44 protein-coding genes and 2 tRNA genes are annotated in these 47,849 nt (G+C 70.3%); 28 read left to right on the forward strand and 18 right to left on the reverse strand.

Annotated elements, in window-relative coordinates:
• Positions 1-45 precede the first annotated feature (45 nt).
• Entirely contained in the window at positions 46-1,347 is a 1,302-nt protein-coding gene (locus tag ACFTQE_RS09060) for an ABC transporter substrate-binding protein (protein ID WP_376924742.1), read from the reverse strand.
• Between the two features lie 231 nt (positions 1,348-1,578).
• Here ACFTQE_RS09060 and ACFTQE_RS09065 point away from each other — a divergent pair, with 231 nt between their 5' ends.
• Both ACFTQE_RS09065 and ACFTQE_RS09070 read left to right on the forward strand, forming a co-directional pair.
• A complete protein-coding gene (locus tag ACFTQE_RS09065) occupies positions 1,579-2,391 on the forward strand; it encodes a M15 family metallopeptidase (protein WP_376924743.1) in 813 nt (270 codons plus the stop codon).
• Positions 2,384-3,715, forward strand: a complete 1,332-nt coding sequence (locus ACFTQE_RS09070; protein ID WP_376924744.1) for an MFS transporter — start codon at positions 2,384-2,386, stop codon at positions 3,713-3,715. Before ACFTQE_RS09065 ends, ACFTQE_RS09070 begins: the two co-directional genes overlap by 8 nt.
• Here the strand turns inward: ACFTQE_RS09070 and ACFTQE_RS09075 are convergent.
• Positions 3,678-4,694, reverse strand: coding sequence for a DUF1648 domain-containing protein (locus ACFTQE_RS09075; RefSeq protein WP_376924745.1), 1,017 nt, complete (start codon positions 4,692-4,694; stop codon positions 3,678-3,680). The two genes, ACFTQE_RS09070 and ACFTQE_RS09075, sit on opposite strands and share 38 nt — an antisense overlap.
• A complete protein-coding gene (locus tag ACFTQE_RS09080; protein ID WP_376924746.1) occupies positions 4,691-5,041 on the reverse strand; it encodes a GntR family transcriptional regulator in 351 nt (116 codons plus the stop codon). The genes ACFTQE_RS09075 and ACFTQE_RS09080 overlap by 4 nt, the downstream gene beginning before the upstream one ends.
• Before the next feature lie 323 nt (positions 5,042-5,364).
• On the opposite strand from ACFTQE_RS09080, the gene ACFTQE_RS09085 reads away from it, so the two are divergent.
• On the forward strand, positions 5,365-6,519 hold the full coding sequence (locus ACFTQE_RS09085; RefSeq protein WP_376924747.1) for an amidase domain-containing protein: 1,155 nt from the start codon (positions 5,365-5,367) through the stop codon (positions 6,517-6,519).
• Position 6,520: 1 nt separating this feature from the next.
• Here ACFTQE_RS09085 and pgm read toward each other — a convergent pair whose 3' ends face one another.
• Together pgm and ACFTQE_RS09095 are read right to left on the reverse strand one after the other, a co-directional pair.
• On the reverse strand, positions 6,521-8,146 hold the full coding sequence (gene pgm, locus ACFTQE_RS09090) for a phosphoglucomutase (alpha-D-glucose-1,6-bisphosphate-dependent) (RefSeq protein ID WP_376924748.1): 1,626 nt from the start codon (positions 8,144-8,146) through the stop codon (positions 6,521-6,523).
• A 27-nt stretch (positions 8,147-8,173) separates the two neighbouring features.
• Positions 8,174-9,451, reverse strand: coding sequence for a DUF445 domain-containing protein (locus ACFTQE_RS09095; RefSeq protein WP_376924749.1), 1,278 nt, complete (start codon positions 9,449-9,451; stop codon positions 8,174-8,176).
• Between the two features lie 87 nt (positions 9,452-9,538).
• Between ACFTQE_RS09095 and pheA the strand changes: the two genes are divergently transcribed.
• The 4 genes from pheA to ACFTQE_RS09115 are packed head-to-tail and all read left to right on the forward strand — an operon-like array spanning position 9,539 to position 12,200.
• On the forward strand, positions 9,539-10,492 hold the full coding sequence (gene pheA / locus ACFTQE_RS09100) for a prephenate dehydratase (protein WP_375836537.1): 954 nt from the start codon (positions 9,539-9,541) through the stop codon (positions 10,490-10,492).
• A gap of 27 nt (positions 10,493-10,519) precedes the next feature.
• Complete coding sequence (locus ACFTQE_RS09105) at positions 10,520-11,092, forward strand: hypothetical protein (protein ID WP_376924750.1); 573 nt, start codon at positions 10,520-10,522, stop codon at positions 11,090-11,092.
• Entirely contained in the window at positions 11,089-11,379 is a 291-nt protein-coding gene (locus ACFTQE_RS09110; RefSeq protein WP_376924751.1) for a hypothetical protein, read from the forward strand. The genes ACFTQE_RS09105 and ACFTQE_RS09110 overlap by 4 nt, the downstream gene beginning before the upstream one ends.
• Positions 11,376-12,200 carry a hypothetical protein gene (locus tag ACFTQE_RS09115; protein ID WP_376924752.1) on the forward strand — a complete coding sequence of 275 codons (825 nt, stop codon included), beginning with the start codon at positions 11,376-11,378 and terminating at the stop codon, positions 12,198-12,200. Before ACFTQE_RS09110 ends, ACFTQE_RS09115 begins: the two co-directional genes overlap by 4 nt.
• Positions 12,201-12,212: 12 nt before the next feature.
• On the opposite strand, the gene ACFTQE_RS09120 is transcribed toward ACFTQE_RS09115, so the two are convergent.
• A complete protein-coding gene (locus ACFTQE_RS09120; protein WP_376924753.1) occupies positions 12,213-13,328 on the reverse strand; it encodes a sensor histidine kinase in 1,116 nt (371 codons plus the stop codon).
• Complete coding sequence (locus ACFTQE_RS09125; protein WP_376924754.1) at positions 13,325-13,975, reverse strand: response regulator; 651 nt, start codon at positions 13,973-13,975, stop codon at positions 13,325-13,327. Before ACFTQE_RS09125 ends, ACFTQE_RS09120 begins: the two co-directional genes overlap by 4 nt.
• A 182-nt stretch (positions 13,976-14,157) precedes the next feature.
• On the opposite strand from ACFTQE_RS09125, the gene ACFTQE_RS09130 reads away from it, so the two are divergent.
• From ACFTQE_RS09130 to ACFTQE_RS09140, 3 genes are read left to right on the forward strand one after another with little or no spacing between them, the layout of a single operon-like run.
• The gene (locus ACFTQE_RS09130; RefSeq protein WP_376924755.1) at positions 14,158-15,435 is read left to right on the forward strand and encodes an efflux RND transporter periplasmic adaptor subunit; all 1,278 of its coding nucleotides are present in this window, start codon (positions 14,158-14,160) and stop codon (positions 15,433-15,435) included.
• The gene (locus ACFTQE_RS09135) at positions 15,432-16,142 is read left to right on the forward strand and encodes an ABC transporter ATP-binding protein (RefSeq protein WP_376924756.1); all 711 of its coding nucleotides are present in this window, start codon (positions 15,432-15,434) and stop codon (positions 16,140-16,142) included. The genes ACFTQE_RS09130 and ACFTQE_RS09135 overlap by 4 nt, the downstream gene beginning before the upstream one ends.
• On the forward strand, positions 16,139-17,323 hold the full coding sequence (locus tag ACFTQE_RS09140) for an ABC transporter permease (RefSeq protein WP_376924757.1): 1,185 nt from the start codon (positions 16,139-16,141) through the stop codon (positions 17,321-17,323). The genes ACFTQE_RS09135 and ACFTQE_RS09140 overlap by 4 nt, the downstream gene beginning before the upstream one ends.
• Before the next feature lie 12 nt (positions 17,324-17,335).
• Here ACFTQE_RS09140 and ACFTQE_RS09145 read toward each other — a convergent pair whose 3' ends face one another.
• Positions 17,336-18,343 carry a diacylglycerol/lipid kinase family protein gene (locus ACFTQE_RS09145; RefSeq protein WP_376924758.1) on the reverse strand — a complete coding sequence of 336 codons (1,008 nt, stop codon included), beginning with the start codon at positions 18,341-18,343 and terminating at the stop codon, positions 17,336-17,338.
• 108 nt (positions 18,344-18,451) lie between these two features.
• Here ACFTQE_RS09145 and serS point away from each other — a divergent pair, with 108 nt between their 5' ends.
• The 9 genes from serS to ACFTQE_RS09190 all read left to right on the forward strand — a co-directional run bounded on the left by serS (position 18,452) and on the right by ACFTQE_RS09190 (position 28,538).
• The gene (gene serS / locus ACFTQE_RS09150) at positions 18,452-19,717 is read left to right on the forward strand and encodes a serine--tRNA ligase (RefSeq protein ID WP_376924759.1); all 1,266 of its coding nucleotides are present in this window, start codon (positions 18,452-18,454) and stop codon (positions 19,715-19,717) included.
• Positions 19,714-20,544: an HAD family hydrolase gene (locus tag ACFTQE_RS09155; RefSeq protein WP_376924760.1), complete on the forward strand. Its 831-nt coding sequence runs from the start codon at positions 19,714-19,716 to the stop codon at positions 20,542-20,544. The genes serS and ACFTQE_RS09155 overlap by 4 nt, the downstream gene beginning before the upstream one ends.
• Before the next feature lie 74 nt (positions 20,545-20,618).
• Entirely contained in the window at positions 20,619-21,884 is a 1,266-nt protein-coding gene (locus ACFTQE_RS09160; RefSeq protein WP_376924761.1) for an LCP family protein, read from the forward strand.
• 115 nt (positions 21,885-21,999) lie between these two features.
• Positions 22,000-22,084 (forward strand) — tRNA-Ser (locus ACFTQE_RS09165).
• Positions 22,085-22,117: 33 nt separating this feature from the next.
• Positions 22,118-23,404, forward strand: a complete 1,287-nt coding sequence (locus tag ACFTQE_RS09170) for an LCP family protein (RefSeq protein ID WP_376924762.1) — start codon at positions 22,118-22,120, stop codon at positions 23,402-23,404.
• 191 nt (positions 23,405-23,595) lie between these two features.
• A complete protein-coding gene (locus ACFTQE_RS09175) occupies positions 23,596-24,501 on the forward strand; it encodes a hypothetical protein (protein ID WP_376924763.1) in 906 nt (301 codons plus the stop codon).
• Between the two features lie 158 nt (positions 24,502-24,659).
• Positions 24,660-24,959 (forward strand): hypothetical protein, encoded by a 300-nt coding sequence (locus ACFTQE_RS09180; RefSeq protein WP_376924764.1) that lies wholly within the window; start codon positions 24,660-24,662, stop codon positions 24,957-24,959.
• Positions 24,960-25,083: 124 nt separating this feature from the next.
• A complete protein-coding gene (locus ACFTQE_RS09185; RefSeq protein WP_376924765.1) occupies positions 25,084-26,979 on the forward strand; it encodes a dynamin family protein in 1,896 nt (631 codons plus the stop codon).
• Positions 26,976-28,538: a dynamin family protein gene (locus ACFTQE_RS09190; protein WP_376924766.1), complete on the forward strand. Its 1,563-nt coding sequence runs from the start codon at positions 26,976-26,978 to the stop codon at positions 28,536-28,538. The genes ACFTQE_RS09185 and ACFTQE_RS09190 overlap by 4 nt, the downstream gene beginning before the upstream one ends.
• Here the strand turns inward: ACFTQE_RS09190 and ACFTQE_RS09195 are convergent.
• The 4 genes from ACFTQE_RS09195 to ACFTQE_RS09210 form a co-directional block, all read right to left on the reverse strand.
• Positions 28,425-29,042: a hypothetical protein gene (locus tag ACFTQE_RS09195; protein ID WP_376924767.1), complete on the reverse strand. Its 618-nt coding sequence runs from the start codon at positions 29,040-29,042 to the stop codon at positions 28,425-28,427. The genes ACFTQE_RS09190 and ACFTQE_RS09195 overlap by 114 nt on opposite strands.
• A gap of 10 nt (positions 29,043-29,052) precedes the next feature.
• Complete coding sequence (locus tag ACFTQE_RS09200) at positions 29,053-29,820, reverse strand: IniB N-terminal domain-containing protein (RefSeq protein WP_376924768.1); 768 nt, start codon at positions 29,818-29,820, stop codon at positions 29,053-29,055.
• A gap of 115 nt (positions 29,821-29,935) precedes the next feature.
• Positions 29,936-32,503, reverse strand: coding sequence for a LuxR C-terminal-related transcriptional regulator (locus ACFTQE_RS09205; RefSeq protein ID WP_376924769.1), 2,568 nt, complete (start codon positions 32,501-32,503; stop codon positions 29,936-29,938).
• Between the two features lie 42 nt (positions 32,504-32,545).
• The gene (locus ACFTQE_RS09210; protein WP_376924770.1) at positions 32,546-34,504 is read right to left on the reverse strand and encodes an Hsp70 family protein; all 1,959 of its coding nucleotides are present in this window, start codon (positions 34,502-34,504) and stop codon (positions 32,546-32,548) included.
• A 269-nt stretch (positions 34,505-34,773) separates the two neighbouring features.
• On the opposite strand from ACFTQE_RS09210, the gene ACFTQE_RS09215 reads away from it, so the two are divergent.
• A tRNA-Ser gene (locus ACFTQE_RS09215) sits at positions 34,774-34,862 on the forward strand.
• A 101-nt stretch (positions 34,863-34,963) separates the two neighbouring features.
• Positions 34,964-35,404: a hypothetical protein gene (locus ACFTQE_RS09220; protein WP_376924771.1), complete on the forward strand. Its 441-nt coding sequence runs from the start codon at positions 34,964-34,966 to the stop codon at positions 35,402-35,404.
• Between the two features lie 80 nt (positions 35,405-35,484).
• Here ACFTQE_RS09220 and ACFTQE_RS09225 read toward each other — a convergent pair whose 3' ends face one another.
• Positions 35,485-36,360 (reverse strand): Ku protein, encoded by an 876-nt coding sequence (locus ACFTQE_RS09225; protein WP_376924772.1) that lies wholly within the window; start codon positions 36,358-36,360, stop codon positions 35,485-35,487.
• Between the two features lie 85 nt (positions 36,361-36,445).
• Between ACFTQE_RS09225 and ACFTQE_RS09230 the strand changes: the two genes are divergently transcribed.
• Positions 36,446-38,932 (forward strand): ATP-dependent DNA ligase, encoded by a 2,487-nt coding sequence (locus ACFTQE_RS09230; protein WP_376924773.1) that lies wholly within the window; start codon positions 36,446-36,448, stop codon positions 38,930-38,932.
• Positions 38,933-38,961: 29 nt separating this feature from the next.
• On the opposite strand, the gene ACFTQE_RS09235 is transcribed toward ACFTQE_RS09230, so the two are convergent.
• Genes ACFTQE_RS09235 through ACFTQE_RS09245 form a run of 3 tightly spaced genes read right to left on the reverse strand, consistent with a single transcriptional unit; the run spans position 38,962 to position 41,135 of the window.
• Positions 38,962-39,939: a DNA topoisomerase IB gene (locus tag ACFTQE_RS09235; RefSeq protein ID WP_376924774.1), complete on the reverse strand. Its 978-nt coding sequence runs from the start codon at positions 39,937-39,939 to the stop codon at positions 38,962-38,964.
• A 12-nt stretch (positions 39,940-39,951) separates the two neighbouring features.
• Complete coding sequence (locus ACFTQE_RS09240; protein ID WP_376924775.1) at positions 39,952-40,218, reverse strand: Rho termination factor N-terminal domain-containing protein; 267 nt, start codon at positions 40,216-40,218, stop codon at positions 39,952-39,954.
• Positions 40,219-40,235: 17 nt separating this feature from the next.
• Entirely contained in the window at positions 40,236-41,135 is a 900-nt protein-coding gene (locus ACFTQE_RS09245) for an SDR family oxidoreductase (protein WP_376924776.1), read from the reverse strand.
• Between the two features lie 276 nt (positions 41,136-41,411).
• Here ACFTQE_RS09245 and ACFTQE_RS09250 point away from each other — a divergent pair, with 276 nt between their 5' ends.
• The 3 genes from ACFTQE_RS09250 to ACFTQE_RS09260 all read left to right on the forward strand — a co-directional run bounded on the left by ACFTQE_RS09250 (position 41,412) and on the right by ACFTQE_RS09260 (position 42,275).
• The gene (locus ACFTQE_RS09250) at positions 41,412-41,576 is read left to right on the forward strand and encodes a hypothetical protein (protein WP_165877426.1); all 165 of its coding nucleotides are present in this window, start codon (positions 41,412-41,414) and stop codon (positions 41,574-41,576) included.
• Positions 41,577-41,651: 75 nt separating this feature from the next.
• Positions 41,652-42,044, forward strand: coding sequence for a hypothetical protein (locus tag ACFTQE_RS09255; RefSeq protein WP_376924777.1), 393 nt, complete (start codon positions 41,652-41,654; stop codon positions 42,042-42,044).
• A gap of 24 nt (positions 42,045-42,068) precedes the next feature.
• Positions 42,069-42,275 carry a hypothetical protein gene (locus tag ACFTQE_RS09260; protein ID WP_376924778.1) on the forward strand — a complete coding sequence of 69 codons (207 nt, stop codon included), beginning with the start codon at positions 42,069-42,071 and terminating at the stop codon, positions 42,273-42,275.
• A gap of 23 nt (positions 42,276-42,298) precedes the next feature.
• On the opposite strand, the gene ACFTQE_RS09265 is transcribed toward ACFTQE_RS09260, so the two are convergent.
• On the reverse strand, positions 42,299-42,622 hold the full coding sequence (locus tag ACFTQE_RS09265) for an ATP-dependent DNA ligase (RefSeq protein ID WP_376924779.1): 324 nt from the start codon (positions 42,620-42,622) through the stop codon (positions 42,299-42,301).
• Between the two features lie 62 nt (positions 42,623-42,684).
• Complete coding sequence (locus ACFTQE_RS09270; protein WP_376924780.1) at positions 42,685-43,362, reverse strand: DUF6766 family protein; 678 nt, start codon at positions 43,360-43,362, stop codon at positions 42,685-42,687.
• Positions 43,363-43,487: 125 nt separating this feature from the next.
• Between ACFTQE_RS09270 and ACFTQE_RS09275 the strand changes: the two genes are divergently transcribed.
• The 3 genes from ACFTQE_RS09275 to ACFTQE_RS09285 all read left to right on the forward strand — a co-directional run bounded on the left by ACFTQE_RS09275 (position 43,488) and on the right by ACFTQE_RS09285 (position 47,806).
• The gene (locus tag ACFTQE_RS09275) at positions 43,488-44,495 is read left to right on the forward strand and encodes a LacI family DNA-binding transcriptional regulator (RefSeq protein ID WP_376924781.1); all 1,008 of its coding nucleotides are present in this window, start codon (positions 43,488-43,490) and stop codon (positions 44,493-44,495) included.
• 194 nt (positions 44,496-44,689) lie between these two features.
• A complete protein-coding gene (locus ACFTQE_RS09280; RefSeq protein WP_376924783.1) occupies positions 44,690-46,369 on the forward strand; it encodes a glycoside hydrolase family 13 protein in 1,680 nt (559 codons plus the stop codon).
• A 78-nt stretch (positions 46,370-46,447) separates the two neighbouring features.
• Positions 46,448-47,806, forward strand: a complete 1,359-nt coding sequence (locus ACFTQE_RS09285; protein ID WP_376924782.1) for an ABC transporter substrate-binding protein — start codon at positions 46,448-46,450, stop codon at positions 47,804-47,806.
• Positions 47,807-47,849 lie beyond the last annotated feature (43 nt).

Below are 47,849 nucleotides of genomic sequence, written 5' to 3' on the forward strand. Positions count from 1 at the left end.
CCCTCGGGCGGTGCGCCCGAGGGCCCTCCGATTCCTCAGGTGGGACTACTCGCCGACGAGCTCGTGGAGCAGCTCGATCGTCTGGTCCCAGGCGGCGGCGGCGTCGACCTCGCCGCGGTCGAGCGCCGACAGCGGCGGGCCGAAGACGTTCTCCTGGATGACCGAGTCGTCAGGGCCCTTGAACTGGGCGACGACACCCTCTGCGCGGGCGGCGAGGATCGCTCCGGTGGGGGCGCCGTTGAAGAACTCGTTCGGCGTCGCCTCCTCGGCGAGGGTCGTCTGCGCCTCGACGGTGCTCGGGAAGTTGCCGGCGGCAGCGGACTGCTTCACCTGCTGCTCGGGCTGCGTGAGCCAGTCGGCGAGCTTGGCCGCGGCTTCCTTGTGCTCCGAGGTCTCGGGAACCGAGAGGAACGCGCCGCCCCAGTTGGCTGCGCCGCCGGGGAAGACGTCGGCGAAGTCCCAACCGGTCGAGGCGTCGCCGCCGCCGGTCTCGACCTGACCCTCGACGACACCGAGCATCCAGCCCGGGCAGATGAAGGTCGCGAAGGTGCCGTCGACGAACGACTTGCCGCCGTTCCAGTCCCATGCCGTCTGCGCGGCCGAGAGGCCGTCGCCGACCGCTGCCGCGAGCAGGTCGTAGTTCGCCTTGAGGTCGGCGTTGTCCTCGACGTTCAGTTCGCCGTCGGCCGTGTAGTAGCCCTCGGGCATCTGGTTGACCATCGAGTTCCAGACGAAGCCGGAGTGGTCGAACCACGCCTTGCCGGTCGCCTGCTGGTACTGGCGGCCCACGTCGAAGTAGTGCGCCCAGTCGCCGTTCAGCAGCTCGGCGACGCTCTCGCGGTCGCTCGCGATGCCCGCGGCCTCGAGTGCGGGCCCGTTGTAGCAGATGCCCGTCGGGCCGATGTCGGTGCCGTAGCCGATGACCCGGCCCTCGGGGTCGGTCGCCTGCTCGTACTTCCAGTCGACCCAGTCGCCCTTGCGGTCGGCGATGCCGTAGTCGGCGAGGTCGACGAACTGGTCGGAGACCTCCATGATCGCGCCGAGCCAGCCTTCCTCGATCGCCACCACGTCGGAGAGGCCCGAGCCTGCGGCGAGCTTGGTGAACGCGTCGGTGCGGGCGTTGCCGCCGGTGTCGATGTTGGTGGCCTCGATCGTGACGCCGGGGTTGGCGGCCTCGTACTCGGTGTACAGGTCGTCGTATCCGAACGTGCCGAACGTGGTGACGGTCAGGGTGATGTCGCCGTCGGTCTCGTCGCCGCCACCTGTCGAACAGGCGGATGCGAGGAGGGCGATGGTCGCTGCGCCGGCTACGGCTGCGGCAACCTTCGTGTGGCGTGAGAGCTTCACGGTCACTCCTTTGTGTGTGCGTGGGCGGGAATGTGTCACAGTGCGTGAGAGCGCTCTCGTCCGAAACGGTGAGAGCGCTCTCACGATTCGAGAGGTGACTCTATGCAGTCGGATGGCCTCCTGTCAAGAGAGCGCTCTCACGGCGTGTTCGCGGGACCGCGAACGAACCCGCTGTGCGCGGTGGAAGGGCGGCTCGGCGAGCGTTCAGCACGTCCGGCGTAGACTCGCACGGTGTCATCGAGTGAGCGCCAGAACCCGTCCGACGAGGCGGGGCAGAAGCGTCGACTCGTGATCGCCGGCTCGTTGAGCCTCGCCCTGATCGCCGTCGCCGTCGTCGTGATCGGCGCCGTCTCCGGCGGTCCGGCCGCGGGATCGACGAGTGCCGGGGCATCCGATTCGACGGAGAGTGCGACCCCTCGACCGGTGTCGGGCGCTGCGCAGGAGCCCGCCGCCGTCGACACCTTCGACCGCACGGCGCACTCCATCGACGACCCGAACAGCATCTGGGTGGTCGTCGACAAGCTCCGCCCGATGAACCCGCAGGACTTCGAGCCCGAGGACCTCGTCGAGGTCGACGTGCCGCACACGTGGGAGCCGATGATGCGTCAGGAGGCCGCCGACGCGGTCGTCGCGATGTTCCAGGCCGCGTCCGACGAGGCCGACCTCACCCTCGCCTCGAACAGCGCGTTCCGCTCGTACAGCTCGCAGGAGGAGATCTACGACGGCGACGACCTGCTGACCGCGCGGCCGGGGTTCAGCGAGCACCAGACCGGACTCGTGATGGACATCGGCGCCGAGAGCGGCGACTGCTCGCTCGACGCGTGCTTCGCCGACACCGACGAGGGCATCTGGCTGCGCGACAACGCCTGGCGGTTCGGCTTCATCCTGCGCTACCCGGCCGACAAGACGCCCGTCACGGGTTACGAGTTCGAGCCGTGGCACTACCGCTACGTCGGCGTGCCGCTCGCGACCGAGATGCACGACACCGGCGTCACGACGCTCGAGGAGTTCTTCGGCCTGCCTGCAGCGCCCGAGTATGAGTGAGCGCGTGCCGCATCGCGGCCTCTCGCTCACCGTGCTGGTCGTCAACCAGCTCCTCGCCGGCGTCGGCGTGGCCTCGGGCATCGCCGTCGCGGCGCTCCTCGTCGAAGAGCTCACCGGCGTCGTCGCCCTCGCCGGCCTCGCCCAGTCGGCGAGCGTGCTCGGCGCCGCGATCGTCGCCATCCCGCTCGCCCGGCTCGCAGTGCGCTCGGGCCGCCACGTCGCCCTGGCGACCGGGTATGCGCTCGCCATGACCGGAGCCGTGCTCGTGATCGCGGCCGCCGCGAGCGGGTGGGTGCCGCTCGTCTTCCTCGGCCTGGCCGCGTTCGGCGCCGGCAGCGCCGCGGGCCTGCAGGCGCGCTTCGCAGCGACCGAGGTCGCGGCCGCCGGGTTCGAGGCGCGCTCGATGTCGATCGTGCTCTGGGCGACGACCATCGGCTCGGTGGCCGGCCCGTTGCTCTCGGCCACGGGCGACACCGTCGGCATCGCGCTCGGCCTGCCGCCGCTCGTCGGCCCGTTCCTGTTCTCGGGCGTGGCGTTCGCGCTCTCGACCCTGCTCGTGGCGACGCTCCTCCGTCTGCCGAAGCCCGGCACGATGGCGACGGATGCCGCGAGCAGCGCTCCCGACGTCGCTGCGACGCAGGCCGACGAACTCGCCCCCGATCACGTCGCCGACGCCGGGGGAGCGGCGCCCGCGGCCGAGCCGATCGGGGCCTGGGCCGCGTTCCGCATCGCCGTCCGCGAACCGCGCTCGCTGTTCGCGATCCTCGCCATCGTGTGCTCCCACACCGTCATGGTCGGCGTCATGGTGATGACCCCGGTGCACATGACCGCGCACGGCCTCTCGCTCTCGCTCGTGGGCGTCGTCATCAGCATCCACATCATCGGCATGTACGGCGCCAGCCCGCTCGTGGGGTGGCTCGTCGACCGCATCGGCCCCCCGCGGGTGATCGTCATCGGCGTCGGCATCCTCACGAGCGCCGCGCTCATCGGCATCCTCGCGCCCGCCGACGACATGCTGCTCGTGCCGCTGGCGCTCGGCCTCCTCGGCCTCGGCTGGTCGTGCGGGCTCATCGGCGGGTCGACGCTGCTCACGACCTCGGTCGAGCCGTCGATCCGGGTTCCGCTGCAGGGCGCGACTGATGCCGCGATGAACCTCGCGGCCGCGGCATCCGCTGCCCTGTCGGGGGTGGTGCTGGGCGCGGCGGGCTTCGCAGGGGTGAACGTCGTGGCCCTGCTCGTGCTCGTGCCGCTCGTGATCGCCGGTGCTCGTGCCCGCCGCGCGGGTCTCAGCGAGCAGTCGGGTCGACGCGCTCCCGTGCGCTGAGCGCCTCGAGCAGGGCGGCCGCGGTGGCGGCGTCATCGACGGTCACGACGAACCGCCGGCCGTTCCGGCGGGTGACCTGGACTGCCTCGCCGGCACGGAGCACGATGCCGAACGCGCCGTCGGGCGCGAGGCGGATGCCCCAGCCGCCGAACTCCGCCGTCGGGTGCACGTTCGTGACGGCGACCGCCTCGACATCGGCGAGCGGCACGCCGAAGCGCGGGATGCCGAGGGGCGAGCGGACGACGAGGCCGCGGTCGTCGACGCGGACCCGGAACACGAACGTCGCGGCGGCGAGGACCACGAGCAGCACGGTGACGCCGAGCATCACCCACCAGGCCGCGGAACCGGTGGCGGCGACGACGACGGTGCCGATCGCGAGTGCGACGATGCTCGCGACGATCGCGAGCATGCCGCCCCGCGTCATCGTGGTGGTGCGCACCCAGACCGCTCGCTCGCCGGCGGCGAGGTCGAGCGGTTCGACGGCGCGCGCCGGTGTGCGTCCGTCGGTCGTGACGTTCGGCTGTGCGAACCATCCGCCGAGGCCCGCCGCGATGGCGAGCACGGCGCTCACTAGGATCTGCATCCCGATGCCGGGTGCGTCGAGCGGATCGTCGAGTCCGCGCTGCATTCCGAACGACCAGGTGAGGCCGACGACCAGCAGCACGTTGGTGCCGATCGAGATGGCGGCGAGCAGCCGCAGCATCGGGCCCCACCGGCCGTCACGCGTGCCGACGAGCATGATGCCGGCGAAGAGCGCCACGAGTCCGAACCCCAGCACGGCCGTGCCGAGCGGGACCGACCACGCGGGGCCGAACCCGTCGGGGCCGCTCCCGCTCCAGTGCGTGGCGACCGTCGGCGGCACCTGGGGGAGCCACGCGACCATGAGCCCGACGGCGACGAGGGTGAGGATCGCCGGCAGCGCGCAGCCGATCAGCAGGAAGCGGCGGCGGGCGGTGCGGACGTCGGTTGGCGCGGTCATCGGTAGGTCTCCTTCACGAGGGCGGCGAGGGTGTCGGCGGCGAGGCCGAGGGTGCGGGCGCGGGCGCCGAGCGCTGCGATGTCGTGGTGCAGGTGCGCGAGGGGCTCGACGGCCTCGGTGACGACGGCGCCGCGGCCACGACGCATGTCGACGAGCCCCTCGTCGCGAAGCTGCTGGTAGGCGCGAAGCACCGTGTGCAGGTTGACGCCGAGCGCGCCCGCGACATCGCGAGCCGACGGCAGGCGGTCGCCTGCGCCGAGGCGCCCGGCAGCGGCATCGGCGTGGACGGACGCGACGATCTGGGCGAAGATCGGCGTGTCGCTCGCGGGATCGACTCGGATCAGCATCGGTACAACCTTTCAAACTGTTCTATAAATACTAGAACAGTTCTGCATCGGATCGGCAACCGTGCGCCGCGTCGTGATGGCGAGCCCCGGATTTCCGGTGAGAGCGCGCTCTCACCGGCTTCCCAGAGTTTGAGAGGCTTCCTCACAAATTCACGTGATGGGGTGGTGAACTTCCCCCCCGATCACGTACCCGGAATCCCCCTGTGCCCTTCCCCTTCTTCTCGTCTGCCTCCGCGCCCGCCGAACCCCCCGCACGACGCCGCTCGACCTATCGGGCCCCGTCGTCCGGCGACCCCGGGTTCGAGTCGGCCCCGGAGCCGAGCGTGACCGCCGACACGGCTGCGACGCCCGTCGCCGGCGCGACCCGGGCCGAGGCGACCGAGCTCGAACGCCGTGCCGACCGCCGTGCGCGGCACCGTGCCGAGCGCGTGCGCAACCGCCGCCCGTCGAGCGGTGCACCGCGCCGGTTCATGGCGCTCGGCTGCGCGAGCGCGATCCTCAGCGTCAGCGCGTTCGGCGCCGTCGCCGCCGCGTCGGCCGATGACGAGACGAGGCTCGCCGCCGCCCAGCAGAGCTCGGTCGCCGCCGCGTCCGCCGCGTCCGCCGGCGACGTCATCAACGCCCCGGTCTCGATCGCGAAGCGTCCGACGGTCACGAGCGGCCTCTCGACGGCCGCCGCGCCGTTCACCGGCGGCACGCAGGTCACCGTGGCCGGCGAGCAGCTCGACCAGGTCGCCCAGGTCGCCGTCGGCGGCGTCGCGGCACCCATCGTCGCCGCGACCGCCGAGCAGTTGACCTTCCAGGTCCCCGCCGTCGCCGACACCGCGCTCGGCGAGGTGGCCGTGGCGTTCACGGATGCCGCAGGCGCACCGATCGCCGTCGCCACCCCCGGCACCGCGACGGTCGCCGGAGCCGCGGCCCCCGCCTCCCTCGCCGCCCAGCTCACCGGGATCGACGAGGCCGCGGTGCACGCGCCCACGACGTCGCTCACGCTGACGTACACGTCGAACCCCGCGATCGATGCGCAGGTCGGATACGTGCTCACCTACTGGAGCAGTTACAACACCGCCCAGTACACCGTCTTGAGCGGTGTCGACTGCGCGAACTTCACGAGCCAGTCGCTCGTCGCCCGCGGCTGGGCCATGGACGCCGGCTGGTACTACGACCAGGCGACCGGTGCGATGTCGCCGAGCTGGTCGAGTTCGACCGCCATGCGCGACTGGCTGTACGGCCGCCCCGACCTCGCGACCCCGCTCGACGATTCGCAGCGCGGGCTCGTGAAGGTCGGCGACATCGCCCAGTTCGACTGGGACGGTTCGGGCGACCGCGACCACACCGCCGTCGTCACGCGCGTCGAGCACACCGCGAACGGCACCGCCGTCTGGGTCGGCGGCCACACGAAGGACGCCGACTACTGGAACGTCGACGAGGCGCTCGCCTCGGGCGGCGGCAGCGTCACCTACTTCTCGCTGAAGTAGGTCAGCCCCCGAGGGCCGCGTCGACGATCGCCTTCGCCTCGGCCTGCACGAGTCGCAGGTGCTCGGCGCCCTCGAACGACTCGGCGTAGATCTTGTAGACGTCTTCAGTGCCGCTCGGCCGGGCCGCGAACCACGCGTCAGCCGTCTCGACCTTCACGCCGCCGATCGCCGCGCCGTTGCCCGGTGCGTGCGAGAGCTTCGCCGTGATCGGCTGGCCGGCGAGCTCGGTCGCCGAGATCGCGTCGCCGTCGAGCTTGCCGAGGGCGGCCTTCTGGGCAGCGGATGCCGCGGCATCCGTGCGCTCGTAGGCCGGATCGCCGAAGCGCTCGACGAGGTCCGCGTAGAGCGCGGAGGGGGACTCGCCGGTGACGGCGCGAATCTCGGAGGCGAGCAGGCACAGCAGGATGCCGTCCTTGTCGGTGGTCCAGACCGTGCCGTCGAAGCGCAGGAACGAGGCGCCAGCGCTCTCTTCGCCGCCGAAGCCGACCGAGCCGTCAACGAGGCCGGGCACGAACCACTTGAAGCCGACCGGCACCTCCCAGAGACGCCGGCCGAGGGCCGCGGCGACCCGGTCGATCATCGAGCTCGAGACGAGGGTCTTGCCGATCGCGGCATCCGCTCGCCATTCGGGCCGGTGCGTGAAGAGGTACTCGATCGCGACCGCGAGGTAGTGGTTGGGGTTCATGAGGCCGCCGTCGGGCGTGACGATGCCGTGCCGGTCGGCGTCGGCGTCGTTGCCGGTGAGGATGTCGTAGCCCTCGTGCGCGAGCACCGAGGCCATCGCGCTCGGCGACGACGGGTCCATGCGGATCTTGCCGTCCCAGTCGAGGGTCATGAACGACCACGCCGGGTCGACGCGCTCGTTCACGACGGTCAGGTCGAGCTCGTAGCGGTCGCGGATCGCGCCCCAGTACGACACCGACGCCCCGCCGAGGGGATCGGCGCCGATGCGGATGCCCGATTCGCGGATCGCGTCGAAGTCGATGATGCTCGCGAGGTCGTCGACGTAGTTGCCGCGGAAGTCGTACGTCTCGACCCCGCTGGGCTCGGCCTGCTTGACGTCCTTCAGGCCGCCGGCGATGAGCTCGTTGGCGCGTGCCGCGATCCACGAGGTGGCATCGGAGTCGGCCGGGCCGCCGTGCGGCGGGTTGTACTTGAACCCGCCGTCCTGCGGCGGGTTGTGCGACGGAGTGATGACGATGCCGTCGGCCTCGCCCTCGGCGCGCCGCTCCGGGTCGTTGTTCCACTTCAGGATGGCGTGCGAGAGCGCCGGGGTCGGAACGTAGTCGTCGAACTCGTCGGCGAGCACGCGCACCCGGTTGGCCACGAGCACGTCGAGCGCGGTCGTCTGCGCAGGGGCGCTCAGAGCGTGCGTGTCGGCGCCGATGAACAGGGGGCCGGTGATGCCCTGCGACGCGCGGTACTCGACGATCGCCTGCGTGATCGCGAGGATGTGGTCTTCATTGAACGCCGTGTTGAAGGCGGAGCCGCGGTGCCCCGAGGTGCCGAACGCCACGCGCTGCTCGGGAACCGAGGCATCGGGATGCAGCTCGTAGTAGGCCCTGACGAGGGCCTCGACGTCGATGAGGTCGGATTCGATGGCCGGGGTGCCTGCGCGCTCGTGCATGCGACCAGTCTGGCACCGCGCGCCGGTTCAGACGAGGGCGTGCACCGCAGTCGCGATCGAGTAGATGGCGAGCCCGGCGAGTGCGCCGACCACGGTGCCGTTGATGCGGATGAACTGCAGGTCGCGTCCCACCTGCAGCTCGAGCTTCTCGGTGGTCTCCCGCGGGTCCCAGCGCTCGACGGTCTCGGTGATGACCCCTGCGATCTCGTGGCGGTAGTTACGCACGACGTAGGCCGCGGCATCCGTCACCCAGGTGTCGACCTTCGCGGCGAGGCCCTCGTCGGCGACGAGGCGCGCGCCCACCTCGACGACCGCGGAGGACAGCCCGGCCCGCAGCTCGCTCGACGGGTCGGCGAGCGCGGCGTCGAGCGTCGCCTTGACCGAGGCCCAGGCCTCGCCGGCGAACTCGCGCACCCGAGGGCTCTCGAGCAGCTCGGCCTTGAGCTGCTCGACCCGGGCGATCATCGCCGGGTCGTGCTGCAGGTCGTCGGCCAGCTCGGCGAGGTAGCGGTCGATCGCGTAGCGCAGCGGATGCCCCGGATCGGCGCGCACCGCCCGTACGAAGGCGAGCACCTCGCGGGAGGCGCGGTCGTCGACGAGTCGGTCGACGAAGCCGGGCAGCCAGCGGGGGAGCCGGTCGGAGACCATGCTGCCGAACGCCTCGGGGTGCGCTTCGAGCCAGGCCTCGGCCTTCGCGAGCACGGCGTCGACGGCGGCCCGCTGCTGGTCGGCGGCCACGAGCCGGGCACCGACCCGGCCGATCGCCGGGCCCCACTCGGGCTCGAAGAGATGGCGGCGGGCGAGCCGCTCGATCACGTCCTCCACGTCGTCGTCGCCGAGCAGGGTGAGCACGCCGCGTGCGGCGACGGATGCCTCGGCGGTGAGCCGTTCGGCATTGGCCGGCGTCGCGAGCCAGCCCCCGAGCCGGCGGGCGATGCCGATCGAGCGGAGCTTGCCGAGCACGACCTCGTCGGAGAGGAACTCGTGCTCGACGAAGGCGCCGAGGGTCGCGCCGATCTCGTCCTTGCGCCGCGGGATGATCGCGGTGTGCGGGATGGGGATGCCGAGCGGGTGGCGGAACAGCGCCGTCACCGCGAACCAGTCGGCGATCGCGCCGACCATGGCGCCCTCGGCGGCCGCGCGCACGTAGGCGAGCCACGGCACCTCGTCCTGCAGTGCGAACGACACCGCGAAGACGACGGCCGCCACGACGAGCAGCCCGGTCGCGACGCGCTTCATGCGGCGCAGCGCCGCGAGCCGCTCGACGTCGGTCGGCACGATCCGGTGGTCGTCGATCGTGGTCATCGGTGCCCCCTCACTTGCGCGTCGCACGGCGTCGCACGGTGTCGACGCTAGCCTGCTCGGTCGTGGCCCGGTGGATAGGCTGGCTGCATGACGGATGCCGCGCCCACATCGCCCGAGGAGACGTACTCCTACCTGGGGCCGGCGGGCACCTTCACCGAGGCGGCGCTCAAGCAGGTCGCCGCGGCATCCGGAAAGCACTGGCGCGCGGTGAACAACGTCGGCGAAGCGCTCGCCGACGTTACGAGCGGCCGCTCGACCGCGGCGATGATCGCGATCGAGAACTCGATCGACGGCGGCGTCTCGGCCACGCAGGACGCGCTCGCGACCGTGCCGGGGCTCCGGATCCTCGGCGAGTACCTCGTGCCGGTGAACTTCGTGCTCGTCGCCCGGCCCGGCACGGCGCTCGCCGACGTGCGGGTCGTGAACGCCCACCCCGTGGCCTACGCGCAGTCGCGCGGCTGGCTCGAGCGCGAACTCCCCGATCACGGGCACATTCCGGCGACGAGCAACGTGGCAGCCGCGGCATCCCTCTTCGAAGGCAGCCAGGCCGACGCGGCCGTCGCGCCGCCCGGCATCACCGAGCACCTCGACGTCGACGTGCTCGCACGCGACATCGGCGACAATCCCAACGCCGTGACGCGCTTCGTGCTCGTCAGCCGCTCGCGCGAACTGCCCGAGCCGACCGGCGCCGACAAGACGAGCCTCATCGTCGAGCTGCCCGATGACGAACCGGGCGCCCTGCTCGCGATGCTCGAGCAGTTCTCGACGCGCGGCGTGAACCTCTCGCTCATCCAGTCGCGCCCGATCGGCGACGCCCTCGGCCGCTATCGCTTCGTCGTCGACGTCGACGGACACATCGCCGACGAGCGCGTCGCCGACGCGCTGCTCGGCCTGCGCCGCACGAGCCCGAAGGTGATCTTCCTCGGCTCGTATCCGCGCGCCGACGAGCAGGCCGTCGCCTACCACTCGAAGTACGATGACGGCATCTTCATCGAGGCGCGCGACTGGTTGCGAGGCCTCTTGAGCGGCGAGCCCGACTGATCGGGACGCCCTGACCCGAGGAGTCTCGTGAGCGACGGAGCGACGATCGGCATCGACCCGCGGTTCGATCCGCGCTACCAGCGCGGGTACTCCGGAGGTGCAGCGGATGCCGCAGCGCCGCCGGTGCCGGCGGCGTTGCGGGTTCCCGAGCCGCCGGAGTCGATACGCGCGCGGATCGCGCCGGCGAACGATCGCGCTCCCGCGCCCGCTCCCGCTGCTGCGACGATGGCGCGCGCGGCAGACCTCGACGATGACCCCGAGCTGTTCGCGGGGTGGGTCTCCGAGGCGGAGCTCGCGTCGGAGGCCAGGGCCGACCTGCCGTTCCTCACGGCCTGGGCGGTGTCGGCGGCGGCCGTCGTCATCGGGGCGGCGCTCTTCTGGACGGGCATCTCGAGCTTCAACTACTTCGGCCCCTCGACCGAGTCCGATCGCGTGATCCAGACGCTCTCGTGGAGCGTGGCGCCGCCGTTGCTGCAGGCCGGGCTCCTCGGCATCGTCGTGATGCTCGTGTGGAGCGGTATCCGGCGCGCCCGTGCCCAGTCGTCGTCGCGACCTGCGCGAGGCGCCGGACCGGCCGAGGTGCCAGGGGCGCGGGCATGATCCGCCGGCTCGCGACGAATCCCGCCGCCGTCGCGCTCGTGGTGCTGCTCGTGCTGTGCCTCGTCGGCACCGTGTGGGGCGTGCAGCTGACCGTTGCCGATCAGGGGATCACGACCACGGGCGATCCGACGGAGCAGCAGGAGTGGCAGGCGCGCATCATGCGCCTCGCCGGCTTCGTCCCGACGGTCGCGACGTTCGTCGGCGTCGCGGCCCTGCTCGGCGTCCTGGTGATCGCGTCGGCGAGCCGGTCTCGCACTGCGCCCTCCCGACTCGAGGAGCCGACATGAGCGACGACGCCACGAGCGGGCTCGACCCGCGGTTCGACCCGCGCTACCAGCGCGGGTACGACGGGCACGGCGTGTCGGGCGTTGCAGCGGATGCCGCGGCGCCACCACCGCGTTCGGTGGAGGCTTCGAAATCGACGCCCTCGCCGGCGCCGGGAGTCGACCGTGTTCCTCAACTGCCGATACCGGCTGCCGCGGAACCGCGCGCGGCCGAGGAGGTCGACGGCGCCGTCGAGCAGCTCGTTCGGGAGTTCGGGCCCGGCGAGTCGGAACCCGACGGTCCGGCGGGCACGCTCCGGCCCTGGCTGATCGCGGCATGGGCGCTGCTCGGGTCGTTCGTCGTCGTCGGCGTCTCATTGATCTGGACGGTGAACAACGACGTGAACCTCTACACGGGACTGTCGCAGAACAACGCGCTCCGCGACCTCTCATGGATGGCGGCGCCGGCGCTCGTCAGGGTCGGTCTCCTCGGCGCGGTCGCGCTGCTCGCCGCGCTCACCGTGCGCCGCATCCGCTCGGCGCCACTTCGCTCGGACTCGGTGTCGCGCTACCCGGCATTCCTCGGCCTGATCGGCATGATCGCGGCGGCCATCCTCCTCGTCGCCTACTACGTCACGCTCACGGCGGACGGGCGCCTGAACAACTGGAACGGCGCCCCGGATGAGGAGCTCGTCCAGATGATGGCCGTTCAGCAGACCGTGAACATCCTCACCACCGCGGCGGTCGAGGCGGCCCTGTGGTCGGCGGTCGCCCTGCTCGCCCTCTGCGCGGTCAGCAGGATCAGTGCGGCACGCGCACGACCTGCGCAACCGGATCGACCGTGAACCGCGCCGCGGTCACGAGCCCGAACCCGGCTCGGCGCGGACGGGGAAGGTGAAGGTCACGAGAAAGCCCCCGTCGGGCTTCGCCTCCGATTCGAGCGAGCCGTGGAGCACCTCCGCCCGTTCGCGGAGGCCGATGAGGCCATGGCCCGAGGAGGGCAGGTTCATCGGCGGCCGCGTCGGTGGCGAGTTCGATACCGTGAGGCGGATCATGCGGCCGTCGGAGCGAGCCCGAACCTCGGCGGTGGCGCCCGGTGCGTGCTTCCTGACGTTCGTCAGGGCTTCCTGCACGACGCGGTAGAGCGCTCGACCGGCTCCGGGCGGCAGCGGCGAGGGCAGCTCGAGGTCGACGACCGTCGGGATCCCGCTCTCGTCGATGAGCGTCGGGATGTCCGCCTCGGTCGGCTGCGGCGCCATGAGGGCGCCGCCCGCATCCGGTGCGCGGAGCACGGAGACCATCTGCCGGAGCTCATCCAGGGTTCGCGTCGCGAGCGACCGGATGGTGCGCGCGGCTTCGGCGACCGTCGGATCGGGATGCGAGACCTGCAACGCGCCCGATTGGACGGCGATGAGACTCACCTGATGCGAGACGATGTCGTGCATCTCGCGCGCGATCCGGGTGCGCTCCGAGGCGATCGCCTCCTCCTCGGCGAGCTGCTGCGCGTTCGCCAGTGCGGCATTGAGCCGGTCGAGGCTCTGCGACAGCTCGGCCCGAGCCCGGACGAGCCAGCCGAGGGCGACCGGGGCAGCGGCCGTCATCATCGCGTACAGGAAGGTGTACGTCGTTCCAGCGGGGTCTTCCCAGCTCAGCCAGGGGAGATGGAGCTGGCTCGTGAAGACGATCCCGCCCGCGATCAGCGTCCCCCAGATCGGTGTTCGAGACACCGCAACCGCGAACAGTGCGATCAGGACGGGCACGAGCGTCGTCGTGAAGAACAACGCGGGGAGCGTGAGCACGAAGCTGAGCCAGGGGAGGCGGCGGCGCAGCGGAAGCCCGATGACCGCGAGGGCGCCGAGCGCCGTATTGAGCGGCGTCTCCCACGGGACCGAGGAGAGGACATCCGCGGCGGCGCACGCCAGGACGACCGCTTCCACGACGGCCGGATGCACCCGCAGACTCTGCCGCGTCATTCGGACTCCGTGAATGTCAGGCCGCCCCGCTCGGCGATGAGTGCCGCCTGGACACGGGTCGTCACGCCGAGTTTCGCGAGAATCGAGCTGACGTGATCCTTCACCGTCCCGACCCCCAGGAACATCCGGCCGGCGATCTCCGCATTCGAAGACCCCGTCGCGAGCAGCGACAGCACTTGTCGCTCGCGGTCGGTCAGGGCGCCGAGCGCAGCGGCGGCCTCGGGATCGGTGCTGTCGACATAGCCGTGCACCACGGTGTGCGACACCTGGGGCGAGAGCACCACCCCTCCTGATGCGAGCGCCCGGACCAGCACGGGCAGGTGCTCGGGATCCGTGTCCTTCAGGAGGAAGCCGATCGCGCCGCCGGCGAGTGCGCGGGAGATGTGCTCCTCGGTATCGAAGGTCGTCAACATCGCGACGACCGGCGGGTCGGCGAGCGTCTGCACGTCAGCGAGGATCTCGAGCCCGCTCCGGCCCGGCATCCGGATGTCGAGCAGGACGACATCCGGTCGACCACGTTCGATCGCGGCGAACGCCTCGGAACCGTCGACCGCGGCGATGACCTCGATGTCGTCCGCGGCCCCCAGTATCAACTGGAATCCGGAACGCACGAGCGCTTCGTCATCGACGACGACCACCCTGATCATTCGGCCTCCTCTGTCGAGATCCACGATACGGAGCTGGTGCCCGCCTCGGCCATGCCGCTGGGTGAGAACTGGTCGACCGGCGGGCGAGGAACCGGCGATCGGCGGGTGTTCCGTCGCCATGTCGGCGGGCAACGTTGAAGGCGGGCAGGCCGAACACGGCGTGCTCGGAAGGAGATGCCGCCGTGAACAGACGCAAGTGGTGGGTCGTTGGAACTGCGGTCGGCCTGACGGTGGCGACCGCCGCGACGATCGCCGTCGTCTCGCTCACCCCTGCCGCTGCCCCGAACCCATCGAGCGAGGCGACCGCAGTCGTCGAGCGATCGAGTGTCGTCTCGACCGTCAGCGGCAAGGGGGCGCTGGCCGCAGTGTCCACGGCGAACGCGTCGTTCGCCTCCGCCGGGACGGTGACGGGAATCGCCGTGACGCTCGGTCAGACCGTCACAGCGGGGCAGGACCTTGCGACGATCGACCCGGCCGCCGCGGATCGCGATCTCGAGAAGGCGCGGGGCGCGCATGCGGCCGCCGGCCAGGCCGTCGAGACCGCCCGCGCCAATGCCGCCCGTGCCCGAGGAGCGCTCGACGCCGCCCGCACTGCACTCCAGGTCGCGGCGCAGGCCCCCGTGGCCGCTCCGGTCGAGGGGGTTCCGAGCGAGGATCGGCCCGCGAAGATCGCCGCCGCCCAGCAGGCGGTCCGTGAGGCCGAAACCGCGGCCGCGACCTCCGAGACCGAGATCGGCGGTGCCGTCCGCACACGCGATGACGCAGCCCGTGACGTCGCTGCGGCGGAGTCCGCGCGCACGCAGACCACCCTGAAGGCGCCCATCGGAGGGGTGGTCACCGCGATCAACGGGACCATCGGCTCCGCCGCCGCTGGGGGCGGGAACAGCCAGGCTGGAGCCGGGCAGGCGCAGGCCGCTGCGAGCAACAGCCCCGGATTCATCCAGATCTCCGACACCTCGTCGTGGATGATCACCGTCGCGGTCTCCGAGCTCGACGTGACGAAGGTCGCCGTCGGGCAGGCGGCGAAGATCAGCCTGCCGGGGGCAGGCAACGAGATGATCACGGGCGAGGTCACGATCGTCTCGCCGACTCCTGCATCGGCGACGGACGGCGTCGTCAGCTACCCGGTCTCCGTCAAGCTCAACGAGGTGCCGAAGAACCCGAGACTCGGACTCACCGCGTTCGTCGAGATCGTCGTCGCTGAAGCGAAGGACGTTCCCACCCTCCCGAGCGAGGCGATCACCGAGACCGAGCCGGGGTCCGGGGGCGTTCGGATGCGAACCGCGAAGGGCGCGGTCACGTTCGTCGAGGTGAAGACCGGCGTGACCGGGGACGGCAAGACCGAGATCAAGTCCGGTGTGAAGCCGGGCGACACGGTGATCATCGACATCCCCACCGGCCAGCCCACGCAGACCGGGGACGACGCGGACACGGGACTCGAATTGGGGGCGGCGCAATGAACGTCGCACCGGCGATCCAGCTCGAGGGGGTGGGCCGCGTGCACGTCACCGATTCGGGCGACGAGGTTCACGCCCTCCGCGACATCGATCTGACGGTCGCCGCCGGCGAGTACGTGGTGATCGTCGGGCCGTCGGGGGCCGGAAAGTCGAGCCTGCTCAACATCCTCGGATGCCTGGACGCGCCGACCACGGGCTCGCTGACGATCGCGGGGGCCCCGGTCTCCGAGTTGTCGGAGGGACAGATCGCCCGGATCAGGAACGAGCGGATCGGATTCGTGTTCCAGTCCTTCAACCTCATCCCGGCGCTCACCGCCAGGCAGAACGTGGAGCTTCCCGCCGTCTACGCCCGCGTCCCGCGAGAGCGGCGGCGTCGGCTCGCGATGGCCGCCCTCGACCGGGTCGGTCTGGGGGATCGAGCCCATCACCGCCCGAACCAGCTGTCGGGCGGGCAGCAGCAACGCGTCGCGATCGCGCGTTCGATCGTCAACGAACCGGCCTTCGTCCTCGCCGATGAGGCGACCGGCAACCTCGACTCGAAGGCCACCGAAGACGTGCTCGGGATCTTCGACGAGCTGCACCGGCTCGGAACGACCATCGTGGCGATCACGCACGAGGACGATGTCGCGGCGCGAGCGGAACGCGTCGTCGTCGTCAGGGACGGCCGGATCGCGGAGACCTACCGGAACCGGGAACGTGTGCTGATATGAACATCATCGACTTCCTCACCGCCGCGTACCTCGGGGTCAGGGGCAACCTCACCCGTGCGGTGCTGACCATGCTCATGGTCATGATCGGGGTCGGCTCCGTCATCACCTTGGTCGCCGTGGGCAACGGGGCCACGAAGCAGGTCACCGATCAGGTCGCGGCCCTCGGCGCGTCGTCGATCGAGGTGCAGCCGGGATGGAGCGAGACGGCCCCGAGCCAGCTGACGTTCGAGGATGCTGACGCAATCCGCGACAGCAGCGTCGCTCCCGCCGTGGACGAGGTCGCGCCGACGGTGATCGGGCAGACGAAGGCACTCGTGGATCGGACGTCGGCGAACCTCACCGTCGTCGGAACCACGAAGCCCTACTTCGCGATCAAGAACTCGAAGCTCAGCAGCGGCCGCTTCCTCACCGCCGACGACCTCGGGCACGCGGTCGCGGTCCTCGACGCGACCGCCGAGCAGGCGTTGACGCCAGGCCGGTCCGCCGTCGGCTCGACCGTCATCGCCGGTGCCACCCCGTTCACCGTCGTCGGGGTGGTCGAGGAGCCGGCGGGTGCCGCCCGACTCGGGCTCACGTACGGCGGCACCCTGTACGCCCCGATCGACACGGTGCAGGGCCGGATCACCGGCTTCGGACCGCTTTCCGGCATCGTGGTCTCCGCCCGAACGCCGAACGCCGTCAACGACGCGATGGCGCAGATCACCGCGGTGCTGTCGGCACGCGGTGGCGCATCGTCGCCACCGCCGACCTTCATCTCTCCCGACGACATCCGGTCAGCGCTCGGCGGTGCGAGCGAGAGCCTCTCCGACATGCTCGCCGGGGTCGCCGCCATCAGCCTCGCCGTGGCGGGGATCGGGGTCACCAACGTCATGCTGCTCTCCGTCCGCGAGCGAACCCGCGAGATCGGAGTCCGGAAGGCCCTCGGTGCCCGACGGCCGTGGATCGCCGGGCAGTTCCTCGTGGAGTCGACCATCGTCAGCACGGCCGGCGGAGCGCTCGGCGTGCTGCTCGCGCTGCTCATCACCCGGTTCGACATCAATGGAGTGGCGCCGCTCATCGACCTTCCGACCGTGCTGCTCGCCGCCGGAATCTCGGTCGGGATGGGCGTGGTCTTCGGAACCTACCCCGCGGTCAGGGCAGCCGGGCTGCAACCCGTGCAGGCGCTCCGGTCGGGGACCTAGGCGCCGCGTCCGTCAGTGCGGCACGCGCACGATCAGCGCGGCCGGATCGACCGTGAACCGCGCCGCGGTCACGAGCCCGAACTCGTCGCCGTCGATCTCGAACTCCTCGGCGTCGCCGTCGATCTCGAGGTCGACCACGCGGCCGCGCAGGTAGACGATCTCGCTGCGCCGGTTGCCGCCCGTGAGGTCGAGGAACTGGCGGCCGAGCGCCGACTTCCGCAGCACCCGGTTCTCCCACGTGACCTTGCGCCAGATGAGCAGCCAGCCGAACAGGTTGCGGGGCGCCAGCACGACGACGTCGAGCTTGCCGTCGTCGATCTCTGCGTCGGGGATCAACTCGATGTTGCCGGGCAGGTAGCCGAGGTTCGCGACGAGGATGCTCGAGACCTTCGAGCGGTGGTGCCGGCCGACGTCGAGCCGGTGCACGACGCGATACGGCTTCGACGCGGGCAGCGCCCGCAGGCCCGCGTCGACATAGGCGAGCCAGCCCACGCGCTTCTTCAGGTCGGGGTTCGTGTTCGAGATCATCGCGGCGTCGATGCCGATGCCGCTCATCACGAGGGAGACGTGGGTCTCGTCGGACCCGTCGGGCCGGGTGATGTCGGCCACGATGATGTCGACGGCGCGATCGAGGCCGGCGAAGGCGAGCACGACGGCGTCGGCCTGGTCGTTGACGGGGATCTCGAGGTTGCGGGCGAAGAGGTTGCCCGTGCCGATCGGCACGAGCCCGAGGGGCACGCCGGTGCCGCGCAGGCCGGCGGCGACCGAGCGCACGGTGCCGTCGCCGCCCGCGGCGATCACGAGGTCGACGCCCGCCTCGAGGGCCTCGCGTGCCATGCCCTTGCCGGGGTCGTCCGCCGCCGTCTCGATCCAGAGTGACGGGGCGAAGTGCTGTCGCTCCTCGGCCGAGGCGACCGCTGCGCGCAGGGTCTCGACCCCCTGTTTCGTGGGGTTGAAGATCACGGCCGCGCGCGGGCGTGCACCCGCGACATCCGCCGCCCCCTGCTGGTCTGCCGTCACGCAGCCAACGGTATTGCATCGCGCCGGGAATTCACCCCGTCGCCCGCGGCCGCGGGATCGGCGGAACCGCAGATCAGGCCGTCGGATGCCGCCGCTAGACTTGCTCGGGTGATCGATCCCGTGCTGCTTCGCGAGAACCCCGACCTCATCAAGCGCTCGCAAGAGCTCCGTGGGGAGTCCGTGGCGCTCGTCGACGCGGCCGTCGAGGCCGACGCCGCGCGGCGCACCGCGATCACGGTCTTCGAAGCGCTCCGCGCCGAGCAGAACGCCTTCGGCAAGCAGGTGGCGCAGGCTCCGAAAGACGCCAAGGCCGCCCTCGTGGCCGAGGCGCAGGAGCTCGCCGCCCGGGTGAAGGCCGCCAACCAGGCCGCGAGCGACGCCGAGGCCGAGTTCACGCTCGCCGTGCAGCGGCTCGGCAACGTCGTCATCGACGGGGTGCCGGCCGGCGGCGAAGACGACTTCGTCGTGCTGCGCGAGGTCGGCGAGATCCCGGCGTTCGACTTCGAGCCGCGCGACCACCTCGAGATCGGCGAGCTGCTCGACGCGATCGACATGCAGCGCGGCGCGAAGGTCTCGGGCGCGCGCTTCCACTACCTCAAGGGCATCGGCGCCCGCCTCGAACTCGCGCTCATGAACATGGGCCTCGATCGGGCGATCGCGGGGGGCTTCACCCCGCTCATCACGCCGACGCTCGTGCGGCCCGAGATCATGCAGGGCACCGGGTTCCTCGGCGCTCACTCCGACGAGGTCTACTACCTGCCCGAGCAGGAGCTCTACCTCACGGGCACGAGCGAGGTCGCGCTCGCCGGCTACCACGCCGACGAGATCATCGACGTCTCGAACGGCCCCATCCGCTACGCGGGCTGGTCGACCTGCTATCGCAGCGAAGCCGGCAGCCACGGCAAGGACACCCGGGGCATCATCAGGGTCCACCAGTTCAACAAGCTCGAGATGTTCACCTACATCGACCCGGCCGACGCCGAGGCCGAGCACGAGCGCCTGCTCGCCTGGCAGGAGGGGATGCTGCAAGACCTCGGGCTCTCGTACCGGGTGATCGACACCGCGGCCGGCGACCTGGGGTCGAGCGCGGCCCGCAAGTACGACGTCGAGGCCTGGGTGCCCACGCAGAACGCGTACCGCGAGCTGACCTCCACCTCGAACTGCACGACGTTCCAGGCTCGTCGCCTCGACATCCGGCACCGCACCGAGAGCGGCAAGACGGCCCCGGTCGCGACGCTCAACGGAACGCTCGCGACGACGCGCTGGCTCGTCGCGATCCTCGAGACGCACCAGCAGGCCGACGGCTCGGTCGTGGTGCCCGAGGCGCTTCGCGGCTACCTCGGCGGCCTCGAGGTGCTCGAGCCGATCGCATGAGCATCGAGCGGATGCCGCGGCTCGACGTCGACGAGCAGTGGTTCGTCGCGCTCGACGTCGACGGCACCATCATGCACGAAGACGGGTCGATCGACCCCGCCGTCGTCGACGCCGTCGCGGCGGCGCGCGATCGAGGTCACGTGGTCACGCTCGCGACCGGGCGATCATGGGCGACGACCGCGCCCGTGCTCGACCAGCTGGGGCTGAACCCCGAGTACGTCGTGTGCGCGAACGGCGCGATCACGATGCAGCGCGACGACTCGGCGCCCGATGGATACGTCCGCCGTCATGTCGAGACCTTCGACCCGACGCAGGTGCTCGAGCGCATCCGCGGGTTTCTGCCGTCCGGCAAGTTCATGGTCGAACTGCCCGACGGCTACCGCCTCTACACCGAGGGCATGACGGAGTGGAACCTCGAGAACGCCCGCGAGGTGCGCTTCGAGGAGCTGCTCGACCAGCGTGCCACCCGCGTCGTCGTCACGAGCCTCGAGCACGGGCTCGACGAGTTCTTCGGCATCGTCGACCAGATGGGGCTGCATCACGTGAGCTACGCGATCGGCTGGACCGCGTGGCTCGACATCGCCCCCGACGGCGTCAACAAGGCGACCGCGCTCGAACGGGTCCGAGGCTGGCTCGAACTGCCGATCGATCGCGTTCTGGCCGCCGGCGACGGGCGCAACGACCTCGAGATGTTCGCGTGGGCTGGGGCCGCCGGCCGCGCCGTCGCGATGGGCCAGGCGCCCGACGAGGTGCGCGAGGCCGCGAACGAGGTGGGCGGTTCGGTCGACGACGCCGGCCTGGCGGCGGTGCTCCACTCGTTGCCCTGACGCCTCGCGGTTCGCGGCGTTGTCGGGAGGCTCGAAGGCCGTCGGCATAGAATCGGCCGCGTCGGAGGGGTGCGATGAGCGAAACGGACGACCAACGAGCGGATGCCACTGGGCAGGCGTCGGTGCCGAGGCACGGTCGACTGCCGAAGCGCGGTCCCGCATCGACATATCTGAAGCTCGCGGCATCCGTCATCGCTGTGCTCGCCGTGAGCGCCACCTCGGTCGTCGCATACGCCGCGATCGATCTGGTGCAGTCGGTCGCGCCCGGCACGGAGCTCGAGAGCGAGCACCTGCTCGACGGCGTGCCCGACATCGGTGCGATGGAGGGCGGTCTCAACTTCCTCCTCGTCGGCAGTGACAAGCGCCCCGAGAGCGGCGCGTTCGGAGATCCCGAAGAGGAGTCGGCCGAACTCAACGACGTCAACATGCTGCTGCACATCTCGCAGGACCATTCGCATGTCGAAGTCGTCAGCTTCCCCCGAGACATGATCGTGCCGGTGCCCGAGTGCGCAGACCCCGAGGACCCGGAGGGCGAACCGCTCTCGGCGATGTCGGGCGTGAAGATCAACACCGTGCTCGGTCACGGCGGCATCGGCTGCGTCGCGAAAACCGTCGAAGCGCTCACCGGTGTGCAGATCCCGGTCGGCGGCGTCGTGCAGTTCGACGGGGTTGCGGCGCTCAGCACGGCAGTCGGCGGCGTCGAGGTGTGCGTTGCGGAGCGCATCGACGACGACTACGCGGGGCTGCATCTCGATGCCGGCACGCACACCCTCGCCGGCTACGACGCGCTCGCATTCCTGCGCTCTCGGCACGGCGTCGGCGACGGGAGCGACCTCGGCCGCATCTCGAACCAACAGATCTTCCTCGCCTCCCTGATGCGCACCTTGCAGGCCGACGGCACGCTCAGCGACCCGACGAAGCTGTACTCCATCGCGAAGGCCGCGACCTCGAACATGAGCCTGTCGCCCGCCCTGCAGGACCCGATCAAGCTCGTCTCGATCGCGAGGGCACTGCAGGACGTCGATCTGTCGAAGGTCGCGTTCATCCAGTACCCGACCGGGTACAACGACGACCGCACGGCGGTGCTCCCCGCGGAGTCGGCCGCTCAGCTCAACGCCGACCTGCAGGCCGATCGGCCGGTGGCCATCGATCCGAACGCCACGTCCGGATCCGAGTTCGGCACGGTCGCCGACCCGACTGCGGCCGCACCGGCGCCCGACCCGGCGGCTCCGGCGGAGCCCGAGGCCCCCGTCACCCCTGACGCGCCCGTGGTGCTGCCCGACGACGTCACCGGGCAGAGCGCCGCCGAGGTGCGGTGCTCGAGCGCCAACGAGGGGTGACGCCGAAGCCTCAGCACCTTTTCAGACAGGCCTGCGAGGCTGGCTGGAACATGCTTCGGCTAGAATCGGGGCCTGCCTGCACGATCGAGCACCTCCGGGAGCGTCGCGCGGGCATGGAGGGCTGTCCGAGCGGCCGATGGAGCTGGTCTTGAAAACCAGTGGGCAGAAATGTCTCGTGGGTTCGAATCCCACGCCCTCCGCCCGAACGATCCACACGACACGAGAGGACCCCGGTGGCAGAAGAGTTGCGCAGCAGCCGTCGAGCTTCGGCGTCCGCACCCATCGTCCGTCACGGGCGCCTGAAGCGACGCTCCGCTTGGCGCACCGTCGGGAAGGCGACCGCATCCGTTCTGGCCGTCGCGCTCGTCTCCGGATCAGCGGTCGCCGCGTACGCGGCATGGGATCTTGCCAAGACGGTGAAGCCGACGGTCACGCTCGGCAACGAGGACGTGCTCGAAGGCGTCCCCGATGTCGGGGCGATGGAGGGTGGCCTGAACATGCTCATCGTCGGCAGCGACAGCCGGCAGGGCCAGGGCGAAGCGTTCGGCGACCCCGATGAGGAGACCGCCGTCCTCAACGACGTCACCATGCTGCTCCACATCTCTGAGGATCACTCGAACGCTTCCGTGGTGAGCTTTCCCCGCGACATGCTCGTCGACGTGCCCGAGTGCGCCGACCCCGAAGACCCGAGCAGCACGCTCTACGAGCAGTCAGGTGTGAAGATCAACACCGTGCTCTCCTACGGTGGTCTCGGTTGCGTCGTGAAGACCGTCGAGGCCGAACTCGGCATTCCCATCCTCTTCGCAGGAGTCGTGCAGTTCATGGGGGTCGCCGGGCTTTCCGAGGCGGTGGGCGGTGTCGACGTCTGCGTCGCCGAACCCATCGAAGACGAGTACACCGGCACGTTCCTCGAGGCGGGCACGCACACGCTCTCGGGCGTCGCAGCGCTGCAGTTCCTCCGCACCCGGCACGGCGTCGGCGACGGAAGCGACCTTGCTCGCATCTCGAACCAGCAGGTCTTCCTCTCGTCGCTTGCTCGCACGCTGCAGTCGAACGGCACGCTCGGCGACCCGGTGAAGCTCTACTCGATCGCCAAGGCCGCACTGGCCAACATGCAGCTCTCCGACAGCCTCCTGGATCCGACGCGCATGATCTCGATCGCGAAGGCGCTGAAAGACACCGATCTCAATAAGATCGCGTTCATCCAGTACCCCACGGCCTACGTCGAAGGCGGCGGGGCGGTCGCGCCGACGAGCTCGGCGGAGTACGTCAGGACTGCGCTGCAGAACGACTTGCCGGTGACCTTCGACGCGACGGCCCAGGAGTCGGCATTCGCTTCTGCAGGCGACCCCAACGTGATCCCGCCTGCCGAGGCTCCTGCCGAAGGCGAGCCCGTCGCCGACGCGCCGGCCGACCCCGCAGCCCCCGCGCCGACGGTCGAGGCCCTGCCGAGTGACGTCACGGGCCAGACGGCCGCAGAGACCCGGTGCTCCGCCGGACGCACGCTCGACGACCAGTAGTCTTCGGCGCGATCCGTTCCAGCCCATGAGCTGCCCCCCTCCGGCCCCCTGATCGGGTGCCCGAGCCCCCTACGTCGACCCGCGAACCCTCGGGACAGCCCCCGATGCCGACGAACGCACCTCGCTCGTAGCGTGGTCGCGTAACCGACAACAGGGCGTGAGAGCGTCCGGGGAAGCGAAGGAACACACTCATGGCTTTCGATGACAACAACGTGTGGTCTCGAGTCCGCGACTCGTTCAACGTGAACGTTGCGGTGCCGATCAGCGACAACAACGTCGACTCGTTCAACGACAACACCGTCGACTCGCTGAACGACAACAACCTCGACTCGTTCAACGACAACACCGTCGACTCGCTGAACGACAACACCGTCGACTCGAACAACGACAACTCGGACAACTCGGACAACTCCGACAACTCCGACAACTCGGACAACTCGACGAACGATTCGTACAACGACAACTCGGACAACTCCGACAACTCCGACAACTCGGACAACTCGGACAACTCCGACAACTCGATCCACGACTCGTACAACGACAACTCGATCCACGACTCGGGAAACACGACGCTGAACGACCACTCGATCAACGCGGGCGTCCGGCAGTACAACGTCGGGTTCGGCGACCTCACGATCGTCGGAAGCATGGGCGAGGGCGAGGGCGGCGGCCCGAGCGCACTCGCGAGCGGCGGCAGCACGAGCATCGAGATCGACAACCGTTCGACGGTGCTCGACCAGTCGGTCAACCAGAACATCGCTGCAGGCGGCGACGTCGGGCAGAGCTTCGACAATGAGGCGGTGGTCAACTCCGGTGATGGCGGAGTCGCCGCAGGCGACGATGTCGACATCGACAACTCGTCGGTCGACGTCTCGGTCGGCGACGTCTCGATCGGCAACACGATCGATTCGTACAACGACGACTACAACTGGGATGTCGACGTCGACGTGAGCGACTCGTTCAACGACTACTCGACCGACGTCGACGTGAGCGACTCGTTCAACGACTACTCGACCGATGTGGATGTGGACGTCGACAACGCCAACATCCTCAGCCCCGACGCCGTCGCCGTACAGGTCGACGACATCACGCTGTAAGAGGTTGCACGCCTGCCCGGTCGCCCATTCGGGCGGCCGGGCACACCCCCATCCGGTCGCTGACGGCCGCGGTCGCCGTCATCGCTCTCCTGATGTGCAACGCCGATGTGATCTGCAATGCTGATCGAAGTTCCCCCACAGATCTGAAGGTGTCAGAGATGTCGAATGACGAGGTCGCGAGCGGACAGGGTCCCCTGCCGTACAGCGATTCGTCGGAGCCGGTGCCCGAGCCGGCGGCCGACCCGGAGGCCGAGCACGACGGGTTCGATGCGGGGGACTGGGGGGCCGATGTCGCGGAAGCCCTCTCGGACCCGATCGCAGCGAACCTCTTCACCGATGAGATCGAGCACGTCGATGCATCCGACTGGGATGTCGACACCGCCCTCATCTGGGGCGACGAGGTCGACGACCAGGTCGTCGACGACGGCGGCGACCTGGGACTCGACTTCCCGCTCTGACGTCGTGCTGAACACGGGGCGGGGTGCACTCCGCCCCGTGTTCTGTCACGATGGAGTCGAGCTTTCGTCATGATCGAGAGGTCAGGGGATCGTGCCGAAGGCAGTCGGACCCGAGGAGTCGGCAGTGGTTGAAGGCGAGCACACGGCGGTACCCGACGACCTGCAGCGGGCGGAACGCCTGCCGGAGCCCGGATCTGAGGAATCGGCGATGCTGGAGGTCGTCCGCAACGTCGGGCAGCTCGCCGCCGCTTCCGGTCGTGCCGACCTGGCCAGGCGAATCGAGCAGACGCAGGCGCGGCTCGTCGACCCCGACATCCGGGTCATTGTGGTGGGCGAGTTCAAGCAGGGCAAGAGCAAGCTCATCAACGCACTCGTGAACGCGCCGGCCTGCCCCGTCGACGACGACGTCGCGACGAGCGTGCCGACCTCGGTCGGGTACGCCGACGAACCGTCGGCATGGGTGCTCGAGCAGCGCGACGATCCCGTCACCGGTGCGACCGCCGTCGAACGCCGGCGGGTGCCGCTCGAGAGCATCTCCGAGTTCGTGTCGGAGCGAGGCAATCCGCGCAACGAGCGACGCATCGTGTCGGCCGAGGTGCTGCTGCCGCGCGAGATCCTCAAGGGCGGCCTGAAGCTCGTCGACTCTCCCGGCGTCGGAGGACTGGAGTCGTCCAACGCGCTGGCGACGCTGTCGGCCCTGTCGACGGCGCACGCCGTGCTGCTGGTGTCGGATGCCTCGCAGGAGTACACCGAGCCGGAGGTGCAGTTCCTCAAGCACGCGATGCGCATCTCGCCGAACGTCGCCGCCGTGCTCGCCAAGACCGACCTCTACCCCTCGTGGCGCGAGATCGAGCAGATCGACCGCGGTCACCTCAGCGACGCCGGCGACGTGCCGATCTTCTCCGTCTCGAGCGACCTGCGCCTGCTGGCGGCCGAGATGCAGGACCGGGTCCTGAACGACGAGTCCGGGTTTCCGGCGCTCGTCGCGCACCTGCGCCGCGAGGTGCTCGGCCGCGCCGAGGTGATCCACGAACGCAGTGCCGTGCACGACCTGGTCTCGGTGGTCGAGCAGCTCACGATGTCGCTCCGTTCCGAGCTGACCGCGATCCTGCACCCCGAGGACACCCCGCGCATGATCGCCCAGCTGGAGGTCGCGAAGGCGCGTGCCGACGAGTTCCGCGGGCGGTCGTCGCGCTGGCAGGTGACGCTCACCGACGGCATCGCCGACCTCATCGCCGACATGGAGCACGACCTCCGCGATCGACTGCGCAAGGTGCAGCGCGAGGCCGAGGACGCGATCGAGGAGGGCGACCCCGGGCCCATCTGGGACCAGATCACCGAGTGGCTCGACCAACGCGTGGCGAGCGCGGTGTCCGAGACGTTCGTGTGGACCGACGAGCGCTCGCGCTGGTTGTCCGAGGAGGTCGCCGAGCTGTTCAGTGCCGGCGAGGCCGCGCTCCCCGCGATCGACGTCGGCGACACCCAGGGGGTGCTCGACCCGGTCGAGGGCATCTCCGAACTCGACTCCGGTCGCCTCGGCGCAGGGGAGCGGATCTACATCGGCGTGCGCGGATCGTACGGCGGCGTCCTCATGGTCGGCCTCGCCACGGGGTTGATCGGCCTCTCGCTGATCAACCCGCTGTCGCTGCTCGCCGGCGTGCTGGTCGGCCGGCGCGCCTACCGCGAGGACATGAGCTCCCGCCTCACCCGCAGGAAGCACGAGGCCAAGGGACTCGTGCGCCGCTACATCGACGAAGTCACCTTCCAGGTCGGCAAGCAGTTGAAGGACCGGTTGCGGCTCGTGCAGCGCGCCGGTCGCGACCACTTCGGAGCGATGGCGGAAGAGCTGCATCGATCGCTGTCGGACGCGCTGGTCACGGCGAAGCAGACGGCGACCACGTACACGTCCCAGCGCGACCAGCGGGTGGCGCAGCTGCAGGCGCAGATCCATCAGCTTGAGGCGCTTCGCGCTGAGATCCCCGCGCTGCCGCCGATGCGCACCGAGGCTGCACAACGGTGACGACTCCGGTGAGGGACGCGGAGGACCTGCTGCGCACCGCCGCCGCCGTGTACGACGACGACCCCGCGGCTCGCACCGTGATCGACGAACTCGAACGGCGCCTGCACGAGCCCCTGCGGTTGGCGGTCGCCGGCATGGTGAAGGCGGGCAAGTCGACGTTGCTGAACGCGCTGCTCGGCGAGCAGATCGCACCGACGGATGCCGGCGAGTGCACCCGGGTCGTCACCTGGTACCGGTACTCGGCGACGCCGACCGTCACGCTCCATCCGAAGGAGGGCGAGCCCCGGCGGCTCCCGGTGCGGCGAGACCAGGGCCGCCTGATGCTCGACCTCGGCGGCATCCCCGCCGAACAGGTCGGTTGGATCGACGTCGGCTGGCCGCTGATCGGACTGAAGTCCATGATCCTCATCGACACGCCGGGCATCGCCTCCCTGTCGGTGGACACGTCGGCGCGGGCGAGGTCGTTCCTCACGCCCGAGGACGCACCGTCGTCGGCGGATGCCGTGGTCTACCTCATGCGGCACCTGCACGCCTCGGACATCAAGTTCCTCGAGGCCTTCCGCGACACCGCCGCCGGTGCCGCGCAGACCATCTGCGCCGTGGGAGTGCTCTCCCGCTCCGACGAGATCGGTTCCGGCCGGATCGACTCCCTGCTGTCGGCGGGCAAGGTCGCGCGGCGCTACGAGCTCGACGGCGAGCTGGCCTCGCTGGTGCTGGGCGTCATCCCGGTCGCAGGCCTCGTGGCCGAGGGGGCCCGCACGCTCCGCGAGAGCGAGTACACGGCCTTCCGCGAACTCGCGGGGCTCGAACGCACCGACCGTGAGCGGCTCCTCGTGTCGGCGGACCGCTTCACGCGGGAGTCCGACGTCACCGGACTCAGCACGTCCGAGCGACGGCACCTGCTCGGCCGGTTCGGGCTGTTCGGGGTGCGGCTGGCCACCGCGCTCATCCGCGGCGGAGTCGAGAGCTCGTCCGACCTGTCCGAGCAGCTCGTGGCGCAGAGCGGACTGATCGAGCTCCGGCAGTTCGTGCGCGATCAGTTCCGCACGCGCGCGTCGACGCTCAAGGTGCGCGGCGTGCTGCTCGGTCTCGACCGGCTCATCCGCGAGCGTCCGCGCGAGCGGGTCGACGAGATCCGCGGCGGCATCGAGCGCATCACCGTCGGCGCGCACGCGTTGCGCGAACTCTCGTTGTTGGCCGTCGCGAGGTCGGAGGGACTGCCATTGGCCGCGCAGGATGCCGCGGACGCCCAGACGATCATCGGCGCCGACGGCACTCCGGCCCATGTGCGGCTGGGTGCGGCGGAGGGCACCGATGACGAAGCACTCCGTGAACGAGTGGGCGCCCTGCTCACCCACTGGCGCCGGCTCGCCGAGTCGCCGCTGACCGACCGGGCGGCCGTGGGGGTGTGCCGGGTCGTGATCCGCAGCCTCGAGGAGATCGCGTCAGACCTGGGGCCCGCGCCGGATGTCATGCTGGCGGGCGGACCACGCGATGGCGCCCGGGAGCACGCTGGCGAGCAGCGCGAGCAGCACGAGCCCGCATTGGGCGGCGAATAGGAGCTGCAACGGTTCGCCGCGTTCGCCGATCGCCACGAGTTCCGTCGACAGCAGCAGGAGGATCACCTGCACGACGAACGTCGCGAGCTGCCACCAGCGCACCTTCGGGCGCCGACTCATGAACGACACCAGCAGCGTGATCTGCGCGAGGAGTGCGGCCACCATCACGCCGAACACGATCCAGAACACGACGTCGGCCGCGGTTTCGTACGTCTGCTCGGCCCTCCCGCCGCTGACTCCGCGAACGACGTCGGCGATCAGCGGGAGCTGGGTCTGGCGGATGACGAAGAAGTACACCACCGCGGAGCCGCCGGCCGCGAAGCTCAGGATCCAGAGGAACTGGCTCGCTCGCACCGAGAACGGCGGGGTCAGCTTCACCAGCACCGGGGCGGCGTTCGGGTTCGTGACGGGAGGTCGTTCCGGCGCCTCGTGCTTCCGGCCGGCGTCGACCGCGGCCGTGTTGATCGCCGGGACGCCGGCTTTCGGATTCGTCTGCTCGGTCACTCGGCCAGGGTCACTGCTCCTCGGCCGGTTCCTCGGGATACGGTTCGGGTTCGGGCGCGGAGATGGGCTCGTCGGGGGCGAAGGCATCCGTTGCCGTGAGGTCCGACATGAGCGCTTCGGGTTGCGCTTCCACGTCGACCGGAGTGGATGGCTCCGGCGTCGCCGCAGCGGCATCCGTCGTGGGGGTCTCTGCCGCCGCGTCGGTCGCATCCTCCGGCGTCTCGTCGGAGGTGTCGGTCGTCGTCGTATTGTTCGAACCGGTGGTGTTGCCGACGGTGATGTCGCCCGTCGTGATCGTCGAATCGGATTCGTCGATCGCGGCGTTTCCGCCGGCGGCGACGGAATCGTCGCCCGAGGCCACGACGGCATCCTGATCGAAGATCTGCGTTACGTCGCCGTTGGCCCAGATGTTCTGGTTCGTCGACTGGTCGATGATCGTCGAGCGGTTGTCGATCGTCGTGAACTGGTTGATGATGCGGCTGATCTCGGTGATCGCGTCGTTCGTGTCGTTCGTGTTGCTGAACGGCTGCGGCGACCCGTGATCGGTGTTCGTCGAGCGGGACTGGGGTGATGCCATCGCCCTCGTGGTCACCGACGGGTCGTCGATGATCACGGGTGCGACCGCCTTCACGTCCGCCCCGCATGCGCCTTGGAGGCCGTGGTTGGCCAGGGCCTGCTGCGGAGACGAGTTGAACTCGGCGACCGCATCGGGGTCGCGGAGCAGGCTCAGGATGAAGGCGATCAGCGCATCTGCGATGGTCGTGACGGGTGTGCTCATGTACCGACTCCTCAGCGGTCGAACGGGCAACATGCATGGACGAAGCTGGTCTACTCACGGTATGCCGGTCGTGCCGACCCGGCATCGGGGCATTCCCCGAAACCGTTCGGGGGCATTAGGGGGGTGCGTCGGCCTCCTCCGTGGCATCCGACTCCTCGATCAGCACGCGCAGTCTGGCGATCACCTCGGAACGCGACGACGCACCCAGCCGGCGCCGGATGTGGGCGATATGGTGCTCCGCGGTGCGGGGCGAGATGAAGATGGATTCGCCGATCTCGGCATACGTCTTGCCCTGCAGCACGAGCCTGGCCACCTCGAGCTCGCGATCGCTCAGCAGCTCGGTCGCCGGGGCGGACGACAGGGGCGTCGAAGGGGCTTCGGTTCCGGATGCCGCGGGGCGGCGTGCCGCGTCGTTGGGGTGCAGGTCGCGAGCGCACGACAGCAGGCGGGCGGCGACCCGGCGGTCGGAGGTGCGTCCGGCGCCGTGCCCGGCCAGGCGGGCCGCGTCCCAGGCGAGCCCCACCGCGGCGAGGCCGCGTGCGGCGTTCTCGACGGCATCGGCGTTCACCGTGCCGGCGAGCACCGACGTCCACACCCTGCCGGCCTTCGCCATGACCGCGGCGGTTCGGCTGGTCGGGGCGGCGGCCACCAGCGCGTGCGCGTGCGGGGCGAGATCCTCCGGCCGGTTCAGGAGGATGCCCTGTTGGATGCCCGCCCAGTGCAGATGCGCAGACCAGAGTGCGGGGTCGCCGAGCCCATCCACGATCCGAAGGCCACGGGCGAGATGCGGTTCGACGTGCTCGGAGTCGCCCACCTTCGCCGCTGAGCAGATGAGTTCGGCGAGCGGGAGCAGCAGGTACAGGTCCGTCTCGGCGCGCAGGATCCCCGGCCGGGCCTGGCGCCACGCAGCCGCCAGGCCCGCGGCATCCTCGTACCGGCGCGCGATCGCAACCTGAACCGCATGGGCGAGCAGCGCGTCGCGCGGCGCGAGGGTCGGAGTGCTCTCCACCGCGCGCGCGAGCGCCTCGCGCGCCTCGGCGGGCCAGGCGCGCTGCACCGCGACCCATGCCCGCCACAGCAGCAGGCGCGGCTGCGCCCACACGCCACCGTGCCGGCCGGCGATCGCGTCCTCGATCACGGTGTGCGCGGTGGCCAGGTCGCCGAGGTTGATCGCGACCGTTGCGGCGATGACCGCCGGCAGCTCCGGGATCGCCGCCGACGTGCGTGACGCCGTGTACATCTCGGCGGCGCGCACCAGGTCGACGAGCATGGTCGGGTCGCTCTCGGCGGCCACCGAGGCGGCGAGTCCGCGACGGAGCAGCTGCATCGAGACGCCGAGCGCGGTCGGCGCACCGGTGCCCTCGGTGGGGATCCCGTCGGCGACCTCGCGTGCATCGTCGAGCGCGCCGACGCCGTACTCGGCGATCATCGCCCGCACCGCCGAATCGGGGCTGCCGGGGAGCGCCACCCGGTACACGGCCGAACTCTGCTCCATCATCCCGCGGCCCGCCCATGTCGCGGCCGCGACATCGGCCAATCGCTCGCCGTCGATGTCGCGCGCGGCGGCCGGCGCCCCGTCGATCAGCGCACCGGCGGTATCGAGGTCGTTCGCGGCCCATGCCGCCTGCGCCCGGCGCGCGGCGATGGTCGCAGGGTCGACTCCGGATCTGAGTGCGGCGTGGTACAGCTCGCTCGCGCGGCGGGGGTGATCCTCCAGCATCCCGTCGCCGTGCTCCACGAGCGCCTCGCCGATCCGCGGGTCGCCGACGAGGCCCGCCCATTCGTCGTCGCCCGGATCTCCCGATCCGGCGGATCGCGCGATGACGTCGGCCAGGCCGCGGCTCGCGTCGATGAGGCGACGCGCGGGGATCGTCGCCCTGACCGTGGCGCGCACGAGCGGTACCGGCTGGCCGTTGCGCATCAACAGGCCCTCGGCGTACCCCTTCATGATGCTCTCGTCGCTGTGCTCGGGGGTCTCGAGCGGCGACCGGGTGCGCCCGCCCACGATGGCGAGCATCTCGACGGTCCGGCGGAGGTCGGGGTCGAGGGTGTCGAGCCGATGCGCGATCCGCTCCTCGAGCACTCGAGCGAGCTCGCCGTGGGTCGCGTCGTCGACGCAGTCGCGCTCGTCGTGTGCGGCCAGCGCCTCGGACACGAGCCAGGACACGCCGCCGGTCGCCAGGAGGATGTGGTCGATGCAGCGGCTCCGCATCGACTGGCCGCGGCTCTCCAGGTGGGTGAGCACGTCCGACCGCGAGACATGGCCGAGCACGATCGCGGGCCGGGTCTGCTCGAGCCGACGCGCGATCGTGGTCAGCGCCTCCGATGCCGGCCACGGACGGCTGGCCACCACGAGAGCCGCATCGGGATCGTCGGAGCGGATTCGAACCCGTTCCAACTGCGCGTCGTCCATCAGGTGCAGGTCATCGACGAGTAGCACGTGCGAACGCGGCACGCGCGCGACATCCAGGTCGCCGCCGGTGATCAGGCTCGCGCCGCGGTCGTCGTCGGCGAGCATCCGATGCAGGTGACGCAACGCGGTGGACTTGCCGGAACCGGCGTTGCCCACGACCATCACCCGAGCGGATCCGGCCCACGGTGCGGCGATCGCGTCAACCGCGGGTCGCAGCTGGCGTTCCCAGGCGAACGGCGGTGCGGTCTCCGGAAGGACGGGACGCTGCACAGGGAGAATGCTCATCGTGTTCGCCGCTCGTGGGTGCCCGGGTCAGGTGGGGTCGGGGGTCGGGTCGGGGGTGGTGGGATCCGGCGTGGGGTCGGTCGTGGGCGGGTCGGGCGTGGGGTCCGGCGCGGGCGGGTCCGGCGTGGGGTCCGGCGCGGGCGGGTCGGGCGTGGGCTCGGGTGTGGGGTCGGGTGCAGGCGGATCCGGCGTCGGGTCCGGGGCGGGCGGCTCGGTCGCCGGCGGGGTGGTGGGGTCGTCGGCGGGCGGGGTCGTGCCGACGGGTTGGTCGGCCGCACGGACCGGAGCCGGCGGCGATGTCGGCGACATCGTGCCCGGCACCCCTGGGCGGGCTTGCGGGAGATCCTTCCCGGGCGGGTTCGAGTTCGGTCGCTGCGCGTCGACGGGATCCTCCGCGCGTTCGAACAGCCCGGGTTCGCCGATCGGGGCGCCCGGCGGCAGGATCTTCGCGAACGGCGCGAACGCCCGCGTGGCCGGGTCGGTCATCGGCCACGGCAGCACTCCGGAGGTGTCCGACGTGCCGTCGCCGCCGGCGGAAGCGGTGTTGTCGTAATCGGTCACCCGCCAGCCGGCGGCCATCGTGCCGCCGAAGACGATGGCACCCGAGATGAGCGCCACGGCGCCCGCCATCAGCCACGGCGACAACCGCCTCGAAGCAGGGGCGGACTCGCGACGCAGGCCCAGGGCGCCGGCGATGCGCGCGAGTTGGAATCCGCGGCCGGTGCCCGCCTCCGCCTCGATGCCGGTGTCGTCGCCGGTGTCGACGTCGCCGGCAGCACCGTCGAGGGGCGCCAGCGCTCCCGATGCCGCCGGTGCCGATACGGCCAGGGCGACCGGGGCGGCGACGGCGACGGGGGCGGCGACGGCGACGGGGCTCTCGTTCGATCGGCCGAGTACGGTCCGCGCCGCGCCGAGGGCGATGGATGCCTTGGGGTCCGCGTCGACCGCCAGCGGACGGTCGAACCGCTCCGAGAGGCGCTGTGCGACGAGCGGGATCCGCGACGATCCTCCGATGAGCAGGATCGCCTCGAGCTGATCGGGAGTGAGATCGGCGGAGTCGATGGCCCGTTCCAGCACGTCGAGCGTCTGGTCGAGCGCTCCCTCGATCATCTGCTCGAACTCGGAGCGCGTCAGGCGCACGCTCGAACGGCTCGGGGGGACCAGCACCGGGATCGTGGCCTCGGAATCGAACGAGAGCGCCTCCTTCGCATCGATGGACTCCCGACGGAGTTGGGAGAGCGCCAGACGGACATCGGGGTCGTCGACCGACAGGGTGGAGACGTCCAGGCCGGATGCCGCGATCACATGCCGCATCACGTCGTCGTCGAAGTTCGCCCCGCCCAGGTCGTCCATGCCCACTGGTTCACCGGCCAACGCGAAGTCCGAGTCCTGGCCCTTGCGCAGCACCACGGCGTCGAAGGTGCCGCCGCCCAGGTCGTAGACGGCGATCGACTGTCCGGGTTCGAGCGGCCGGATCGCCTCGTACTGGCGGGCAGCGGCTTCGGGCTCCGTGATCAGGGACACCTCGTCGATGCCGAGACGAACGAGTGCCGTCCTGATCAGGCCCAGGCGGTGCGCCCCCCATGCCGTCGGATACGTGAGCGAGATCGCGTCGGGGCGCGAGCCCATGCGCTCCGTGACGGTGTCGACGACCGACGCGAAGGTCGCCGCGTACAGCGTCTCGGGGGAGAGGGCGCGTCCGCCGACGATGAGCGGCACGCCATCGCCGACACTGCGCTTGAACTCGCGCACGAGGCGCTCGGGCTGCGCGACGCCTCTCCGCTCCGCGGCATCGCCGAACAGCAGGTCGCCGCCATCGGCGACGAAGACGACGGTCGCGACCGAGTCGCCCTTGCGCCCCAGCGCGAAGGGCGAGGCGCTGATACTTCCGTCTCGCTCGAATTCGGCTGTCGCCGCTGCGACGCGACTGGTGCCGATGTCGACCGCGAGAGCGTACGAGATGTCCCCCATCTTCGCGAACCACATCCCCGACTTGGTGTGAACAGCGTCACTATAAGACGATGGGAGTGAGACCGCGAGAGGGCGAGCGCCTTCTGGACTACCCCCAGTTCGGAGGGTACGGGGGTACTCGAGTGTCCCCCGTTTCGAACGGAACGGTGCAATCGCGAACCAGGGCGTGGCGACCCCGGAATCGCTGGTCGGTGAGGGCTCCGAAAGCCAGCGCGCTGCCGGAATCGTCATACCGGCGGTTGCCGGGTTATGATGACAGTCGCGTCTGCGCACAGCATTCGCGAGGAGACGTCGCATAGTCCGGCCGAGTGCACCACCCTGCTAAGGTGGAGTCCCCGTAAGGGGACCAGGGGTTCAAATCCCCTCGTCTCCGCACTGCGGAGTGATCCGATCGCACTGAAGAATCCGCGCCAGCGCGCGGATCCACGCCCCCCGGTAGACTCGTGTGGTTCACACGATCTGGGGGCATTGCACATGCAACGAATCATCACTTCCACTGCGCTCGTCTTCGCGGGCGCCCTGCTTCTCTCGGGCTGCGCCACAAGCGGCGGCACCGAGGCGAGCGCATCCGCCGACTCGTGCGAGGTCGTTCGCGTCGAGGTGCGCGACGTCTCGAACGGCGCGCAGAACGCGATCCTGACCGCGTCCGACCCGGCCGAACTCCAGGCCTACCTCGAGCAGCTCTCCGAGCGGGTCGACGCACTCGACGAGCAGGCGGCCGACGACTCGGCTCTCGCCGACGCGCTCGACGCGTTCGACGAGAAGCTCGACGCTGCGAGCGACTGGGCCGAGACGCTGCCCACCGCCGCCGAGATCGAGGCCGGGGCCGAGATCGACGCAGATGCCCAGGCCGCGCAGACCGCGGACATCCAGGCTGCAGCGGTCAAGGTCACCGAGGTGTGCACCGCCGAATAGCGGTCACCAGACGGGCGGCTCCCCGGCGTCACGCCGAGGAGCATCCACCCGAACGCACGTGATGAGCGCGCGGCATCCGTTCACTCGGAGGCCGCGCGCTTTCGCGTGCCCGCAGCCTTCTTGGGAGCTTTCTTCGGCTTCTCGTCGGCCTGCTGCTTCGCGCCGGAACCTTCGCGTTTCGCCGCGATCGACTGGCGCAGGGCCTCCATGAGGTCGATGACCTCGCCGCCCTTCTCCTCCTCGGGCTCCTCGCCGAACGTCGCCGCGGTGTCGATGCCCTCGCCCTGCTCGAGCTTGGCCGCGATGAGGGTGCGCAGCTCCTGCTGGTACTCGTCGACGTACTGCTCGGGGTCGAAGTCGGCGACGAGGCTCTCGACGAGCTGTTTCGACAGGTCGAGCTCCTTCGCCGAGATCTTCACGGGCTCGGAGAGCGAGGCGAAGTCGGCGGCACGCACCTCGTCGCTCCAGAGCAGGGTCTGCACCATGAGCACGTCGCCGTGCACGCGGAGGGCAGCGAGTCGGGTCTTCTGGCGCAGCGCCATCTGCACGATCGCGGTGCGGTCGGTGGATTCGAGGGTCTCGCGCAGCAGCACGTAGGCCTTCGACGAGGCCGAATCGGGCTCGAGGTAGTAGCTGCGGTCGAACATGATCGGGTCGATCTGATCGCTCGGCACGAACTCGACGACCTCGATCTCGCGGCTGCGCTCGGCCGGCAGCGACTTCAGGTCGTCGTCGGTGATGACGACGGTCTGCTCGCCGTCGTCGTACGCCTTGTCGATGTTCTTGAAGTCGACGACCTTGCCGCAGACCTCGCACTTGCGTTGGTACCTGATGCGCCCACCGTCTTCGTCGTGCACCTGGTGCAGTGACACGTCGTGGTCTTCGGTGGCGCTGTACAACTTGACGGGCACATTGACGAGGCCGAATGTGACCGCCCCCTTCCAGACGGCTCGCATGCCTCCAGTACACACCAGGGGCATGCGTGCGCGATACCCCTCGCGGTCCTCGTGATCCGGCGGCGACACCGGCATGATGGTGGTCATGGCCGACGGCGCGCGCCAACTCGTCGAGGTCGATGGCCGCCGCCTGCGGCTGACGAACCTCGACAAGGTCATGTATCCCGAGACGGGCATGACGAAGGGCGAGGTGATCTCCTACTACGCGGAGATCGCCGCCGTCATGGTGCCGCTCGTCGCCGGGCGCCCGGTCACGCGCAAGCGCTGGGTGCACGGCGTCGGCACGGCGGATGCCCCCGAGCAGCCGTTCTTCGAGAAGAACCTCGCCGAGCACGCGCCCGACTGGGTGCGCCGCGGCATCCAGCACCACTCCGACGGCGACAAGGCCTATCCCATCGCTGGAGACCGGGCGACGCTCGTCTGGCTCGCCCAGCAGGCCGCCCTCGAGCTGCACGTGCCGCAGTGGCGCTTCGACGCCGCCGGGGAGCCTGCGAGGCCCGACCGCATGGTCTTCGACCTCGACCCCGGCGAGGGCACCGGACTCGCCGAGTGCGCAGAGGTGGCCAGACTCGTGCGCGACCTCATCGCGGGCATGGGCCTCGAGGCCGTGCCTGTGACGAGCGGCAGCAAGGGCATCCACCTGTACGCGGCCCTCGACGGCTCGCAGAGTTCGGATCAGGTCTCGGCCGTCGCGCACGAACTCGCCCGGGCGCTCGAGGCCGATCACCCCGACCTCGTGGTCTCGAGCATGCGCAAGACGCTCCGCACGGGCCGGGTGCTCATCGACTGGAGCCAGAACAACGCGAAGAAGACGACGATCGCGCCGTACTCGCTGCGGGGGCGACCACGACCGACCGTCGCGGCGCCGCGCACGTGGGAGGAACTCGAGGACGCAGGGCTCCGTCAGCTCGAGGCATCCGAGGTGCTCGAACGGGTCGCGGCATCGGACGACCCGATGCGGGCGATCACCGAGCGCTCGCACGGCGGGCCGCTCACCCAGTACCTGTCGATGCGGAGCGCCACGGCCACGCCCGAGCCCATGCCGGCGTCGGCATGGGGCGAGGCGAGCGCGGGGGAGCCGCGCTTCGTGATCCAGGAGCACCGCGCCAGGCGACTGCACTTCGACCTGCGTCTCGAGCGCGACGGGGTGCTGAAGAGCTGGGCGGTGCCGAAGGGCGTGCCCGAGACTTCAGGTACGAACCACCTGGCCGTGCAGACCGAGGACCACCCGATGGAGTACGCCGCGTTCGAGGGCACCATCCCGAAGGGCGAGTACGGCGCCGGTTCGATGACGATCTGGGATGCGGGCACCTACGCGACCGAGAAGTGGCGCGATGACGAGATCATCATCGACGTCGACGGCCGGCCGGGCGGCCCGCTCGGCGGGCCGGTGCGACTCGCGCTCATCCGCACCGACGGGCAGGGCGAGAAGAGCTCGTGGCTGCTGCATCGCATGAAGGACCAGACCGTGCACCGCGAAGAGCCCGGCGCCGCCGCGAACACGCCCGCACCGGCGGCCGTGCCACCCGTCGAGTCGGCGACCTCACCGACGACGATGCCGGCGCCGGTGCCACGCGCCGACGGCCGCGTCGGCCCGATCACGCAGCGCCCGATGCTCGCGACGGCGGCGACCCTCGGCATGCTCTCGGGTGAGGACTGGGCGCTCGAGTGGAAGTGGGACGGCATCCGCGTGCTCGCGCGCACCGACGGGGGAGGCCTGCGGCTGCTGAGTCGCAACGGTGTCGACATCACCGCGCGCTACCCCGAACTCGCCGAGCTGCCCGCGGTCGTGCGCGGCGACGCCCTCCTCGACGGCGAGATCGTCGCACTCGACGCCGACGGGCGACCCGATTTCGGGCGACTGCAGCATCGCATGAACCTCACGAAGCCGCGCGAGATCGAGCGGGTCGCGGCATCCGTGCCCGTGCGGCTGCTGCTCTTCGACGTGCTCGAGGTCGACGGCGTGCCGGTCGTCGACGAGCCGTACCGCGAGCGCCGCGCGCGGCTGGCGGGACTCGTCCGGATGAAGCGCGGCGTGCCGGTCGAGGTGCCGGCTCCCGCCACCGGCAGCCCCGCCGAGGCGCTCGAGGAGAGCCGCAGGCTCGGGCTCGAAGGACTCGTCGCGAAGCGACCCGACTCCCGGTATCGGCCCGGTGCGCGGAGCGGCGACTGGCTGAAGCTGAAGCTCACGATCACCCAGGAGGTCGTGATCGGCGGCTATCGACGCGGCGTCGGCACGCGCACCGGTCGCATCCGCTCCCTGCTCGTCGGTGTTCAGGGCGACCGCGGCATCGAGGTCGGCGGCGGCCTCGAGTACGCCGGTCGCGTCGGCTCGGGGTTCGGAGAGCGGGAGCTCGAGCGCCTCATGAGCATGCTGCAGCCGCTCGAGCAGGCGGAGTCCCCGTTCGTGCAGGTGCCGGCGGCCGACATGAGCGACGCGGTCTGGGTGCGCCCCGAGCTCGTCGGCGAGATCGAGCTCGGCGACTGGACGAGCACCGGGGTCGCGCGGCATCCGCGATGGCGAGGCCTTCGACCCGACAAGTCGCCGGCCGAGGTCGTGCGCGAGGCGTGAGCGATCCCGGCGCCCTGCCGCCCCCGCCGTCAGGTGCCGTCCACGCTGCCGAGCAACTCGATCAGTCGCGCCTCGCGATCGGCGCCGGATGCCACAACGATGCCGTGCTCGTACGCGACGAGCACTCGGGGGTCGACGTAACTGCCGCGGGCGATCGCGGGTGTGTTGCCGAGCGCACTCGCGGCCTCCTCGATCGCCTCGCGAACGGCCGCCTTCCGGGCGCGTGCGGTGCTCTCCGGCCCGAGCCCCGCGAGGTGATCGGCGGCCGTCATCGTGCCGCGGAGCGTGCGGAAGTCCTTCGCGGTGAAGTCGCCGCCGGTGCGCTCCCGGATGTCGTCGTTCACGTCGACGGGGGCTGCCGCCCGCATCGATCGGCCGGCCGACCACGCGTAGAGACGGCTCGCCGACGAGCGCTCGCCGGCGTTCGCAATGAACCCGGCGAGCGGGGCATCCGCCACTCGGAGGTCCTGCGCGACGCCGCCCTTGGCTCGGAAGCGGAATCGCACGGTGTCCTCGTCCTCGAGCCTCGCGTTGCGCACCAGCAGGGTCGTCAGGCCGCGGCTGCGGAAGCCGGCGAGGGACTCCTCGGAACCGATGCGGATGCCGCCGAGGTCGAGCGTGCGGAAGGCGGCAGCGAGCACGCGCTCGCGCGGCCAGCCCTCGAGCGCGAGGTCTTCGGCGGCGGAACGGCGGGCGCCCGGGAGCGCCTCGGCGAGGGCGATCATGCGCTGGAACTTCTCGGCGTCCTGACGCTCGCGCCATGCCGGATGGTAGAGGTACTGGCGTCGTCCGGCGGCGTCCACCCCGACGGCGAGGAGGTGGGCGTTCGGCGCATCCGAGATCCACACCTCCTGCCATGCGGGCGGAATGGCGAGCTCGGCGATGCGGGCGCGCTCGACCCGCCCCGCCGCCTGACCCGAGGTGTGCACGTAGCCGAAGCCGCGACCGCGTCTCACCCGGGCGTACCCGGGTGAGACGTAGGGCTCGACGCGTCTGAGGCGTGGCACGGCGAGGCGCGCTCAGTGGGTTCGGAGCGCCGAGATGAGTGCGGCCTTGCGCTTGCCGCTGTAGCCGCTGAGGCCGAGCTCCTTCGCGCGCTTCCGCAGCGCATCGACGGTCCAGTCCTCGTAGTCGCCGCTCTCGCCGCCCTTCCGGCCGATCGCGCTGCGGCCCTGCGCGGCCGCCGCATTCGAGATGCGGGCCGCCTTCTCCTTCGAGGCGCCGTCGTCGCGGAGCTCCTCGTAGAGTTCGGGGTCCTTCAGCGATGCGTACCTGCGTCCTGGCATGTGCGTCTCCTCCTCCTTCACAACCCACGGCCGCCGGTGACCGGCACGATCGCCCCCGAGACGTACGACGCGTCGTCCGACGCGAGGTACACGTAGGCGCCGGCGAGTTCCGCCGGCTGCCCCGCCCGACCGAGCGGGGTGTTGTGGCCGAACTCCGGCAGCTTGTCCGGCCATCCCGTCGCCGGGATGAGCGGCGTCCAGATCGGCCCGGGGGCGACGGCGTTGACCCGGATGCCCCGTGGCCCGAGCTCCTCGGCGAGCGCCTTCGTGAAGGCGACCAGCGCCGCCTTCGTCATCGCGTAGTCGACGAGCGCCGACGACGGGTCGAAGCCCTGGATGGACGTCGTCGTGATGATGCTCGAACCCGCATCCATGAGCGGTACCGCTGCGCGCGCCAGGAAGACCGGTGCGAACAGGTTCACGCGCATCACGGTCTCGAAGTCGTCGGTCGGGATCGTGTCGATGCCGCCGCGTTCGCGCTGGTGCGCGGCGTTCAACACGAGCAGGTCGATGCCCTCGAACGCCTCGTGGGTCCGCGCGACGAGCTCCTGGCAATGCGCCTCGCTGCGAAGGTCCCCGGGGAGCAGCAGCGGATCGGATCCGGCGTCCCTGATCCACCTCGCCGTCTCGTCCGCGTCCTCCTGCTCGCTCGGCAGGAACGCGATGGCGACGCTCGCGCCCTCCCGGGCGAAGGCGATCGCGATCGCGCGGCCGATGCCGGAGTCGCCACCCGTGATGAGGGCACGCCGCCCTTCGAGACGTCGGTTGCCGTGATAGCTCTGCTCGCCGTGGTCGGGGAGCGGCGACATCCGCTCGGTCAGGCCGGGTGGCTCCTGCTCCTGTCTCGGGAACGGTTCGGTGGTGTGCTTCGTCGTCGGGTCGATGAGCAGATCGTTGTTCAGTCGATCGTGAGTCATGGGACCTCCTCGAATCATCCGCCACGGTACGCGCCTGCTCCGGATCGCAGCAGGGGATTGACAGACACGGAGTCGGTGTCCAGACCGACCGACCCGTGGCGCGGAGACCCGCGGTTAGCACGCGGTGCGAACGGGGGTCAACCCCTCGCGCCGTCGCCCGACGTTCCCATAGCGTCGAGGGACGAGGCGTACCCCCGTCTCGAGGTTCTGCCCGACGGGTTCGAACCACTCGCCGCCCTCGTCGATCACGAGGGCGGAACACATGAAGGAGAGATCATGAACATCCTCGTCGCCATCATCGCCATCGCCGCCGTCGTGCTGCTCATCACCGGCGGAGTCGTGCCCGCGCTCAACTTCCTGATCTGGGTCGGCGTCGTGCTGGCGGTCATCGCGCTCATCGTGTTCCTCGTTCGCTTCATCGGCGGGAACCGGACGGTGTGACCCCGCGCAGCACTTCACCTGAACGGGCGGCCTTCGGGCCGCCCGTTCGGCGTTGCGAAGGCCTAAGCTGAGGCCGTGGGAACTCTGTACTACGGCGACTCCGGCACCCCGATCGGCATTGAAGACCGAGCGCTCGCGCACGTGAAGGTCGCCATCACGACGAAGCTCCGCCGCGGCGAGTCGTTCACGCTCTCGTGGCAGCACGCAGACGACCAGCCCCGCGGCCGGAGCACCCTGTGGTTGCACCCCGCGATTCCGCTGCGCTTCGTATTCGACGAGCCGGTGGCCCCCGACCTCAGCCGGCAGTGGATCGAGGAGCTGATGCGGTCGGCGAACAGCACCGGCGGAATTCGGCTGGTGCCGGAGCAGCTCGACACCGATCCGATCCCGACGCAGTCCGACCAGCCCGTGCAGGTCGGCGTCGACGTGCAGGAGGTCGAGGCCGGCAGCGAGACGCAGCCGGCCTGAGCCTCGCTCGAGGAAGGAGCCGCGATGGCGAACGAATCGCAGAGCGATCCGGAGCGCTGGTGGCCGAGGTTGTCGATCGGAGCGAAGCACCGGCTGCTGGCCGACCTCGATGCGCGCATCGATGCCGAGACGGCCGCGGAGATCGAAGAGCTCTGCGGCATGCCGCCCGGCGAGCGTCTCGACGCGGCCGCGCGGGCCTTCATCATCACGCAGATCGAGGCGGTCGACTGAGCGATGCCTCGGTCGGGCGAGCGCTACTCGCCCTCGATCGGGTCGTTCTGCTCGGGCTCCGGTACGTAGTGGAGTCCGTTCGTGCTGTTGGCGGAGAGCAGCAGCTGTTCGACCCAGAGTCGGTTGAGCGTGGGTTGCCGATTGCCGCTGAAGACGAACTGCAGCGGAATGGACTCGTGCAGCCAGATCGTGGTGCGGCCGCTGCCGTTCTCGACGCCGTGCTCCCACGTCATCGCGAAGCTCTCCGAGCGCCGCAGCTTGTTGAGGATCGCCACGCGCAGGTGGGCGAGCGTGCGGTCGTCGATGTCGAGTTCGCGTGACGACGAGTTGTAGATGAGCTTGCCCATGCCCGAACTCTAGCCCGAGTCGAGCACGTGGGAAACCGCGGCGACGGTGCCGGCACCGCCCCTCACGACCCCGTCTCGTGATGCGGCGTCGCGACCGGCTTCGACTCGGGGGACCCGCGCTGCCTGAGGTACACGGACGCCCCGACGATCGCTGCGACGGCGAGGAACTCGCTCTGCCAGTTCTGCATCGACTCGAACCAGAACTGCGAGGTGCCGAGGTACTCGACGACCCCGACTCCCGGCAGTCCGTGCCGTGCCTGCTCCTCCGAGTACACCTCGGCGCCGCCGACCGCGTGGAACCAGAACGAGAGCCCGAACAGCACGAAGAAGAAGATCGCGAGCGAGTTCTCGTAGAGCACGAGCCAGACGCCGCCACGGCGCACCGGCCACGGGGTGCCGGGACCGACCTCGGCATGGCGCGGATCGTCATCCTGGGCGGTGTGCTCGCCGATGGGCTTCGACTCCGACGAGCCCTTCTGGAAGAGGAAGATCGTGAGCACCACGTAGGCGCCCATCTGCAGGAACTCGGACTCCCAGTTCTCGAACGTCGCCTCGATGAAGTGCCCCGACCGCAGGTAGTCCCCGAAGGCGATCGCGGCCGCGCCGTGCTCGAGTCGGTCGTCGTTGTCCACCTGGTACCCAGTGACCGCCATGCCGACGAGGCAGAGCAGGAAGATGGCGAGGCACACGAGGAGGAGCGCATGCTCGTGCACCCATCGCCCTGCGGAGCGTTCGGTCACGTCGCCTCCCATCCCCGATGATCCGATGTTGGCGTTCGCCCGGCCCGCGAACAAGTGCTTGACACGGGCGCCGAGGCATCCGCTCGATTGTCGAGTTCTTGCGCTGGCTCCCGTAGCATGACGGCATGTCGAGGAGACTCGCGGATGTCGCGCGCAAGGTCGGAGTCAGCGAAGCCACCGTCAGCCGGGTGCTGAACGGCAAGCCGGGGGTGTCGGCGTCGACCCGCGACGCCGTGCTCACGGCGCTCGACGTGCTGGGCTACGAGCGGCCGACGAAGCTCCGCGGCGAGCGCGCCCGCCTCGTGGGCCTCGTCATGCCCGAGCTGCAGAACCCGATCTTCCCCGCGCTCGCCGAGGCGATCGGCGGCGGCCTCGCGCAGAACGGCTACACCCCGGTGCTCTGCATCCAGACGGCGGGCGGCATCTCGGAGTCCGATTACGTCGAGCTGCTCCTGCACCAGCAGGTGTCGGGCGTGATCTTCGCGGGCGGCGCCTACGCCCAGGCCGAGGTGAACCACGACCACTACGAGCGACTGCGCGAGCTGAAGCTGCCGACCGTGCTCGTGAACGCCCCGATCGACGGTCTCGACTTCGCCACGGTCTCGTGCGACGACGCGACCTCGATGGAGCAGGCGTTCGGGCACCTCGTGCAGCTCGGGCACGAGCGCATCGGCATCCTGCTCGGCCCGAGCGATCACATCCCCTCGCAGCGGAAGCACGCTGCGGCGCTCCGCATGGCGGAGCGGCACGGACTCGAACTCGGCGACGACCGCATCGTGCACTCGCTCTACTCGCTCGAGTCGGGCCAGACCGCCGCGACCAAGCTGCTCGCCGCGGGCGTCACGGGCATCGTCTGCGCGAGCGACCCGATGGCGCTGGGCGCGGTGCGGGCCGTGCGGCGAGCGGGCCTCCGCGTGCCCGACGACGTCTCGGTGATCGGCTACGACGACTCCGCCCTGATGAACTGCACCGAGCCGCCGCTGACCACGGTGCGGCAGCCGATCGAGGCGATGGGCAAGATGATCATCGAGCTGCTCATGCGACAGATGTCGAGCGAGCGCGCGATCGGCGACGAGGTCTTCTTCGCGCCCGAGCTCGTCGTGCGCGGCTCGACCGCACCGGCCAAGCGCTGAGACGAGTCCGTCCGCTTGCGCGGATCAGGCAAGCGGATGCCGCAATTCCACGCAAATCACCGCAAACTGATGTCGATTTGTTGAATAGTTGCATCATTCTGTTGCTCTCATTACGTTGACGGTCAATGACGCCGTCGTCCTCCCTCGACGCGGCGCGCCCGACCCGTCGACACGAGGAGACGCACAGCGTGACCATGCACCTCACGGATGCCGCATCGGCCCTCACGGCCGGCGAGCCCGACCCGCTCTGGTGGCGGAGCGCGGTGATCTACCAGGTCTACGTGCGCAGCTTCGTCGACTCCGACGGCGACGGCACGGGTGACCTCCGCGGAGTGCGCAGCCGTCTCGGCTACCTGAAGGAACTCGGCGTCGACGCCCTCTGGTTCAACCCGTGGTACCCGTCGCCGCTCGCCGACGGCGGCTACGACGTCAGCGACTACCGCGACATCCACCCGACCTTCGGCACGCTCGAGGACGCGGAACTGCTCATCGCCGACGCGCTCGCCCTCGGCATCCGCACGATCATCGACGTGGTGCCGAACCACGTCTCGAGCGAGCACCCGTGGTTCCAGGCCGCCCTCGCCGCTGGACCGGGCTCACCCGAGCGCGAGCGCTTCTGGTTCCACCCAGGCAAGGGGCCGAACGGCGATGAGATGCCGACGAACTGGGTCTCGAACTTCCAGGGCGACACGTGGACCCGCACGACGAATCCCGACGGCACGCCGGGGGAGTGGTACCTGCACCTCTTCACCCCCGAGCAGCCCGACCTGAACTGGAACCACCCCGACGTGCGCCGCGAGCACGAGGAGATCCTGCGCTTCTGGTTCGACCGCGGCGTCGCCGGCGTGCGCATCGACTCGGCAGGCCTCCTCATCAAGGACCCGGCGCTGCCCGAGGTGCCCGCAGAGGTCGCGCCCGGCGGCCACCCCACCGAGGACCGCGACGAGGTGCACGAGGTCTACCGCGCGTGGCGGCGCATCGCCGACTCCTACGAGGGCACTCGCGTGCTCGTCGGCGAGGTCTGGGTGCCGGATGCCTCCCGCTTCGCGGCCTACCTCCGCCCCGACGAGATGCACACTGCGTTCAACTTCGACTTCATGTCGCGCCCGTGGGATGCCGCGGAGCTCCGCGGATCGATCGACCTGATGCTCGCCGCCCACGCTCCGGTCGGCGCCCCGAGCACGTGGGTGCTCTCGAACCACGACGTGACCCGGCCGGTCACCCGGTACGGCCGCGAGGACTCGGGCTTCGCCTTCGCGAGGAAGCGCTTCGACACCCCCTCCGACCTCGACCTCGGCGTGCGGCGGGCACGCGCGGCGGCGCTGCTCACGGCGGCGCTGCCCGGTTCGCTCTACCTCTACCAGGGCGACGAGCTCGGCCTCCCCGAGGCCGAGCTGCCGCGCGAGGTGCTCGAGGACCCGATGCACTTCCGCTCCGGCGGCGTCGACCCCGGTCGTGACGGCTGCCGCGTGCCCCTGCCCTGGCGCGGCACCGAGGCGCCGTTCGGGTTCAGTCCGGCCGGCCCCGGCCCGAACGGCACCGTCGTCGCCCCGTGGCTGCCGCAGCCCGCCGACTGGGCGACCCTCACCGTGCAGGCGCAGGAGGCCGACCCCGGCTCGATGCTCTGGCTCTACCGTCAGGCCCTCCGCCTGCGGCACCGCGAGGCGGCCCTCGGCGACGGGCCGATGACGTGGCTCGACGGCGACCCCCAGGTGCTCGCCTTCCGTCGCGGGGAGACCTTCGTCAGCGTCACGAACCTCGGTGCCGACCCCGTCGCGCTTCCCGACCACGACAGCATCCTCCTCGCCAGCACCCCGCTCGTCGGCGGGCTGCTGCCACCCGACTCCACGGCCTGGCTCCACCGGAGCGCCTGACCGTCGAGGCCGCGGCGCACACCGGCCGCGGCACGCATCCCGCATCACACCTGAACACAGCACCGAAAGGACTGGACAATGAAGTCACCACGCAAGGTCGTGATCGCCGGCATCGCCGCGTTCGCGATGGTCGGCGCGCTCGCCGCCTGCAGCTCGGGAGGCAGCGACAGCGGCAAGACCGAACTGCGGGTCGCGACGTTCCCGCCCGGCGCCGACGCCGCGGCGTACGAGGCGTTCGAAGCCCAGGAGAAGCAGTTCGAAAAGGCCTACCCCGACATCGACATCATCGGCGTCGAGTACGAGTGGGAGGGCCCGACGTTCGCCGTGCAGCTCGCCGGCGGCAGCCTGCCCGACGTCTTCACCGTGCCCTTCACCGACTCGAAGACCCTGCTCGAGAACGGCCAGCTCATGGACGTGACCGACGAGATCGAGGAGCTCGGGTACACCGACAGCTTCAACCCCGTGATCCTCGACGGCGTCACGGACTCCGACGGCCGCATCTTCGGGTTCCCGCGCCAGGCCTACGCCATGGGCCTGCACTACAACCGCACCCTGTTCGAGGCGGCCGGGCTCGATCCCGACAGCCCGCCCACCACGTGGGACGAGGTGCGCGAGGACGCGAAGGTCATCGCCGACAAGACCGGCAAGGCCGGCTACATGCAGATGACGCAGAACAACACGGGCGGCTGGCAGCTCACCGCGGCCACAGTGGCGCGCGGCGGCAGCACGCAGACCGACAACGGCGACGGCACCTACACCTCGACGATCGCGAACGACGGCACCAAGGCGTCGCTCGAGTTCCTGAAGGAACTGCGCTGGGAGGACAACTCGCTCGGGTCGAACTTCCTGCTCGACTGGGGCAGCATCAACCAGGAGTTCGCAGCCGGCAACATCGGCATGTACACGACCGGGTCCGACATCTACACGGCGCTCGTGCGCGACTTCTCGCTGAACCCCGACGACTACGGGCTCACGGTCATCCCCGTCGAGAACGACGGCGGCACCCTCGGCGGCGGCGACATCGCCGTCGTCAGCCCCACGGTCGATGAGACGACGAAGGCCGCGGCGGTCACCTGGATCGACTGGTACTACATGCAGAAGCTCCTGAACGAGGACGCTGCGGTGCTCGACGCGAAGACCCTCGCCGAGAGCGACCAGGCCGTGGGCACGCCGCTCCTCCCGGTGCTGAACCGCGAGGCCTACGAGCAGTCGCTCGTCTGGATCGAGCCGTACATCAACGTGCCGCGCGACCAGATGACCCCGTTCATCGAGGGCATCTGGGAGCAGACCCCGGTGGGCGAGCCGAAGGGCAAGACGCAGGAGATCTACGCCCTGCTGGACCCCGTCGTGCAGGCCGTGCTCACCGACCAGAACGCCGACATCGACGCCCTGCTCGAGCAGGCCGACGAAGAGGCGCAGGCGCTGCTCGACGAGTAGCGCACCGAGTGGATGCCGCGGCGCGGGCCTTCCCCCGACCGCC

It is taken from the genome of Agromyces sp. NPDC056965 (assembly GCF_042673425.1).
Lineage (GTDB): Bacteria > Actinomycetota > Actinomycetes > Actinomycetales > Microbacteriaceae > Agromyces.

Bases quoted from the DNA above. Each gene is read 5' to 3' on its own strand.
- ACFTQE_RS09180 (WP_376924764.1), top strand. From the start codon at position 24,660: ATGTCGAATGACGAGGTCGCGAGCGGACAGGGTCCCCTGCCGTACAGC.
- ACFTQE_RS09265 (WP_376924779.1), bottom strand. From the start codon at position 42,622: ATGGGCAAGCTCATCTACAACTCGTCGTCACGCGAACTCGACATCGAC.
- pheA (WP_375836537.1), top strand. From the start codon at position 9,539: ATGACGGATGCCGCGCCCACATCGCCCGAGGAGACGTACTCCTACCTG.
- ACFTQE_RS09075 (WP_376924745.1), bottom strand. From the start codon at position 4,694: ATGACCGCGCCAACCGACGTCCGCACCGCCCGCCGCCGCTTCCTGCTG.
- ACFTQE_RS09225 (WP_376924772.1), bottom strand. From the start codon at position 36,360: ATGCGAGCCGTCTGGAAGGGGGCGGTCACATTCGGCCTCGTCAATGTG.
- ACFTQE_RS09120 (WP_376924753.1), bottom strand. From the start codon at position 13,328: ATGACGCGGCAGAGTCTGCGGGTGCATCCGGCCGTCGTGGAAGCGGTC.
- ACFTQE_RS09155 (WP_376924760.1), top strand. From the start codon at position 19,714: ATGAGCATCGAGCGGATGCCGCGGCTCGACGTCGACGAGCAGTGGTTC.
- ACFTQE_RS09135 (WP_376924756.1), top strand. From the start codon at position 15,432: ATGAACGTCGCACCGGCGATCCAGCTCGAGGGGGTGGGCCGCGTGCAC.
- ACFTQE_RS09110 (WP_376924751.1), top strand. From the start codon at position 11,089: ATGATCCGCCGGCTCGCGACGAATCCCGCCGCCGTCGCGCTCGTGGTG.
- ACFTQE_RS09140 (WP_376924757.1), top strand. From the start codon at position 16,139: ATGAACATCATCGACTTCCTCACCGCCGCGTACCTCGGGGTCAGGGGC.
- ACFTQE_RS09260 (WP_376924778.1), top strand. From the start codon at position 42,069: ATGGCGAACGAATCGCAGAGCGATCCGGAGCGCTGGTGGCCGAGGTTG.
- ACFTQE_RS09275 (WP_376924781.1), top strand. From the start codon at position 43,488: ATGTCGAGGAGACTCGCGGATGTCGCGCGCAAGGTCGGAGTCAGCGAA.
- ACFTQE_RS09220 (WP_376924771.1), top strand. From the start codon at position 34,964: ATGCAACGAATCATCACTTCCACTGCGCTCGTCTTCGCGGGCGCCCTG.
- ACFTQE_RS09230 (WP_376924773.1), top strand. From the start codon at position 36,446: ATGGCCGACGGCGCGCGCCAACTCGTCGAGGTCGATGGCCGCCGCCTG.
- ACFTQE_RS09240 (WP_376924775.1), bottom strand. From the start codon at position 40,218: ATGCCAGGACGCAGGTACGCATCGCTGAAGGACCCCGAACTCTACGAG.
- ACFTQE_RS09210 (WP_376924770.1), bottom strand. From the start codon at position 34,504: ATGTGGTTCGCGAAGATGGGGGACATCTCGTACGCTCTCGCGGTCGAC.
- ACFTQE_RS09080 (WP_376924746.1), bottom strand. From the start codon at position 5,041: ATGCTGATCCGAGTCGATCCCGCGAGCGACACGCCGATCTTCGCCCAG.
- ACFTQE_RS09095 (WP_376924749.1), bottom strand. From the start codon at position 9,451: ATGACCACGATCGACGACCACCGGATCGTGCCGACCGACGTCGAGCGG.
- ACFTQE_RS09200 (WP_376924768.1), bottom strand. From the start codon at position 29,820: ATGAGCACACCCGTCACGACCATCGCAGATGCGCTGATCGCCTTCATC.
- ACFTQE_RS09115 (WP_376924752.1), top strand. From the start codon at position 11,376: ATGAGCGACGACGCCACGAGCGGGCTCGACCCGCGGTTCGACCCGCGC.
- ACFTQE_RS09070 (WP_376924744.1), top strand. From the start codon at position 2,384: ATGAGTGAGCGCGTGCCGCATCGCGGCCTCTCGCTCACCGTGCTGGTC.
- ACFTQE_RS09125 (WP_376924754.1), bottom strand. From the start codon at position 13,975: ATGATCAGGGTGGTCGTCGTCGATGACGAAGCGCTCGTGCGTTCCGGA.
- ACFTQE_RS09175 (WP_376924763.1), top strand. From the start codon at position 23,596: ATGGCTTTCGATGACAACAACGTGTGGTCTCGAGTCCGCGACTCGTTC.
- ACFTQE_RS09250 (WP_165877426.1), top strand. From the start codon at position 41,412: ATGAACATCCTCGTCGCCATCATCGCCATCGCCGCCGTCGTGCTGCTC.
- ACFTQE_RS09245 (WP_376924776.1), bottom strand. From the start codon at position 41,135: ATGACTCACGATCGACTGAACAACGATCTGCTCATCGACCCGACGACG.
- pgm (WP_376924748.1), bottom strand. From the start codon at position 8,146: ATGCACGAGCGCGCAGGCACCCCGGCCATCGAATCCGACCTCATCGAC.
- ACFTQE_RS09280 (WP_376924783.1), top strand. From the start codon at position 44,690: ATGCACCTCACGGATGCCGCATCGGCCCTCACGGCCGGCGAGCCCGAC.
- ACFTQE_RS09160 (WP_376924761.1), top strand. From the start codon at position 20,619: ATGAGCGAAACGGACGACCAACGAGCGGATGCCACTGGGCAGGCGTCG.
- ACFTQE_RS09285 (WP_376924782.1), top strand. From the start codon at position 46,448: ATGAAGTCACCACGCAAGGTCGTGATCGCCGGCATCGCCGCGTTCGCG.